The following is a 57,050-nucleotide window of genomic DNA, read 5'->3' on the forward strand; positions in this document are numbered from 1 at the left end:
AGCTTTGAAGCATTTGCAGGAGCATTTCGAAGAGCCGCGGATCGTTAATCCGCATATTCCGCAAAGCGTTGAGAATGTCATTCTCAAGGCGATGCGTAAAAACCCAAGTGAACGCTATAATTCGGCTCATGAAATGCAGCATGATTTGGATACATGCCTGCGGCCAGAACGATTGAAGGAACCAAAAATTACGTTTACACATGTTAACGATCTGGAAGAGACGCGCGTTATGCCGGCAATCCGGGGAGATATTCGGCCAATCGATACAGAAGATAGAGAGCGGCCCAAAAACGTAGGCGCAGGTGCAGATGAGCCGCGGAAAGAGACTGAAACGCAATCAAAGCCGAAGAGCTGGAAAAAACCATTTGCAGTTGTTGGCGGTACGCTGGCCGTACTGGCACTTATCATATGGGGGTTTATCTGGCTCCTAGGCTTTCTGGATGTGGCTGAAGTAGACGTGCCTTATGTCGTAGGCAAAACAGAAACCGAAGCGCGGCAAATGATTGAGGCTAAGGGGCTGAAAGTAGAAGACCCGGTCATTTACGAGCATAATAAGGAAATTCCGAAGGATCAGGTACTCAGTCAGTCGAAGATGAATATGCGAGTTAAGGAAGGCTCCTTTATTCAAATAACAGTAAGTCAAGGCCCTGAACTTGAAGAACTTGGAAATTATGTTGGGAAAGCGCTGCAGACTGCCATCGATGAATTAGGGGCTTTAGGCATTACTGAGGATCAAATTATTATTGATCCTGTATACAGCGAGGAAGAACCGGATACGATCCTTCAGCAGTCGCCAAAGGCGGGAGAGGAATACAATCCTGAATCGGTAGAATTTACATTCATGATCAGCAAAGGTCGTGAGACTGTACCGATGCCTAATTTAATTGGGACACGTCTGGACGAAGCGAAGGATTTAATTAAAGCAAATGAGCTTACGCTCGATGACGCTGATATTCTGTACGAGGCGAGCTATTTGCATCAAAAGGATTTTGTAATTAGCCAAGATCCATACAAACCTAAGGATCGGGTATCCAAAGGAGCCAAAATTTCTATACGAGTAAGCTCAGGGCCGCCGGCTGATGCGAAGGAACATCAATTTAACATTACCATTTCACCTGCGGAGGCAGGCAAGACAAGTGAAGTTCGAATTGTCTATTCCGATGCACGCGGTGAAGATATTGAGTGGGATAAACGTCAAATTACAGGCACACAAACATTCCCTGTGACCGTTGTTGTCGCACCGGATACAGAAGCTACTGTCATGGTTTTCCGCGACAATCAGTTTATCGAGGCCAAATCCATTACGTACAAAGAAATAGTCGATGGTATGAAAACATCCAACTTGACCATTCCGGGTGTAATAGTGCCGGAAACAGAAGAGCCGGCACAAACGGAGGTTACCGAAAACAATGATGAGCCAGTCGAAGAAGAACAGCAACAAGAGCAGCAACAGCCACAATAGCAAAGCAGGCCATCTCAAAGGCACAATAGTAAAAGCGCTCAGCGGATACTACTACGTGCGAGCGGAGAATGCGGCGTCGGACTCAGTAACGGTCCAATGCCGCGCTAGGGGCGTCTTTAAGAATAAGGGCTTATCGCCGCTTGTAGGCGATGTCGTGATGTACAGCTTAACGGAGAACGGGGAAGGAACTGTCGAGGAGCTATTGCCTCGTTCATCTGAGCTTATTCGCCCGCCAGTTGCTAATATCGATCTTGCAATTCTCGTGTTTTCCGTTACGGAGCCAGCACTGAACTTGCAGCTGCTGGATAAGTTCCTTGTGCATATTGAGCATGCCGGAATACAAGCCGTATTATGCTTAAGCAAACAGGATTTAGAAAATGACGGTATGGAGACGGAGGAGGCGCAGGCTGCGGCCTCCTCCGTTAATCGTATTTACAGAGCGCTTGGATATGAAGTGTTCGGGACAAGCTCTCGCCTTGGCGAAGGTATCGCTCCTTTTCAAGAAAGGCTAAAAGGCCATCTGGCTGTATTTGCCGGTCAATCAGGGGTAGGCAAGTCATCTTTGCTTAATGCGATCGTTCCAGGACTAAAGCTAGAAACGAATGAAATCAGCAATAGGCTTGGGCGCGGCAAGCATACGACTAGACATGTGGAGCTCATTGAAATTGGCGGCGGTTTAGTAGCGGATACACCAGGGTTTAGCCAGCTGGACTTTCAGGAGCTGGGGATTGAGGATTTAGGCTATTGTTTTGTAGAAATGCGCGAGTTGTCTCCCGAATGTAAATTTCGCGGCTGCACACATGTAAGTGAGCCGGGCTGCGCCGTGCTAGCTGCGGTTGAGCGAGGAGAAATTGCAAAGAGCAGGCATGATCACTACTTACTGTTTCTGACGGAGATGAGAGAGAAAAAACGGAGGTACTAACAACGATGACTATTATCGCCCCTTCCATATTATCCGCTAATTTTGCACGGCTTGGCGAAGAAGTTCAAGCTGTGGAAGCAGCCGGAGCAGATTGGATTCATATTGATGTGATGGATGGACATTTTGTTCCGAATTTAACCTTTGGTCCGCCAGTTATTTCTGCTATACGCTCGGTTACTAAATTGCCTTTCGATGTGCACTTGATGATTGAGCGCCCAGAGCTTTCCCTTGAGGACTATATCGCGGCGGGAGCTGACCGCATTACGATCCATGCTGAAGCTTGCGTCCATTTGCATAGAACGGTTCATTACATAAAGGAAAAGGGTCTCCCGGTCGGCGTAGCGATAAATCCAGCAACGCCTGTTGCCGTGTTGGAGCCTATTTTGCATGATCTTGATCTTGTGCTTATTATGACGGTTAATCCCGGCTTCGGGGGCCAGAAATTCATCCCTTACTCGCTTGTGAAACTGCGTCAGCTTCGTGCCATGCTGCAGGAGAAGGCACTTGACGATGTACATGTTCAGGTGGATGGCGGCGTTAACCAGACAACAGCAGCAGTCATTCGTGAGGCTGGAGCTAATGTGCTTGTAGCCGGGAATGCAGTGTTCTCAGAATTAGACCGTGCCGCTGCAATTGCGGTATTGCGTTAGGGGGAACATCGATGAATGAACGGTTTAAAACAGCTTTATGGATTTTGATGTATAGCTTTCTAGCAGGGCTCATGCTTGCGTTTTTTTCGATGATTACAGATGTCTATCGATATCTCTTCTCATTGTTAGCATTGTATATAGGCATACGTTTCTTCAGAAGATTTGAAACGCTTGGGCTGCGCATTACTTTTTTCGCCGTGTCGATTGTATTTTATTTGTTTATTGCAATCGTTTCAGCAGCAATTGCTTTTATAAGAGATAATCCAATGCCAATACCAGGCGCGTAATGCGCCTTCCACTCAGACCCGCAATGGAATAGGACAAACTGATGACGCATAGGATGTTTACATGAGCGTAGCAATGTTGTCACGGATAAATTCGATGAGCGTGTCTGAGGAGGGATGAGGCATGAAATTTTATACAATCAAACTGCCTAAATTTTTGGGCGGGTTCGTAAAGGCGATTTTGAATACCTTCCAAAAAAATTAGGTCTAGATGCTGTAGGACACCCTTCGGCCGTGATCGTACAAAAGTAAAAAGAAAAGCACCTGAGAGCTCAGGTGCTTTTGTCTATGGCTAATGCCATCATTATACGCGAGTAACTTTGCCAGACTTCAGTGCGCGAGTGCTAACATAAACACGTTTCGGTTTACCGTCAACCAAAATGCGAACCTTTTGCACGTTTACGCCCCAAGAACGACGTGTTTTGTTGTTTGCGTGGGAAACGTTGTTACCTTTACCAGGTGCTTTACCTGTAAGAAAACATTTGCGGGACATGACTACACCTCCTTTAAATCTTGCTTGAACAAAACGGATTCCATATACTATGGCTTCGTTATGCGTGAGGAAAATTTCATTTTTAAGTGAAATAACATTTAAACACACTTGAATATCGTATCACAAACATCGGTTCTGTTCAACCTAAATATAAGGACAAGGTTGTACTTTATCGCATTTGAAGCAAGCAAACACGCAGAATAACTGGATTTATTGAACGGACTTCTATAAAGGAGCTGTTTATAGTACAATAATACTTAGTCCATAATACATACAGTAAGGGAGTGTATTTCCATGCCACTGCAGCTAAGCACAGAATTAGGTTCCATACATGTCTCAGACCATTGCATAGCCATTATTGCCGGCTCTGCAGCCATGGATTGTTATGGACTTGTCGGGATGGCTTCTCGCAAACAATTGAAGGACGGGTTAGCCGAGCTGCTCGGACGAGATAATTTGACACGTGGTGTTGAAATTAGACGTATAAATGAAGAGCTGCATATTGATCTCTACATCATCGTAAGCTATGGAACAAAAATTTCCGAAGTAGCGCATAACATTCAATCCAAGGTAAAATATGTGCTGAACGACGTAATCGGTCTACAAGTGGAAGAAGTCCATATAATTGTGCAGGATGTCAGGGTACTTAAGTAACAGGGAGGGAAATTTCGTTGGGTAAGCGCTTTATAAACGGATCTGATTTTACCGCAATGGCACTGCTCGGCGCGGATTATTTACAGCGAAACGCGGAGCACGTTAACGCATTAAATGTATTCCCAGTGCCAGATGGCGACACGGGAACAAATATGAACTTAACGATGTCCTCTGGTGTTCGTGAGCTGCGCAGCAAGCCGTCAAGCAGCATTGGGAAAACGACAGAAGCCTTATCGAAGGGGCTGCTGATGGGAGCGCGGGGAAACTCTGGCGTTATCTTGTCACAGCTGTTCAGAGGTTTCTCCAGGTCGCTTGCCGGTCTTGAAGAAGCGGGCACGGTGCAAGTAGCCGCTGCTTTGCAATACGGTGTTGACCTCGCTTATAAAGCTGTCGTAAAGCCAGTAGAAGGAACAATTCTTACGGTCGCTAAGGAAGCTGCCAAGCATGCCGTTCAATATGCCCGCAGAACGAATGACGTGGCGGAATTGATGCATGAGGTACATCAGAAGGCATATGAAGCTTTGCAGCGTACGCCAGATTTATTGCCTGTGCTGAAGCAGGTTGGCGTAGTTGATTCAGGCGGACAAGGTCTCGTATTTATATACGAGGGCTTCGTACGAAGCCTGACTGAAGTAGAAGGGCAACTAGACAATTATTCGATGCCGTCAGAGGCTGCTCCGCCCGAAGAAGTGGCCGTTCCAATCCTTACGCCGCCTACTCGTAAGCAGGAGCCGATCTCAGCTCAAGCAAGATTAGCAACGGAAGCTATCGAATTTTTATATGATATGGAATTTTTTATCAATCGCAAGCTGAACGGTCAAGCGGGAGTGTATTTCGATGAATCCGCTTACAAGCGTGCGCTTGGGAAAGATGGAGACTCCATACTTGTCATCACAGAAGACGATGTTATTAAAGTACATGTACATTCTCGCAAGCCGGGAGACGTACTGAGCTTGTCGCTTCCTTATGGTGAACTTACGGATATTCATATTCTTAATATGCGTGAGCAGCATCGAGAGCTCCTTGAGCATGAGCAGGAACAGGGAGATGCCATCGGTGCAGATTATTCTGCGGCTGAACTGCTCGCTGGGCAGGCGGTACAAGGCGTTCCGCCAGGTCAAGTTTTTGAATGGGCGCCATTTGGAATTATCGCTGTCGCATTAGGCGAGGGTATTACTGATATTTTCCTGGAAAATGAAGTAGATACAGTGTTGTCTGGCGGCCAAACGATGAATCCGAGCACAGAGGATTTTGTAAAGGCGATCGAGGCTTTGTCAGCAGAGCATATATATATTTTACCGAATAACGGAAATATAATATTGGCGGCGGAGCAAGCGGCTGAGCTTAGTGAGCGAAATGTTACTGTTATTCCGACACGCACGATTCCACAGGGATTGGCAGCTGTACTTGCTTTTAAGGAAGACGAAACAGCTGAGCGCAATAGCACATGGATGAAGACCGCTGCTGAACAAGTTATATCTGGACAAGTAACGAAAGCAGTGCGAGATACAACGATTGAAGGTGTGGACATCCGTGAGGGTGAATATATCGGCATCAAAGAAAAAACGATTGTAGTATCCAAAGCAAGTCTTGAGGAAGCCTGCCAATCGCTTATTGCGAACATGCTTGATTCAGGCGGAGATTTGCTGACGATTCTATCCGGCGAAGATGCAGAAGCGACAGAAACTGCGTCGTTATGCGAGTGGATTGGAGAGCAGTATCCTGAGTTGGAGCTTGAATTGCAACAAGGCGGACAACCGCTTTATCCATATGTTTTTGCCTTGGAGTAAAAGCTAATTGTTCTAAACATTGGGAGGAAATGACCATGGGAAAGGTCCGAATAGTAACGGATAGCACTTCTGACATTCCGGAAGATGTCAGAAAGCGTTTAGGGATATCCATAGTTCCCCTGAAGGTGCTTTTTGGAGAAGAGACATTTCTAGATGCTGTGACGATTACGTCCGATCATTTCTACGAGAAGCTTGCACAATCTTCTTCTCTTCCTACGACATCACAGCCATCGCCGAATGAATTCTCAGAGGTATACGAACGTTTGCTTGCTGAAGACGCTGATTCACCGATTATATCTCTTCATTTGTCAGCGGCGCTCAGCGGCACTTATCAATCGGCTGTCATTGCACATTCCATGCTTGAAGAAGATTCTGATATTACGATCATAGATTCAAAGTCTGCTTCATATGGGTTCGGATTACGCGTGGTGAAGGCGGCAGAAATGGCGCAAGCAGGTGAATCAAAGGAACGGATTATTGAAGAAATCGAACGGCTTGAGCGTAATACTACATTATACTTTCTAGTTGGTACGTTGGAATATTTGCAGAAGGGCGGACGGATTGGCAAAGCCTCCGCGTTGATCGGTTCGATACTTAATATTAAGCCTATCTTGTCTTTGGATGAGGAGGGGTCAGTACTAGCGGTTGATAAGGTGCGTGGATCCAAGAAGGCGATGATGCGTATCGTTGAACTATTGAAACAAACATATAACGATGAGCCGGTAGGAGTGGCAATGGCCTATTCTTTCCAGAAGGATGTAGCTGAAGATTTATGCGAGCTTCTGAAGAGCCAGTTCAATGTAAAAGAAGTGAACTGGACGACGCTAGGTGCAGTAATTGGAACGCATACCGGACCTGGCACATCGGGCGTGTTTATGTACAGGATGTGATCTTAAAATGACACTGGATCAAATTTCTGTTCGGCAAATCAAAGGCGTGAGTGCTCCAAAGGAATTGGAGCTTCACGCCTTTGGCGTTCGAACAGTTGCGGATATTCTTGATTATTTTCCGTTTCGCTATGAAGATTATCGCATTCGAGAGCTGACCGATGTAAAGGAAGGCGAGAAGGTGACGGTGCTGGGGCATGTTCGAGGTATCCCGATGCTTCAGCGTTACGGGAAAAGCAAATCAAGATTGACGTGTAAGGTTGAGGTTGGTCAATGGCTCGTGACGGCAGTATGGTTTAATCGTCATTTTCTCCAAGATCAGCTGACCATCGGTCGTGAGATCATGCTTACGGGAAAATGGGAGCAGCAGCGTCTGCAAATGACGATATCTGATTCTGAATTTCCTGGCAGCGGCGGGCCTGCAAAGTCAGGAACACTGCAGCCGGTGTATTCCGTAGGCGGCAGCATTACACAGCCTTGGATGCGGAAGACGGTTCGTCAAGCGTTGACGCAGTATGGGACGATGATTGAAGAAATATTGCCTTATGAGCTTGTTCAGCAGCATAATCTAATGGCAAGACGAGATGCGGTACAGCGTATTCATCTGCCTGATGATACGAAGGAAGGTCAGCTAGCTCGAGAACGGCTGGTGTATGAGGAGCTGTTTCTGTTTCAGTTAAAGCTGCAAGCTTATCGCGCGCTGAATCGCAAGCGAAATGATGGTATCGCACATCGGATCGAAAGTGAGACGATTCGTCAATTTGCTGCGACGCTTCCTTTTGAACTGACAGACGCCCAGAAGAAGGTCGTTAATGAAATTTGTGTAGATATGCGAAGGCCATCCTGCATGAATCGGTTGCTGCAGGGAGACGTTGGCTCAGGCAAAACAGTAGTTGCGGCAATTGCTTTATACGTTGCGGTAAAGTCTGGCCACCAAGGGGCGTTAATGGTGCCGACTGAAATATTGGCCGATCAGCATATGCGCTCGCTAACAAAATTGTTTGCAGATTTGGGCATTCAGGTTGCTTTGCTGACGGGCAGTCTTACAGAACGCAAACGAAGAGACGTGCTTGCCGGACTTCAGATGGGCATCATTGATATCGTAGTCGGAACACATGCACTTATTCAGGATGATGTTTTTTTCAGGAGCCTTGGGCTCGTTGTTGTTGATGAACAGCATCGTTTCGGGGTCAATCAGCGCAGCGTATTGCGTCGAAAAGGAATGAATCCAGATGTGCTTACGATGACGGCAACACCGATCCCGAGAACGATGGCGATTACTGCCTTTGGAGATATGGATGTGTCGACGATTCGCGAGCGTCCGCATGGACGCAAGCCGATTAAGACGTATTGGGTGAAGCACAGCATGATGGAACGAGTGCTTGGCTTTATTCGCAAAGAAGTGGACAAGGGGCGGCAAGCTTATATCATTTGTCCGTTGATCGAGGAGTCCGAGAAGCTCGATGTGCAAAATGCGATTGACCTGTACGTGCAAACGCAGCAGTCGTTTCCTGATTTACGAGTAGGCTTGCTGCACGGACGTCTTTCTGCTGCGGAGAAGGAAACCGTAATGGGAGCTTTCGGCGCAAATGAAACACATGTACTCGTCGCGACAACGGTCGTTGAGGTAGGCGTCGATGTACCGAATGCGACACTCATGATCATTATGGATTCGGAGCGATTCGGATTGTCGCAGCTGCATCAGCTGCGTGGCCGGGTAGGCCGGGGGGAACATCAATCACATTGTATTCTTGTGGCTGATCCGAAATCAGAAACAGGAAAAGAGCGAATGAAGGTAATGACGGATACCGACGACGGCTTTGAGGTGTCTCGGCGTGATCTAGAGATTCGCGGACCTGGTGATTTCTTTGGTACGAAGCAAAGCGGATTGCCTGAGTTTCGATTGGCTGATATGGTAGCTGACTATGAGGTGCTGGAGCTTGCTAGGGACGATGCCGCTGAATTAACGGATCGCGACGATTTCTGGACAAATGAGTCGTACGTCAGAGTGCGCGGCGTACTGCAAAAAGATCAATTTTTTCAAGGGGAACAGCTGGACTAGGCAATATTCACCTCCATGCGGCATATAGTTTAACGATGTGATTGGATTGCCGGATGGAGGTGTCAGGGATTGAGCTACCAAAACTATGGGATTAAACCTCAGCTAGTCGAGCGTGTTAAATACAAAATGAAAAACCCTGCTGTGAAGGAACGTATCAAGCTGCTGCTTGGAAATGTGACAAAGTATGATTTGCAGGATCGGCCAAAGGTAAGAAGGCTTGTGAAAGCAGCTGCCGTGATCTTGCAGGAGCAGCTTACAGATACGCAGGAAGACCAGGTCGTTGCCTTCGTAATGGGGCAAAAAATCGACCCGAACAACACGTTTCATTTGTTGAAGCTGTGGGGAATGTTTCGCTGACCGCTTGAGGTCAGCGATTTTTTTTTTGTTTACAGCGGATGCTGGGTCTTTCTCGCATTGCTGCTACCATAGCTCGAGCTGCTCGTCCACATGTATAGGATTAATTAAAGAGGGCTCGTCGTTGCGAACGCTTCCGACTGCCAGGCTGACGGGATAGGCTTCGAGCTCATGCGACGCGTACGGCTTAAGGAGCGGAGTAATCGCATGAACATCTGTGACGGCACGATTTAGCCATAGCTGCTCAGCCTCGGGGCGCAAAATGACTGGCATCCGATCATGAATGGGTGCGACAAGCTCGTTTGGCGTCGTTGTCAAAATGGTGCAGCTATTTACTTTGGTTCCTTCTGGTGAAATCCATGTCTCATACAGACCGGCCATGCTGAATAAAGCACGGTTTTTAAGGACAAACCGCATCGGCTGCTTGCCATGTGCAGTTGCTTTCCACTCATAGAAACCATCGGCGGGGATGAGGCAGCGTTTGCGCTGCAGCGGCGCCTTGAAGGCAGGCTTGCTCGCTGCTGTCTCTGAGCGTGCATTCAGCATCTGAAAGCCAATTTTCGGATCATCTGCCCATGGCGGCACGAGTCCCCATTTCAGCTCTCCTAATCGGTTGACATGCCCATCGTTAATGATCGTCAGCACCTGCTGGCTCGGAGCTATATTATATTTCGGGCGGTGAAATGGCACCGTCGTTTCTTCAATCATATACCTAACCATCAACTCTTCCAACGTAACGGTAAGCGTATACCTTCCACACATGACTCTCGTCTCCTTATCTTTTGTTTGCTCTTATTATACATCGTGAACAACATAACAGCATATGTTGCATACACGGTATGACGAACTGCGCAGTGGCTGATACTGAATCTTATAGAGGCAGTGTTAAAGCAGCATGTTCTACATAGTCAATGACGTTATATGAGGAGCACTGACAATGGACAAAAAGTATGAGGAAAGAACATATCGCCGTTCATTTGTCTACTGGCTGAGGCAGCTGCTCGCGCTTCCTAGCGCGGCGCTTGACTACGCTGTGGGCAAATGGGGGGCAATGAGTGCAGCGAATTCGATGATTGCAGAGGCGGTCCCGCTGCAGCTCTCCTCTTCCTCCGTTGGTAGATTGAAATATGCATGGTCGAAACATTTCGAATTTCCTGATACTGGAAGCGAAGTGCCTTGGAATGAGGAGGAACTGGCACTCATTGAACGGATTCGTACAGAGACTGCTGCTGCCAATCGGAATAATGTGACGCGGACGGAGGCATATCGTATCCTGTACTTCCGCACACCTGAGCTGCATTGGGCGCTGCTTGCTCATATGGTGTCTCGAAATGGCGGTTGGAATATGACTGATTTGCAAGGAGAGTGGCTCCCTTGGCTGCTGAACGCTGACCAGCGAAAGGCGGTGTTCCGGTTTCTAGAGCAGGCGAATGCACTGATTTTTCAAGATGCTTATCCTCAGCTGTTATTGTACGAATGGAGTCGGCGCGAGGGTAGAAGCTTATTCCATCTGCTGCCTGCATTTGAGGTTTCGGCATTTATGACACCGGTATGGAAGCAGTTTTGGCGTGATCGCGATGCGGTGCCGTTGACGATAGCGTTAATCGTTAATGAGCAGCACTATATAGAGCGGCGTGTTGTGCAGCACCCGTTTTTCCGGGAGAAAGTGCTTCATACTTTATTTTTCGGACTGCAGTCGCTGCTTCAGCTGAATGGTGTTATTTTCCCATATGGGAATGGCGAAGGCAAAGGGGAGGGCGGATTTACGCTGCGGCTCTCTGGTCTTATTTTGGAGCGTTTCGAAAATGTGCAGGAGAGAATAGAGTTCGGGAAACGTCTATATGCGATGTTATTTGGCGTACCACGTGTTTTTGAAGGAGCTAGATCCTTCGCCGGGGCAGTCAAGCATACAGGCTCGCGTGCAGATTATGCGCCGCATATGTTCACACGCGTTCGTCAACAGCAGCCGCAGAGCGTATACAAGGAGCGACTGCTAGGCGGGCGTCTAAAGCCCGGGGCCGAGCCGTTGTACAGCCCGGAGCTTAGTACTGCGTGGAACGATCAGCCCATTGAATCCCCGGAAGCGGGCGATTGGTTTAAAGCTGTTGCGGACATTGCACCTTATTTTCAGAAGCTGCCGTTGCCGCAGTTTTTTGAAATCACGAACGAATACGGGCTGATGCTAAACAAGATTGAACTAGCAGTACTTGCAGTACAGCGCGGTCAATAAATGTAGTCGCTATACCTGTTTCGATTCGGGAAACGGGTTGATTCATGAAATAAAATCAATTTATAACAAAATTAAAGTTGACAACTATTTTATGTAAATGGGGCTGTCCCAAAAGTCATTAAAGATGACGATGGGATAGCCCCTTTCTATTCAGAACAAAACTAGATCTATATGCTGCCTATTCCGCCAATCGCCTCTAGAGCGCCGGATTATCAGAAATAAGTCTAGAAACTAGACTTATTTCCCTGAAAACGACCATTCTACACAAATAGATCTAGAAATTAGATCTATTATGCTGCCTATTTCGCCAATGTGCCTCTAAAGCGCCGGATTATCAGAAATAAGTCTAGAAACTAGACTTATTTCCCTGAAAACGACCAATTCTACACAAATAGATCTAGAAACTAGATCTATCATGCTGCCTATTCCGCCAATGTGCCTTTAAAGCACGGAATCATCAGTTACCACTACTTTAGGGACATCCTCATTTTTGTTTGTAAAGGGAAGAGACTTGATTCAGGCTTAACAAAAGATCAAGCAATTTGAATCGGAAGGACAAAGAAACACGGTGCTTCATGGGATAGATAATAGATACGCAAATCTAAGCGTCTCCTTATTCCTCGGTCGCAGCACCCTCAATATCTCGGATAAAGAACCATTCCCCATCGACCATAAAGCGGCCCTTCAGCTGGTCTATCCGGTCTACAATCCCGATGACGGTCAATTTCTCAAGGGGATGGAATAGACGCAGCGTGATGGACTGCCGCTGGTGCAGTGAGTCCGTCACGGAGCGGGCAACATGTTCCCATTCCTGCTCGTCAAGCTCCACGCGTTCTCGCTTCCTGAGCGCCTTCTCATGCTCATTGATCGCGACCTTATGCTCAGGCAGCATCATACGGCTCGACTCCCAAAGCCCGTTACCTTCAAGTTTCTTTCTCATTTGTAATGTCCTCCAATCTTCTCAGAGCGGTGCTGCGCTTGCCCAGCGTCCGTAATGGATACCGCTCTGAGAATAGCGGCATCCCCATATTTCCGTTTCAAGGCGTCCGTCGCCCGCTCAAGTGCCATCGTCTTCTCGCGGTGAGGGTCAAACAGCGAGAGCTGGTACTCGTCATCCTGCGAAAATTGCGAAAGGCTGACCCCGACCTTCCTCACTGGATATCCGTCCCAATGCCTCAGCATCAGCTGGACCGCGGCGCGATAAACCTGATTGGTGACGTTCGTTGGATCGTCCATTTTCATTTGGCGGCTAAAACCGGTTGGCCGGTCGTAGTCGGCTCCCATTAACCCGACCGAAACGACATGCCCCATATACCCTTTGCCTCGGCAGCGCTGGCAAACGAGCTCTGTTAACTCAAGCAGCACCACCTTAATCTCCTCCAGCTTCCAATAATCGCGAGGCAGCGTCATCATATGTCCCACAGCCTTTGGAGCGACCTGATGCGTGCCCGGCGTAACGGGACTGTTGTCAATTCCGCTAGCAATGTTCCAGTACAGCTCCGCATTAATATCAGAATTTTTGCCGAATTTGCGGCGCATCATCAGCTTTAGCTTCTCAAGCGGCGTTGCCGCTATTTGGCCGATGGTCTCAAGTCCCATCGATTGGAAATGTCTCGTCATTCGACTGCCGACCATGAACATTTTGGAGACGGGCAAGGTCCAAAGCGTATCTTGAAGATTATCTTTGGAGAGGGTAAACATGCCCGTAGCGTTTTTCTTGGCATAATTATCACAGGCTGTCTTCGCCAAAATTTTATTTTCCGCAATGCCAAAGCGGGTGTACACTCCAAGCTCCGCTTCAATGCGAGTTTGGATATGGCTAGCCAGCTCATCGGGTGATCCGTACAGATGCAGCGAGCCTGTCACATCAAGAAACTGCTCATCGATCGAATAAGGCTCGACAAGATCGGTATACGACTGATAAATGTTCGTAATCATCATGGAAACATTGATATACAGCTGCATTCGCGGTTTCAGAATGACTAAATTCGGGCATTTCGCAAGCGAGTCGCCAAGACGCTCCGCCGTCGTTACGCCGAAGCCTTTGGCGATAGGGCAGGCGGCAAGAATAATGCCTGAGCGACGTTCGGGATCGCCGGCAACAACGACAGGCAAATCGCGATATTCGGGTCGCTCCGCCTTCTCCACTGACGCATAAAACGATTGGCAATCCGCAAGCATGATTACTTTATTAAGAGACATGTTGGCTCACCAGCTCTGCGGCTAATACATTGGCTGCGAGAAAGACGCGTTGTGCGCCAGAGTCTGTGCAAAAGGCTCTGATGTAACCATCTCTTACCGATATGACGCGAATTCTTCGTTTCGTAAATTTCCCCTTCTTACTCATATAAATCACATCAACGACACAACCGATTGCGCTGAACCATTTTTCCAATGTCATGATGCATTCCTCCATAACAAGAACGTTTGTTCTTATTATATACAGAACAAACGTTCTTATGCTATAGGTTTTTTGTGGTTATTATTTACAAGGTTTGGTTAACGATAAGAACGTACATATTTACATCCATAATGCGCCAAAATAGAAGCAACATGGAAATGAAGGGTGCCGTTATGAACAAACAAAACGCAGGTAGGCTAACACCGTTCAGTTCGTCGCTGCATGCAAATGTCAAAACGATTGGCGATTGTTTTGGAGGCAGCACAGATATCGTAATCCGAATGTTTCGCAGCGACGCGGCTCCAGAGCGTGAGATTGCCATTCTTTATGTGGATGGAATCGTAAACTCGGAGACCATTAACAAGAGTGTTATGGAGCCATTAATGTCGATGAAGCTGCCGCAGCATGTGCAGGTGAAGGGAGGCAAGCTGCTGGAGGCGCTGCGCAACTGCGTCGTTTCAATCGGATCGGTGAAGAGCGTAGTCACTTTGGAAGAAGCTCTCCAATATATGACGGACGGGTTATGCGTAATTATAGCGGACGGCAGCACGGAGGTGTTGACTGCGGATGTGAACGGCGGGGAGCAGCGCAGCGTCACAATTCCGCAGACCCAGACTGTCATTCGGGGCCCGCAGCATGCCTTTGTGGAAAATATTCAAACGAATATCAGTTTGGTTCGTCGCATTATTCGTTCTTCTGACCTTCATGTGCAGGTGCACAAGATCGGTGAGCAAACGCATACTAATGTGGCTGTCATGTTTTTGCACGGAGTAGCGGATGAAGGAATCATTAAAGAGGTTTACCGAAGACTGGCGGCTATCGAAATAGACGGTGTGCTTGAGAGCGGATACGTAGAAGAGTTTATTCAAGATGAGACATTCACACTATTTCCAACGCTCTCGAATTCTGAGAGGCCGGATTCGGTCGCAGCAGCACTGCTCGACGGAAGAGTGGCGGTGCTGGTCGACGGATCGCCAATGGCGTTGCTCGCTCCAACTACGTTTTTTACCTTTTTCAAATCACCGGAGGATTATTATCAGAGGTTCGATATTGCCTCGTTCGTCCGGATGATTCGATATGGTGCCTACGTGGTTTCGATTCTCCTTCCTGCCTTATATATCGCAGTAACTACCTTTCATCAGGAGATGCTGCCGACTACGCTGCTTATCAGTCTGGCAGCTCAGCGCGAGGGCATTCCGTTTCCAGGTCTAGTCGAGGCACTTCTCATGGAAATCACGTTCGAGGTGCTTCGTGAGGCGGGCCTGCGAATGCCGCGGGCGATTGGGCCTGCTATATCCATCGTCGGTGCTCTCGTATTAGGACAGAGCGCGGTACAGGCAGGCATTGTATCCGCCGGGATGGTTATCGTTGTCTCTTTCACAGCGATATCTAATTTTGTTATGCCGGAATTCAATATGGCCGCAACTTCTCGCATTATTCGGTTCTTCTTTATGATTATGGCTGGTATTTTTGGGTTTTTCGGTATTTTCATATCGGCGCTGTTTATGCTGATCCATTTAGTGTCGCTGCGCTCCTTCGGAGTGCCGTACATGTCGCCGGTTGCACCAACTCCATCAAAGCAAGGGTTTTGGAAAGACGTGTTCGTAAGGCTGCCATGGTGGGCAATTGTGCTTCGGCCTCTTGATTTGAATCTGCGCAACCCCAAGCGGCGGCCAAACGGAAAAAAACCGATGGCACAGCGTCATTCCGATAAGCCGTAACGAAAGGGAGGAACGGCCATGAACAAATGGAGGCTTCTGCTCCCGCTGCTCGTATGCCTGCTGACTGCTGGCTGCTGGAATCGGGTAGAGCTAAACGATATTGCCATTATTTCCGCAACCGGGCTAGATTGGAAGGACGGAAATTGGGTGATATCGTATCAGGTGGTCATTCCACAAGCAATTTCCAGCCAAAGTGCTGCAAGCAATACGGCGGCGGTGAATGTCTTCTCAACAAAAGGCGAGAGTACCCGGAGCGCGGTCAACAAGGCGAGTCAGGAGATGTCGCGGCGCCTTTACTTCTCACACAATCAAATTGTCATTATCGGTCAGGAGGCAGCACGTAAAGGGCTAAGTTCATTTCTCGACGTATATTTGCGAAATCATGATTCCCGCGAGACGGTGAGCGTCTATTTGACGAGAGGCAACGCGCGCCGAATGCTGGAACAGTTGATCCCGCTTGAGAAAATTCCTGGCGCAGCCATTCATCGTATGATCATCAATGAAGAGAAGAACAGTTCTATTTTTCGGCAAATGACGATCCATGATGTGATGCTGGATTTGCTCGGCACAACACATGCCACCAGCATACCGGGTCTTACCATGGCGGGAACGAGCGAGAGCATGGATCGAGCTGAGAAGCTGACCCGCACCAATACGCCCTCCAAATTAAGACTATTTGATTTGGGGCTGATTGTAGGCGATAAGCTGGTAGGTTGGGTTAATGATGAGGAGAGCCGAGGCATCATGTGGCTCACGAACCATGTGAAGAGAACGACGATCCCTTTTGCATGCTCAGAGGATGGGAATGGACTGAAGAACTCGTCGATTCGAATTACGCAGGCGAAGACCAAGCTGCGACCTGAATCGGCAAGCGGCAATTGGATTATGCATGTGAATGCGAGCGCTGCGGGCACGCTGCTCGAGTATAGCTGCCAAGATGATCTCACCAATCCGAAGCAGGTGGAGAAGGTTGAGCGGCTTATTGAAGGCGAGCTTGCTTCCATTATGGAGAAAGGGTGGAAGGCTGCTCGTAAACATAAGGCAGATGTAATGGGCTTTGGAACATTGATCCACCAAAGATATCCCAAGCAGTGGTCGGAGGTGGCAGATCAGTGGACGGAGCTATTTCCAAGCATAGAAGTAAAGCTGTCGGTAAAGGTGAAGCTCAGTTCAACAGGTTCGAGCGAAAGCGGCTTTAAAAAGGTACAGGAGAAAGGCCGCTCATAAGCAGAAAGGAGACCGTATGCAGCAGATCGGAAAAAAACAGATTTCTATATTGATTATCGTTTTTTTGATCGGAAGTACGCCGTTGTTCGAGCTTGGCACTAAAGCGAAGCAGGACGCATGGCTATCAATGGCGATCGCTGCGGTTGCCGGCCTGCTGCTTACAAGCATGTATGTCCGTATACAAAAGCGCGCTCCTGATTCGGAACTGGCTGAGCTTTACAAGATACATTTTGGACGGTGGATCGGCGGCTGTGTCGGGCTTCTCCATGCTTTGTGGTTCGCTTACGAATCGATGCGAAATGTGAGGGATGTAGGTGAGATTACGACAAAGGGCTTGCTTATCTTAACCCCGAAGTGGATTATTATGCTGCTTATCCTCATCGTTGCAGCTTACACCGTAAACAAGGGTCTAGAGGTATTTGTCCGTGTAGTGCAGCTGTTATTTCCGATTACAGTTATTGGATATTGTTTAATAATATTGCTTGTATTCATAACTGGATTACCGAAAATAACACATTTGCTGCCGATTTTGGAGAATGGGATCGGTCCTGTCGTGAAGGCGGCATTTCCGGACTTGCTCGGTTTTCCTTTCGGGCAAATGGTTGTTTTTCTCGTTTTCTGGAAGCATGTCAGCGAGAAAAAAATGATCGGACGAGTCTCGTATCGGGCTTTTATTCTAGTATCGGTTTTTCTTATCCTCATGAATGCGATCACGATATGTGTATTAGGGCCAGATTTAGCGGGTCTTACAGCACTGCCATTGTTGGAGGTGGTGCAGCTGATTCGGTTGGCAAACTTTCTGGAGCGGCTAGATGTGATTGTAACACTGCTTCTATTTATCGGTCTCTACGTGAAATTGACCGCGCTGTACATGGCATCGGTATTCACATTGAGTGCGGTAAGTGGTTTCGCTTATCGTTACTGTGTGGTACCGGTAGGTATCTTCATCTATGCAGCTTCGTTTTTGGAAACGAACAATACGTATCACATTTGGGTCGGATTTGAGATTTCGCTGAAGATTGTTCCATTTTTCCAAATCGTACTGCCGCTGCTTATGCTTATCGTCGGAATACGAAAGAAATATAAAAAGGCAGCATGATAAAGTTGGAACACATTTCTCACCGAAGCGGCTGTATCGACATATTTTATGGGTACAGATTTTTACGCTTGCTTGAGGGGGATATGCGTGAGCGATTCCAATAGGGGTATGACAAGCATTATTCTCGTTACCTACAATAAGATCGAGTTCACAAAACAATGTGTGGAGAGCATTCGGCGTCATACGCAGCGAGGCAGCTATGAGCTGATTATTGTAGATAATGGTTCGACGGATGATACGGTGGCGTGGGCAAAAAACGAAGGCGGCATCCTAGTCATTGACAATGGCTGCAACAACGGGTTTCCTAAAGGCTGCAACCAAGGTCTGGCTGCGGCTTCAGGTGATCTTCTTCTGCTGCTAAATAACGATACAATTGTAACGCCAGGCTGGCTTGACGGACTTACACGCTGCATATTCAGTGATGAACGAATCGGAGCGGTCAGTCCTGTAACGAATTCGGCATCCTACTGGACGACAATTCCGGTCACATATAAGACGATAGAGGAAATGGAGCTGTTCGCTTCCGCGCTGCACGCGATTCCTGACAGAACGAAGTGGGAAGAACGTGTGAAGCTCGTGGGCTACTGCTTGCTGCTGCGGAGAGAGGCATGGGAGCAGGTCGGACCGCTTGATGAGTGCTTTGGCATCGGCAGCTTTGAAGATGATGACTATGGACTGCGGCTGAGGCTGGCAGGATACAAGCTGATGTTATGCGGGGATACGTTTATTCACCACTATGGCAGCGTCTCCTTTAACTCTGAGCCGGAGTTATATCTGCAAACTTTCAATAACAATACGAACGTTTTTATGGTTAAATGGGGTTTTCACCCCGGCGAAGCGACATATATACGCATGGATTTCAGTACGGTTATTGAGCGGGAATCTCATGAATACAAGCGCGAGGAATGCTCAATTCTGGAAATTGGCTGCGGCTGCGGAGCGACGATTCTACATGTGAAGAAGCAATTTCCAACTGCAAAATGGTACGGTGTCGAGGGCAACGAGATGGCGGCAAGAGTTGCAGAGGCCTCGGGAATTACGGTGTTCCGCTCGAGAGAGCCGGAGGATTGGATATTGCCTGCAGAAGGTTTGGACGGAATCATGATCGGGGATGCCCACGCTTATGGAACGCCGCAAACGATGAAGCGGCTTGTTAGTCTTTTAAAGCCGGGCGGCTGGCTCATCGGGTGTTTTGCCAATCGATTTTATTTCGAGAATATTCGGCAGTACTTAGATCCTTCGAATGTGAAGGCGCAGCGTCAAGCGGCGATTCAGTACACAGCACAGCAGGTGGGTCAGTTGTATGTACAGGCAGGTTTTTCTTATGTGAAGGTTACGCGCGCAGAGAATAAGCCGCAGGAGCAGCTCGATTATATTCACTTGCTTGAGCAAGTAACATCAAGTGATATTGTGAATGAACTGACAGCCGCTTATTTGCTTGTCTATGGACGCGTTGCTCCTGCTGCGGTTCAGGAGGATGATAAGGAAACTCGTGGTACGGGCGAGGCGGGCTTCATGAGCTGAAAAGTGTAGAGCCGATGTATGTGGTAGCCGTATGCCGAAAGACGAGAGGGATTATGGCTTGATGATAATCATTTTCAAAAAAAGCTGGCATTAAATGCGGGTTTTGCTATACAATGAATGGTATTGACGAAACCGAATATGTTCCGGGGAGCTGGTTAGGCCGGCTGAGAGGGGATTATCTACACAATTCCGACCCGTTAAACCTGATCTGGATAATGCCAGCGTAGGGACAGAAGCTCTGTTTATTAGGCAGGCACGGTCGCAGAGACCAAGCATGTGCTGGGATAAATAGCTGCAAAGCCGATGATATGGCGTCCTCCGGATTAGGGGGACGCTTTTTTTGTTGCAATTGGAATGATGCAGCCAGGGGACCGGATACTACGAGGAGACGTCTTAATTGAATCGAAGCATGGAGAGGGGAACAAAAACATCATGAATCAGAAAAAAGCAGGGCAAATGTCGTGGAGATTGGTGGCAGCGATGCTTGTGTTCGTATTGGCGCTGGCAGGTTGTGGTGCCAATAACAACGGCGAGAAGCCGAAAGAGCAAGAGGGATCAGCGGACAAGCCGCTTGAGAAGGTGCAGGTAGTACTAGACTGGACACCGAATACAAATCATACCGGACTATATGTGGCTAGAGATAAAGGTTTTTTTAAGGAGCAAGGTCTTGACGTTGAAATTATTCAACCGGGTCAAAGCGGAGCTGATCAAATGGTAGCCTCGGGCAATGTACAGTTTGGCGTGAGCTATCAGGAATCGATTACGATGGCTAGAATTGCGGGCGTGCCGCTCGTATCGATCGCCGCTGTCATTCAGCACAATACTTCAGGCTTCGCATCTCCGCTCGCAAAGGGAATCGATTCACCTGAGAAATTCGAAGGCAAAACCTACGGCGGCTGGGGCGCTCCTGTCGAGGAGGCGGTTATTCAATCGCTAATGCAGGAGAAGGGTGCGGATGTAAGCAAAGTAAACATCATGAGCATCGGCGAAAGCGACTTTTTTACAGCGGTTAAGCGGGATATCGATTTTGCATGGATCTATTATGCGTGGACAGGTGTGGAAGCAGAGCTGCGCGGTGAAAAGATTAATATGGTTTATTTGACTGATTATAGCGACAAACTGGATTACTATACGCCCGTGATTGTAACAAATGAAACGATGATCAAGGATAAACCGGATGTGGTCAAAGCGTTTACTGCTGCCGTGTCAAAAGGCTACCAGTATGCGATCAGTAATCCAGAGGATGCGGCAGAAATTTTAATCAAAGCAGAGCCCGACTTGAATGCAGAGCTTGTGCGTGCCAGCCAAAAATGGTTAAGCTCGAAATATCAAGATGACGCGCCGCGCTGGGGTGAACAGAAGCTAAGCGTATGGGAAAACTACGCGGAGTGGATGTTTGAGCACAAGCTGCTCGAGAAGGAGCTTGAAGCGGAGAAGGCGTTTACGAATGAGTTTCTGCCTGAATAAGATAATGGTCAACGACAGGAAAGCGGACATAGTCCGCTTTCACTTACAACGATGAGAGAGAAGGAAATCAGATGGCAAACGCATTAGTAAGCATTCAAATTTTACCGACAACGCCAGGCGGCGAAAGCGTCCTTCCTTACGTAGATCGTGCAATTGAAATTATTAAAGCAGCGGGAGTGCCTTACCGAGTAGCGCCGCTTGAAACGACAATGGAGGGTGAGCTTAGCCACCTGCTTAGCGTAGTGCAATCGATGAGCGAGGAAATGGCAGAGATGGGCTGCCCGTCCGTTATTTCACAGGTTAAAATTTATTACAATCCAGCAAAGGGTGCTTCGATGGGCAGGCTGCTGGAGAAATATCCAGATGGGCAATAAAAAGTCGATTTGGTCAAAAATATGGCCCCCAGCAGCGCTGATGATCACGCTGCTCGCCGGCTGGCAGGCAGCTGCATCACTTGGATTGTTTGAAGAATGGATGTTTCCATCACCTATATCAATCGTGCAGGAGGCCATCGCTATTTGGCCAAGGTTAATGATGCATACGGGAGCTACGATGAAAATCATGCTGCTCGGCTTTGTGGGAGGATCGGCGGTGGGCTTTGTGCTCGCCGCTTTGCTGCATTTAATCCCCGGCGTTCGATCGGCAGTATACCCGTTGCTCGTGCTGTCGCAAAACGTACCCATCATTGCGATCGCTCCTATCTTGACGATGCTGCTGGGCTATGGAATGCTGCCCAAAGTGCTGCTTGTTATGATGGTGTGTTTCTTCCCGATTACGGTTGCCATGCTGAGCGGACTTATGAACACCGATGCACAGCTTCGTAATTATTTACAAATGATCGGCATTAACAAATGGCAGCTTTTTTGGCGATTAGAGCTTCCACACGCGATTGTTCATTTATTTTCTGGTTTAAAAATTGCGGCGTCCTACAGCGTGCTCAGTGCAGTTGTAGCCGAATGGATAGGTACGAACAAAGGGCTTGGAGCATTTATGATCATCTCGTTCAAAGGGTTTATGCCTGATCGTGTGTTTGCAGCAGTTATTATTATCGTTGCGATCAGCTTGACGTTATTCGGGCTAATCACCTTAGCGGAGCGCCTCGTCATTCGTTGGCGCCCTGAGAAAGAGGTGAACTAGAGGATGAGCAAGCAAAGTGAATATGAGCTTGCCACGCTGCATGCGAAAAATATTCGGAAGCAGTTTGGCAAAGGACTCACGAGCAAAGAGGTGCTTGGAGGCTTATCCTTCTCGATAGCGGATGGAGAATTTGTATCGATCGTAGGACCCTCTGGGAGCGGGAAGACAACTTTGTTTCAAATTATCGGCGGCTTGGAGCGTCCGTCGGAAGGCGAGATTTGGATTAATGGCAAGCAAACGACGGGCGAACGCGGGCATATTTCATATATGCCGCAGCAATCATCGCTGCTCCCATGGCAAACCGTCGCAGGCAATATTGAGTTATCGCTTACCATCTCAGGTGTGGATCGAAAGCTCGCGAAGGAGAAAACGAGCGAATGGCTGGAGAGAATCGGACTGCAGGAGTATGCGGATTGTTATCCACATGTGCTGTCAGGAGGGATGCAGCAGCGGGTTTCTTTCCTTCGTGCGCTGCTTGCACCGCAGCGGCTCATGCTGCTCGATGAACCGTTTGGCGCACTGGATGCTTTGACGCGGCAGCAAATGCAGCAGTGGCTTATGTCGATTTGGGAGCAAAATCGCAGATCCGTTCTGCTCGTTACGCACAGCATTGAGGAAGCCTTGTTTTTATCAGACCGGATTATCGTACTGTCTGCATCGCCAGCTGTAGTGCTGGAGGAATTTCAGGTGCCTTTCGAGCGTCCGCGTCATGAATCGTTGTGGACGGACCCGCGGTTCTATGCCATGAAGCAGAACATTTATGACCTGCTTAAGACAGGTGCCAACGAAGGGGATAAATAGATGACGAGGGAAATAGGCAGTGAACAGCGTGAGCGGCAGCTTTCTAATGTGTCACCCCTCCAAGCTGAAGCTTGTATAGATGCACATCTTCATATTGACCTGTATGCGTCAGAATTGCGGGAAGAGCTGCTGGAGCACGCCTTTGCAGAAGGAGTTGCAGCTGTGGTTGCAGTTTCCATGCATTTGGAGTCATCAATTGTGAATCGTGAAATTGCGCTTCAGTATGCGGGAAAAGTGTATCCTGCTTACGGCTTTCATCCAGAGCAGCCTATACCGGCTGATGCGGAGATCGACAAGCTGTTTGAATGGATTCGCGCGCGTCATGAAGCGGGTGAGTCGTTTGCTATAGGGGAAGTAGGGCTTCCTTATTACACGCGGACAGAAGCGATGGAAGCTGAGGAGGGCGTGGTTTTCGATGAAAAACCATACTTGGAGCTGCTGGAACGCTTCGCTGCGCTAGCCGTAGAGCTGGATCGTCCGCTTGTGCTGCATGCGGTGTATGAAGACGCCGACAAAGCATGCGACATTTTGGAGCGGTATGGCGTTCGCAGAGCGCACTTTCATTGGTTCAAAGGCAGTTCCGAGGTCATACGCCGCATGGCTGCCGGCGGCTATATGGTATCAGTTACGCCTGACGTTGCCTATGAAGCTGAGATTCAGCAGCTTGTAGAGCAGTATCCGATGGAGCTGCTCATGGTCGAGACGGATGGTCCGTGGCCGTTCGAGGGGACGTATGCGGGTCAACCGACGCGGCCGGCAATGGCTGCTGATGTAGCAGTACATATTGCGGCTATCAAGAAGCTAAAGGCCGAGCAGGCCGCGGAAATATTGCTTGCGAATACACGCCGTTTTTACGGAATTAAATAGAATAGGATGTATAGTATAAAACTAAAGCTAAGAGCCGCTCTATCAGAAAAATTTTTCTGACAGGGCGGCTCTTGTTAGTAGAGACAACCTTTCATGCCATATTGTCCATTGCCATTGGCGCTCTCGCTGCATACAAAGATAAGGACAGGGTTAGACATTGCAGCTCACATAGGACGGCAGGAAGGAGTCAGACAATGGCGCAGCTTACAAGGCGACAATTTATTGAGCAATTAGCACCAACGGTCATAAGAGTTAAGCGTGAAGGATCTAAAATGTTTCCTTCCGTTCGATTAGCGCAAAATGTACTCGAAACTGGTGGCGTCATTCACCCATGGTACAACTTAGGTGGAATTAAGGTTGGGAGCGGGCAGACGAATGCTTTTTGGCACGGAGAAGCTGTCGTCAAAGGGACATGGGAGGTCATCGATGGGCGAAGTGAAAACAGACGCGCTGCTTTCCGAGCCTATGAGAGCGTGTATCATTTTTATAAAGATTTGGATTTACTGCTGGCGACCGCTCGTTATGAACGAGTTCGGAGCGCGCCAACGCCAGAACGACAAGCAGATATGCTGTTAGCTTGCGGCTATGCGACAGATCCGGCTTATCCAGCCAAATTAAAAACCATTATTCAGCAGTATGGGTTGAAGAAATATGACGCATTAGCCAGTTTACCGCTGCCGAAGCCGGAGAAGCTGAAGGATGCGGAGCTCATCGTTGTTTTGTACAAGGGATTGGTTATTTCAGACGGTTACTTATTTAAAGGAGTCACTTGGGTGCCGGCAAGACTGCTTGGCGAAGCGCTGGGAGCGAAGATTGATTGGACGGGCACGAAGGTTACCGTAAACGGTAAAGAGCTCGAATCCATTTTGTCCGAAGCAAAAGGCTATGTTCAAATTAGAGCTCTGGCAGCAGAGTTCGGATTAACTGCCACATGGGAACCGGCTGCAAGAGTCATATTGCTGGCGTAGCAGAGAATAGCTTGAAAGGTGAACGGAGCGACGATCATCACTCACAGAAAAAGCGAAAGCCAGCGGATAATCGCTGGCTTTCTTAGTGGCGCATTTCAAAAGTATATTGTAGGGTGAACGGGTCATTTGCCTTTTTTGGATGCAGCCCAAAAGGCAAGTATGATAAGGGGAATAAGAATGTACCAAGGAATTGTAATTGTACCACCAACAATAAAAGCCAGCGCCATCACGATCATGACACCAATAATAATGTAAAGACAGCCTCTGCCGAATGTTTCCATCGTTAATCGCCTCCTAAGCTTCGGTTTTGCACGAGACAAAACCTTCTTCGTAAGCAGCCACTTCTTGAGAGTATATTCGGTTCTAACGTTTTTATGGGTGGTATGGTTTCAAAAAAAAAATGGCCCGCATCTCTGCGGGCCGGCGTCCTAGAACTATATATCAACAGTGGGGTTGATGTCTCTAAGTATAGAAAATGAACCTTAACGCAATATTAAAAAACTTTGTCGGATTGTTTACAAAAAGGGGTTGGTAATGTCTGACAAGCTAGGCGTTAATGTCTAGTTCGTGAGGAAACGTCCATGCTTCGGTACTGCGATCTCTTTGAATTTGTTCGTTAGTAGCGTGAGATTATCCTTCAGCGTTTCTCCGAACATAGGCTCCCCATGGCCTGTAATTGCCAAAGTAGGATCTAGGCCTTCAAGCTTCTTTACGGATTTCTCAGCAGCTTTCCAATCCGTCGTGAAATATTGTGGCGGGCCGCTGATTTCCTGCTCCTGTGTTATGACTTTGTATAGAGATTCCTGCTTGACGGTAGTAAAAGCATCACCGGCAATCAAAGTACCGTCCTCTGGGCGGAAATAGGAGGTATGTCCTGGTGTATGTCCCGGTGTGTGAACATATTTCCAACCCGGCAATCCTGGCACACTTCCGTCAGGTGGAAGCGGATGCACCCGATCGTCGAGATTAATACCGTCATGGGGAAAGAACGGAGACATCTCTGATATGAGACCGCCATGTACGGTTGGATCTGCTGGGGGGTAATCGGACTCGCCTGTTAAATAGGGCAGCTCCAGCTTATGCGCATAAACAGGAACATTCCAATGCTCTATTAATTCAATAATGGCACCAACGTGATCAAAGTGACCGTGTGTTAAAAGAATAGCTGTGGGACCAGATTCAAAGCGCTCTTCAGCTTCTTTAATGATTTTTTTCGCTGATCTAGGCATGCCTGCATCGATGAGAACCCAGCCGTCTTGCGGCTTCTTTGGGTCACCAATAAAGCATACATTTGATATTTGAACAGTGTAACAATAAACATCAGGCCGATAAGCTAGTCCATTCCCACTAGCAGAAGTCGTTATCGGCACATGTGAAAGTTCGAATGAGCTTTCCAATGCTAAGCGCCTCCTTTATCATCATTCTCCTGTATACACTGTCCAATTGTTAGGTGCTTATGCTAATTATCATAAGTGTAAGGACTTCAATATGTGGAATTTCAAGCAAATCGGTTAGTTTAGGCTTTCCGTATGCTGAGAATGAAAGAAGTTGTAATGGTACAAATTAAGGTGCATTAATTCGAGGAGGTGAGAGTAATGACAGAAGGACATGACATGCCTAAATTTCCTGAGTCCTATTGGTCAAAATCAACGAATGAGCATCAAGTCTACGCCAAACTTGAGCAGAGCATTGAAACCGATGTTGTCGTTGTAGGTGGAGGTATTTCTGGTATCACAGCTGCGTATTTACTTGCACAGGAGGGATTGAAAGTTGTCCTCGTTGAAGCAGGTCAGCTCCTTAATGGGACAACTGCGAATACGACTGCAAAAATAACCGCCCAGCACGATTTAATCTATGACGAGCTTATACGAGATGCTGGAATAGAGAAGGCCTCATTATATTACAAGGCGAACGTTGATGCTCTTCAATTTATTAAGGAAACGATTAAGCAGTATAAAATCGATTGTGGATTTTCGATGCAGGACGCATATGTGTACACAGACTCGGATACATACATAAAAAAGCTTGAGAAGGAGATGTCCGCTTACTCTACACTAGGTATATCCGGTGCGTACTCTGATCATATTCCACTTCAAATACCTGTTAAAGCAGTGGTCATTATGCAAAATCAGGCACAATTTCATCCATTGCAATATTTATATGAGCTTGTGCGGAGGTTCGTTGAAGCAGGTGGAACGATTTATGAGAATACAACAGCAATTGATGTAGAGACGGGTCCTTTGCCGGAAGTGATAACAAGCGGTGGACACCGAATCAAATGCAAGCATGTCGTTTCCTGTACTCACTTTCCGTTTTTTGACGGGCATGGCTTTTATTTCGCAAGAATGCATGCAGATCGATCCTATGTGCTTGGCCTTCATGTTGAGGATGAAATGGAAGGCGGCATGTATATAAGTGCAGAGGACCCAAAGCGGTCTATACGATTTGCAGAGACAGGAGATGGTACCCGATTATTACTTATTGGCGGCCAAAGCCATAAGACTGGTCAGGGGATCTGCACGATTAATCACTATGAGGAGCTGAAGAGGTACTCCGAACAGCATTTTCGAGTGAGCAAGATTGCTTATCGTTGGTCTGCACAAGATCTGGTTACAGGTGATAAAATTCCGTATATCGGTCGTATAACGGAGTCCTCTACGAATGTTTATATCGCAACAGGCTATCGGAAATGGGGAATGACCAATGGCACCGCAGCCGCTATGCTCATTAGAGATTTAATCTTAAAGAGGGATAACGAGTATGAGCGACTATATGCTCCGTCACGTTCGATGTCGTTTGGGACGATCAAAAATCTTGTCGTTGATAATGCGGATGTGGCGAAGCATCTCATTGCTGGCAAACTCGAAATGTTTCGAAAACGTCTCGAGGATTTGGCACCGGACGAAGGCAGTGTCGTTCAGCTTCATGGTAAAAGAGCCGGTGCCTACAAGGACTCAGATGGAAAGCTATTTCTTGTAGATACTACCTGCACGCATATGGGCTGCGAAGTGGAATGGAACAACGGTGATCGGACATGGGATTGTCCTTGCCACGGGTCTAGATTTGCGATTAACGGTGATGTCGTCGAAGGTCCTGCAGAGGAGCCCTTAAAAACTTTGTATAGATAGGTTGATGAATGAATGTCAGAATGGTCGTCAGGCGTCTTATCATAAAAAAGGAGTGCATTTGTGGAAAAAAAGTGGGATTTAGCAGCGTTAGCATCTATACCATTAATTATGACCCTGGCTAACTCGATGTTGATTCCTGTACTGCCATTAATGCAGAAAAAAATAAATATCTCTTCTGTACAGTCAAGCTTGATCATTACGGTATATGCAGCGGTCTCGATTATCTGTATTCCTATTGCGGGCTATTTGTCAGATCGATTTGGTCGGAAAATAGTTATTATTATCGGATTGTCGATCGCGGCTATCGGAGGTTTGATATCAGGTTTAGCTGCTTGGTTAATGGATTCCCATGTGTATGCAGTCATCTTAGCAGGTCGATTGATTCAAGGTATTGGCGCAGCGGGGGCATTTCCAATCGTCCTGCCTTTAGTAGGCGATATGTTCGAGAGCGAGGAGGAGGTCAGCAGAGGTCTCGGAATGATCGAAACCTCAAATACATTTGGCAAAGTGCTCAGTCCTATATTAGGCTCGGCACTTGCACTTGTTGTATGGTTTCTTCCGCTTGCCGTTATTCCATTTATATCCTTGATTTCGATCCTTGGGGTTATATTCCTTGTTAAAGTTCCTAAACAGAAAAAAATATCAAAAGAGGAGAACAATCTTAAAACGTTTGTTCACTCTATCAAATTGATACTTGCAGAGGAGGGGCATTGGCTTTATGCAACGTTTGCAATAGGCGGTATCGGCATGTTCATTATGTTCGGATTTTTGTATTACTTGTCGTCGGTGTTAGAGGATCACTACCATATAGATGGGATTTGGAAGGGATTACTGCTTGCCATTCCTTTAAGTGCCATTTGCCTGGCATCATTTATTACTGGGAAAGTCGTTGGCGAAAATAAAGCGAGAATGAAGTGGCTTATTGTCATAGGTACAGCGGTGTTAGCCGGGATGATGCTCGTATGTGGAATTATGAATACGAAGGGGCTCTTTTTTCTGATTACCTTTATGTTTATTAGCGGTGCTGGAATCGGGTTAGCTTTGCCAAGCTTAGACGCATTAATTACAGAAGGCATCGAGAAGAAACAGCGAGGAACGATTACCTCGCTGTATAGCAGTACTCGATTTATAGGTGTAGCTGCGGGTCCGCTGATCGCGTCGCTGCTTCTAAAAAATGAAGCTTTCATGTTCTATATGTTTGCTGGATTTGCCTTGCTTTGTTCCATATTAGCCTTGCTGACGGTTAAACCGAACAAGCAGAAATCCATCTCTTGAACAGACATCTGGAAAATGCTTTACAACGCTAAGTAAATTGGAGATGGGCTAGCTGCAGGCTATCCCATCTTTATCTCGGTCAAGTTTTAGCTGATAGCCAGGGTCGCCTTTATGTAATGGAGCTGCTCCTGCCTCTCTAACGGCTGCACAGTTGGCATAATACACTGGTTCTTCTTTTGCTGGAGGCTGTTCCGCTGTTTCATCAATAACGAATAATACCTTTGTGCCGTCCTTTAAATCCGTCAGAAGATTTCCAATCCACGAACCTGCTCCGCGATTATCCTTAGGCGAGACGTAAGCAATATCCGCGCCTTCACCGCCTTCTTTACACATAGCCATAGGCCATTCATCTCGATCAAACCCTTTTTTTGTCGGAACACCGCTCAAGGAAGCTTGTCGGTTAGCATCAGCGCCATCTCGATCAATCGTACAAACAGCAGATGCTCCTGCACGAATAGCAGCTGTAATATGCGCCATCGTCTCCGGATAACGATCATTCGGCAATTGGATGGTCATCCCGTAATCTGAAGATGAGGCGTTAAGATTTGAGTCCGATTGAACGAGTAAGTTTCCGCAGCCAGTAAGCAAAAGCAAAAGAGTGAGTAATGCGGCTAACAATGATCTCATGATGTATTTGTGTCTCCATTTCTAGTCATTTGCAACTATCATACTATACGGTTTTCAATAGATAAAGGTTGGTAAAAAGAGAGAAGACCCATAGAATGGGCCTTCTGTAGAAGTGTATGAAGGAAGTATAGAAATTTTAATGTTCAAGCGTTATTTTATTGCAGGGGCTATTAATAACCCTTGCCGAAAACACCGCAAGTACAAGCGATAATGACCAACAAAATGAAAAGGACCAGGATCGTACCAGTGTTTGTGAAAGCACCGCCAACGTGACCGGACATTTTTCATAGCACCTCCTTCTGTATTGAGTACTCTGTAGGTTATGCGTCAAAACGCCTTGATGATTGGGTGTTTGTCATAGAGACATTATATAAATATCATTCGCGTAAGCGGTGCTCCGATTGCAACGGAAATGAGGAGATTATTCAAAGATAGCAGCGAACGCGTTATTTTAAAATAGATGCGGACGGATCAGACATATCCTTGTTTTCAATAAGAAGCAATAAGAGGTCAAAAAACTGCTGGCGCTGTTCATTTGAAAAGTTACCCAATAAATTTTCTGCAATTTCAGCTTGGAAAGCTAACACTTCGCTTATATGCGTTTGAGCAAGTTCTGTAAGCTGGATAAGTGTTGCCCGTCGATCGGTTGGATCGGGGATTCGGATCAGCAAACCTTCTCGTTCCAGCGCATCGACAAAATCGGTAACAGTACGTGCTTTTATTCCTAATTCAGATGCCAGCTCATTCATGCGAATTTGTCCTGCTTTGGAAACGACAGATAGAAGACGCAGCCTGGGACCAGTAATTTGATAAGGCATATGAAGAGCGGATAGCTGAGATTCAAATTCTCTTTGGATATAATGTGTTGCCCTCATTAATACGTGAAAGATATCTATGGCTGCTGGATTTTCCGAATGTGTAAACATAATGCCCTCCTTGATCGATTCAAACGATAGTATCTAGCGGTTATTCCCTATTCTAGCTGATTGTATTCAAGTTGCAAATGATCTCGATCCATTCCTATCTTGACACTCTAAATAATAGTGTGTATCCTCAGTATTATAATATAGTGAGTAAGCTCACTAAATTATTATAGGATGGATTATTAGTTCACCTAATGGAGGGATAGGCATGAATAGTTCAGAATTCAAAAATGGAGATAAGCTGCTGCGAGTGCTTGTTGTAACATTAATATTTTCAGTAATGAACGGTACGATGTTTAACGTTGCTCTTCCGGCAATCGGTCAAGAGTTCGATCTTGTACCTTCACAAGTCAGTTGGATTATGACGGGGTATATGGTCGTCTACGCTATTGGTGCGGTTGTATTTGGGAAGCTGGCAGACAAATATCGTTTGAAGGACTTGCTCACGTATGGACTTATCGTCTTCGCTCTCGGGTCAGTCCTCGGCTTGCTAGCCTCTGAGTACTGGATGATCATTCTCGGCCGAGTGCTGCAGGCGGCGGGTGCGGCGGTACTTCCTGCTACGGCAATGATTATACCGATCCGATATTTCTCACCTGAAAAGAGGGGACGGGCGCTCGGGACGTCAGCAATTGGACTTGCGCTGGGAAGTGCTTTGGGGCCGGTTGTTGCAGGGTTAATTACTAGTGTTGGAAGCTGGAGGCTTTTGTTTGTCATTTCCTTACTGCCGCTGCTAACGCTTCCTTTCTTCCGCAAATATTTAGATAACACGAAGGGAACGGCGGGGAGTATCGATTTTATTGGCGGTGGCTTGTTAGCGGCTGCAGTTGCACTCTTCTTGCTAGCGATTACGCAAGGGAGCGGGCTGCTCTTCATCGTTGGGGTTGTGCTGCTCGTTCTCTTTATAGTAAGAATTAGGACCACGGCAATACCATTTATTCAACCAGGCCTATTTCGTAATAAAAACTTCTCAATTGGTTTAGTTTTAGCTTTTATAACGACATCCATGAGCTTCAGCATGACGTTTATGACGCCGCAATTTTTAACGGCTGTAAACAACTTGTCCTCAGGAAACATTGGTTTCGTACTGTTTCCGGCTGCGATTGCTTCCGCTATCTTCGGACGCAAAGGCGGCAAGTTAGCGGATGAATGCGGCAACTATGTTCTTGTTTCTATTGCAACGATATTGATTTTTGCGTGTTTTGTACTGTTATCAACCTTTATCGGAGTATCACCTTACGTGATAGCAATTATCCTCATTGCGGGTAATGTAGGACAGACCTTCATGCAGATTGCGATGTCAAATACGGTATCACGGACGCTGTCGAAAGAAGAGACGGGAGTCGGGATGGGGTTATTATCTATGATCAATTTTATTTCAGGTGCGATTGCGATGAGTGTCATTGGAAAATTGCTCGATAAGGGTTCAGCTTCTTTTCATTTAAATCCAGTTGTAACGAATGAGTCTGCGAATGTGTACAGTAACATCTTTGTAGTTTTGAGTTTGTTGATCGTTGCTGTAGTCGTCATTTATCGTCTCCAGTTCGGAGTGGCTAAATCAGCAGCTAGGGTGTTTAAAGTTAGCGGAGGGAAGGAATAGTAGAAACTGGCTTAATCGATTATATAGAACCTTATCAATTGAAAACAAATAAAACCTGCTGCACCAAAGAGTAAAAGCCGTCCCGTATATTTAGTTAGTTTTATTGTGGCTTGCTCTGCTTCTTCCATGTTTGGAGTTTCTTCTCCAAATGAACGCTTTTTAAGGGAAATCAATACAAGGACCAATAGCACGAGGGCGTAGAAAAGATATTTTGCAATAGTAGTATCGAACACTGAAATGAAGAGGTTAATCAAGGCCATCCAAGGGTTGAATTCACTGGAGAAATACATGGGCACCACCATCTTTTCTAAATAATAACAATTGTAACACTTGTTGAGTGATTTGTTGTTGAAATTTTGGTGAACGTACTCCAAGAATAACATGGGCAAGACCAAAGCCAAGGACACCGATCCCAATAAGTTTATACTTGCTATTAAGCATTGTAGCACCAGAAGCAGAAACTACAGTTCCAAGAACGGTAGGGATCAAACCTTCGCGCATAAACACTGCGGCACAATGAAAAGGAACCTTTTTGGCTTAACCAAATCGTTTGATGTTGTAGCATAAATAAGCTAATTAAGAGCACTATAATTATGGATCAATAATGGACTAAACAATAATTAGGGGAGGCTCGCTTTATGATAAATCGAAATGAACAAAAGCAAGCTGCTGTTCAGGAAAATCAACAATTGCAACAAGCACAACAGGAAGTTCAAGCGGCGCATCAACTGCTGCAAGTAGAAAGCCAAGAATTGCTGCAAGCGGAACAGCTGTTGCAGACGGGGGTTCAACAAGTGCTGCAAGCTCAGCAACAAGTCAATCAGGAGCAACAAGATGTCCAAGAAGCCCAGCAAATGCTTCAACAAGCACAAGCTGCTGCAATGGCTTCTCAAAACAATCCTCTTCAATAGGATATTTAGATTAGCACCGGGATGAAAATGAGTTGGATGTAGTTGAATAGAAGAGCCTTCGGAGTAATCCGTTGGTTCTTTTTTTTGAGCGATGAACAAAATCCAGATGATGATATCTAATCGTCTTAAATCTTCTACCTCTAGAAATGGCACATACTCTACCGAAGCGACATCAAGCGAAACGATGAAAAAAGTACTAGACGCATCTGTACCGACTACAGTAGCTAGTACAAAATATTGGAAAGGCGATTTTACAGCACAAATCTATTCCGGAACGGTTTTAGTAAGTGTTCATAATGGTGGTACCGGTGTAGCACAGCTATACAATAAAAATGGAGTCGTATATCCACCATATACTGATCAACATTCTGGTATAGCGATGATAGAGCCAGCTACTTCCCATACTGGAACTGTAATCCGTGGTGTTTGCTGCCTATTAAGGAGGAATTATTTGTGAGCCAATATGAGACAATAACCAAAGCTTTAATGTCTAGATTTAATGATAATGTATTAACAATTCAGACTGCAGGTGGAGAAACGTATCAAACAATTTGTACTTTTAATCCGCCAGCTTCGCTGCATGAAATTGAAAGCATGTGTAAATTAAAGAATTGGTCATTACCGATAGATTATAAACATTTTTTATTATATTCAAATGGTGCGCGATTGTTCGATGTTGTAAGAACCTATGGTGGATTTGAATTATTTAGTATTGATGAAAATATACAGAATCATTATGATTACATGCTTGACAACTGGATACCCATAGCAAGTCACCAAGGTGATCTTTTATTAATCGATTCTTCACGATCTGATGGTGATAATTATTTATTTTGGCGAGGGAGAGCTTATTGACCAACAAACCTTTACTTTTAAAATCAATTTTAGAACGTGGTTTGAAAGGATTATTCTTTGCCAGGGAGAAAGGTTCTGGTTATGGCAGAATTAATAGAGTATAAAAAAATTTATAATGGGCTCAACGTTTAGAAGACTCTTGCAATTTATGCAGGAGTCTTACTTTTTAGGAAACAGAATAATAATGAGTATTTTCGATCTTAATCGATTTTTTTTATTAATCTAATAGAAAGAGTACATTGACACAATTAATATTATTATTAGAATCGTTGATAATTGCCTAGCACATTCAGTCGTTTACCTTAATAGAATGTTGTGAGTCACATAATCAGTTATGGGTCACGTAATCATTAGGAGGTATGCAACGAATGAAGATGAAAAAAGCTAGGATAGTAAAGAAAGCTAGATCTTGTAAAAAGGTACAGCGGCACGTGCATGAATTTGAAGGAAGTACTAAACTAGCTGAAGAGGGCAATGATCGACATAATCATCGCTTTGCAGGAGTTACCGGGCAAGCGATTCGAGTCGGAAAAAGTCATGTCCATGAAATTGATCTTACGAACACAGATTTCTTAAACCATTTTCATAAACTGAAAAAGATTGTAACTGGACCGGCAATTCCAGTCGGAAATGGCAAACACGTTCATTTTGTAACAGGCCAAACGACATTAAATGATGGTCATGTTCACCAATTTAAATTCGCAACATTGATTCAAGCACCTCTTGTTTAACTAATAAATTATGCAGAAAGAAATGAATGGTCATGAAGAAACTATTTTAAGTACAACATTCAAATATCAGAATACGATAGCTCAGATTTGACCACCTATTTGTTAGGTGGTCTTTCTTTTGGAAGCGTTTATATGTAGCGCAATATTTTTTCATCCTGTCCGTGTATATTTATCAGTAATCAGGACAAAATACATTTATCGGCGTCGCAAGATGCCGTAGACAACCGCGGAGAAGACTTACGTTTCCCCATAAGCTCTTCGTCCGGTTTCTCCTCTCCCATGAAAAGGGCGCTCCGAAAGGGGCGCCCGATTTTTTGTTATTTCAAAGTTCATTTTCTCCCTCCATTTTCAAATTTTACGGTTTGTATGAAATTTGTGTCCCCGTCGGTTACGTCCTCATTTTTCGACAGGATCCCGCTTTATTATGAAAGGGATTCTATGGTACGATAAGCGGGAATGAGATAGAAGGGGGCAATTGCAGTGAGAGTCATTGCGGGCGAGGCCAAGGGCCGCACGCTGAAAGCTGTGCCTGGTATGAATACGAGGCCGACTACGGATAAGGTGAAGGAAGCTATTTTTAGCATGATCGGGCCTTACTTCGACGGAGGATTTGCACTGGACCTGTTTGCAGGTACAGGCGGATTAGGTATTGAAGCTTGGAGCAGAGGGATAGAGCATACCGTTTTTGTTGATCGGGAAAGAATCAGCATCGATACAATTCGTCATAATGTGACAACGGCAAAGATGGGAAGCGCTGCTGAAATTTATAAAAATGATGCGGAGCGCGCATTGAAAGCGCTGGCGAAGCGGGAACAAAAGTTCCGGCTTGTTTTTCTTGATCCGCCATACAAAATGATAACGATGGATAGTATAATGACGCAGCTTGTTGAGAATCAGATGCTTGAGCAGGATGCCATTATCGTAGTCGAGCATGATGCGGCTCATCGGTACCCGGAGAAGCTGGAGTGTTTTGACCAATTGAAACATGCTAAATACGGGGATATTGCCGTTTCCATATATCAGTATTACAGCGAAGAAAGTCATCACGACGGGAGTGAATCCGATGTTAACGAATAAACAAGAGCGCGTAGCCGTATATCCGGGTACGTTTGACCCTGTTACATATGGTCATTTGGATATCATACGCAGATCTGCTAAGCAATTTGATCGGCTAATTGTAGCGGTATTGAATAACTCGAACAAAAATCCATTGTTTAGTGTAGCGGAGCGCAAGGCGCTGCTTACCGAAGTAACTCGCGACATTCCGAATGTGGAAATCGACGATTTCCGTGATTTGCTCGTGCGTTTTATGAAAACGCGGCAGGCTAATGTCATTATTAGGGGCATTCGTTCGGTAACTGATTTTGAATATGAGCTGCAGCTCGCTTCAACGAATCATCTGCTTGATAATGAAATTGATACGATGTTTATGATGACGAACCCGAAGTATTCGTATTTGAGCTCAAGCATCGTAAAGGAAATCGCACAATTCCACGGTGCAGTGCATGAGTTAGTACCGCCTGTTGTAGAGAAACAATTGAGGGAGAAATATAACTCAAAAATTTAAATAATCGTTTTATAAATCGATCATTTTAATGCCATTATTTATAGTGTTTTACCCGCACGGCGGAATGGCAAAAGCACAATGGAAACAAGCAGTCCGAGAAGTGCGAGCAGGATGCAAGCTGTTATGGAAAACTGCCATAATAAAGGAAAATCTCCGACTTTTACTACAATAGCGATAGCTTGGCCTTGAGTCGGTTCTGCTAGGGCTAATGTTGGTGCGGTTCCTGAAGCAAGCAGTGAACTCAGCAGAGAAGTGATCGGCTTCCAGAGGAATGCAATAAATAAGCAGGCGTGCAAGGCGTGAGCTGCTCTCCATAGGACGAATGGAAGCAGCTTTAAGTCCGTTCCCGTAATAGAGTACCCCGCTTGCAAAATACCGCTGAGTCCGCTCCATGCAAGTACAGCGGCAATAGCAGCTGCGTTGCCGAGCATACTAGCTGCAGGAGCCTCCCAAATAGCAGCAGCATAAGAGCCTAAGTGACTTTCAAAAAAAGCTTGGCTAATGAAGCCTAATCCGGCTTCTGCTAATAGGGGAGAGAGCAGCGGCTCTGATAATTTCGCGAGTACCGCTGCGAAGATCATAAATCCGCCGATCATCATTAGTTTCTGGACGCTGGCAGCAACAGAATCGCCAAGCGCTTTGCCGAAGCTGCGGCCATCCTGCTCCCTGCCGAGGCGAAAGGCTTCCGCTGCGCGATGAAAGATGCTGCCGCTTCTCTCTGGGCCAGTGCGAGGATCTGAGGGGAGCTTGGCAGGCTCATCTCTGCGGCTGAACAATGTTATGATCACCATGACCCATAGCGCTGACAACCATACGGCAATTGCAATAACTACACCTACAACGGGCTGATGTAGGAAGCCAGCACCGATAACAACGAGCATAAATAAAGGATTCGGCATATGGGAGAGGGCTAGCAGCCGCTGGCCCTGTTGTTTTGAGACGAGGTTTCTTTTGCGTAGGGAAGCTGTCGCTTCTGCTCCTGAGGGATAACCTCCCATCCAACCAAGAACAATCGTGAGCGCAGCTTCTCCCGGAAGCTTGAACAACCGGCTCATCAAAGGTTGAAGCAGCGATCCTATAGCATTCGCGAGGCCAAAGGCCGCAATTAATTCGAACAATACGAGAAACGGCAGTAAGCCGGGAAATACAATATTCCACCAAACAGTTAGTCCTTGAAGCGAAGATTGAAAAGCAGCATTAGGCTGAAGAATGATGGCCACGACAAGTAATATGGACAGGAACGCTAACAGAACTGTTTTCGCCAAAGCTACTCCACTCCTTTAATCTGCTAGGAATATATAGAAAATGAAGCGCGCCAGAAAGCACGCTTATGACATCATGAGATGGACAATCATATACGTTAAATAGTACGCGTAGGAGTACTTGGTTAGACCAATAGAACTTTTATCAGTCACATAATAGTTTATACTCGATTTGGAATGGGAAATGGGAATTTGAACGGGGTGTAGTGAATGCAAAAACAACGATCAGATTTTCGTAGAATAGCAATGATTGTCTTATCGACGGCAGTTTTTATGTGGGTATTGTTATATGCTCCGACGCCGTATGTTATATATGAACCGGGCATTGCTGTGCCTGTTAAGCCGATGGTAACGATTGAAAATGGGGATTCTTTGGGCAAAGGCGACTTTTTGCTTACCGCTGTGAAATTAACAGAGCGTAATTTTCTACAGACGATACAATCGATGTGGAATTCGAATATGGACGTGCATCTTAAACGAGATGTGATGCGAGGCAGTACGATAGAGGAATACGCGAAGAGACTAAGCATCGTTATGCAGGGTTCGCAAAATAATGCGATCGAAGCGGTGTATCATTACGCTGACTTGCCTTATGTGAGTAAGGTTAATGGTTTTGTAGTTTCCGCTGTTGGTACGAGTAATGATGGCAAACCCAGTCAATTTCAAGCAGGAGATAAGCTCGCTGGGATTCATGGTGAAAAGGCGCCGAGCAGTATCTCAGCTATGCTTGAGTCGTTAAAGGTGTATAATAAGGGGAATAATATCCTATTTGATGTTGAGCGTAAGGGTCAAAATATTCAAGTGGAGTATCCATTAAACTTTTTCGAAGCAGTCAAGACGAATGAGCAATTGTTGGACGTGCTTGGTATAATAAGCTTGAATGAACAGCGAAGCTTGGAACCAGCGGATCGCAATAACCGCATCAACATAACTGCTGGTGATATCGGAGGTCCATCGGCCGGTCTCGTCTTTGCACTGCAGTCTTTGGATCTGCTGACGAAAGGCGATTTATCAGGTGGTCATCGTATTGCAGCGACAGGCACCATTACGGTAGACGGGGCAGTTGGTGCGATTGGCGGTATAAAACAAAAAGTTGTGATCGCAAGCGAGCAAGGTGCCGAGCTGTTTCTAGTCCCTAAGGACAACTTAAGGGTTGCCGAGGCGAAAGCAAAATCGCTTGGCGCCTCGATGAAAGTGGTCGGTGTTGGTACGCTTGCGGAAGCTGTTGATCAAATCAAAGCTTTTCTCGCTGGGAATGACAGGTAAAGGCAGTTTGCTTATTTCGTGAAAGAATCGATCGTTATTGGTCTTTCGGTAAAATCACGGAATAACGATTGTTCAGCATGATTGCCAGGCACGCCTAGTGAGTAGACGCTGCTCGCTTGCGTATCAAGCTCCAAATAACGGAAGGGCTTAGGTGCGCGTGCCGCACTCAGAAGAACGGGCAGTTTGGCAGTTTTTCGCATTCGCCGTAATAAATGCTTGCCTTTTTCCGTAAAACCAAGCACTCTTATATATTCAACACCAGATGCAAGCTTGTCCGGTGTGAAATCAGATTTATGATGTCCAAGCAGAATAGCAAGAAGTGAACGCTGCAGCTTCGTTCTCGTATAGCGCTTCGTTTTTAGAGCTTCTAGCAAGTCATCGAATTGTCGTGAAGGCAGTTTAGGGAGGGCGTTGTGAATTCTGTGCTCCAAGCCCTCTGTAATCTCGTGCAAGTTCGCCAGTTCGTTCGGTGAACGGGTTACAATCGCATGCAGCAAAGCATTCGTGAATGGCTCCCAGCTGATCGGGCAACGACCTGCTACCCATTCCTGCTGCAAGATACGCATCGTGGATTCCGGTACATAAGCTTGAGCTTCCTCAAGTGAACGCTGCTCAAGGAGCAACTTGCGGATTGCGGTCGCACTTGCGATTTGGCTGTCGGTCGCAACTTCCTGGTTATACTGCGCTTTCTCACGGGTGATGGTAAAAGGTTTCATTTGGCCGTTAAGCCGGTTCAGAGCAAGCAAATAATGCAGAGCTAGTGTATGATTAGGAAGCGCGAACGGAAAACTCGCGGCACTGGAATAGCCCTGATTCGCTAAATAAGCGGTAATCGCGCTGCTGTATGCGCTTGGATAACTTATTCCTGTTTGAAGCAGCTGCTTCAGCAGAGCTTTAAAGGCTGGAGGCTCGTGTGCAACGATCTCGGCGGCCTTGAGCAGCGGTTCAAGCTCGCCGTTCTCCGTTCCGAAGCAGAAGCTGTCAACGACTCCAGTTGCCTCCAGCAGGGATACAGCGCCATATGCGAACCATTCGGCCGCCTGTGTAGCGTAAGCGACTGGGAGTTCTATAACGAGATCACAGCCGCCCTCGAGCGCCGTACGCGTTCTAGCCCATTTGTCCAGCAAGGCTGGCTCGCCGCGTTGCAGGAAATGTCCGCTCATAACGGCAACGACTGCGTCAGCCTGCGTTATTTTACGCGATTGTTGCAAATGATACAAATGTCCGTTGTGAAACGGATTGTACTCGACAATGAGTCCGACGGTGCGCATTCGCTTGTTCCTCTCTCTGTTAAATGTTGGTTGTTTCACTATAGCATAGAGAGGGAGCACAATCACGGTCCGCTTTCAGTCTTATTGAAATACCGTGTGAAAATGTTGACAAAACAGTAGTCTGATAGATATAATAATCTTTGTTTGTTTGGGGTGATCTGATGCAGTTTCATATTCAAGAAACAATGTCCAAAGGGTTAAAAACGACAATCGACGAAATGCTCGATGTCAGTGACCTTTTTAAAGGACGCCAAGATGTTTATCGTACGGGACCGCTCCACGTATCGCTTCAGGTAACTGGGCATGAAGAGTTCATTGAAGTTGAGGGCAAACTTGCCATTGACCTCGAGCTTGCTTGCTCACGCTGCCTTGATTCGGTAAAGGATCATACGGTCATTCGATTCTCGGAAGTATTCAAGCGGGCTGCGTCTGACGAAGACCGTGAAGAGGGTATGGAAGAGGAAGAGAGTGATTTCATTGAAGTAGATGCGGACAAACTGGACTTGAAGCCTTATGTGGAAGAAGCACTTCAACTGTTCATGCCTTTTGCCCCGCTTTGCAGCAATGATTGTAAAGGTCTCTGTCAGACTTGCGGACAGAACTTAAATGAGCACAAATGCGACTGTTCTACGGAGAAGATTGATGTCCGTTTTGCAGCGCTAAAGGATCTATTTAAGGAATAAAAGTAGCAGTGATTGAATTTTTGAAGGAGGTGTTAAATATGGCAGTACCACAGCGTAGAACTTCCAAGACTCGCCGTGATAAACGTCGTACGCATTTCAAACTTGCAGTACCGGGCATGGTGAAATGTGAGCAATGCGGCGAGCTGAAATTGGCTCACCACGTATGCAAAGTTTGCGGTTATTACAAAACTAAAGAGATCATTTCCCAATAAGAAATGATGTCGGAGATAGCACCCCATCCATGGATGAGGTGCTGTTTTTTTTGTTCTATACGATGAGAGATAAGATTAAAATTTAGTGATAAATACGCTTACATTTTAATGCTGCATTGCACTCGAGCGTATTTTTTTATATACTTAATTAGTACCAGGTGATAATATCAAGCAACATACATATACTAATCGTGCTGATGCCTCATGAGGCTGCGGAGCGAATAAAAATTGTCTATCCTTCACTATAGGGTAAAAGGTGGTGCCGAACATCGAACGAATGCCCAAACGGCAGCGGCATCAGCAGCTTGCCCGACATATTGATGAGAATCCTTTTATAACGGATCGGGAACTGACTAGATTGCTCAAGGTAAGCATCCAAACAATACGCCTTGATCGAATGGAGCTTGGCATACCAGAGCTTAGAGAACGTCTGAAGCTTATGGCTGAACGTTCCTATGACTCCGTTCGATCATTAGCCTTACACGAGGTGATTGGTGATATTGTTGATTTGGAATTGGACAAGAGCGGCATCTCGGTATTTGAGATACGCGAAGAACATGTTTTCTCCAGAACAGGTATTGCACGCGGTCATCACGTATTTGCTCAAGCGAATTCACTTGCCGTTGCTATTATAGATGATGAAATTGCACTTACCGTAACAGCAGACATCAGATTCATTCGACCTGTTAAGCTTGGGGAGAAATGTATTGCCAAAGCTTATGTTCGTTCTATTTCGGGTGAGCGAAGCAAGGCCAAGGTTGAGCTGTTTACTTATGTCGGAGATGAAATGGTATTCCAGGGTAACTTTGTTATTTATCGGTCCGCGGGAGACACAGATACTGAAGGAGGAGACATACGTGCGGATCGCTATTGATGCTATGGGTGGAGATAATGCACCCGGCTTAATTGTGCAAGGAGCGCTTGATGCAGCGGCAGAGTGGCCAGATACGGAGCTGCTGCTCGTCGGTGAGACGTCTGCTATTGAACCGTTATTGAAAGGGCAGAAGCCCGCTAATATAACCATTTGCCATGCAGAAGAGGTAATCGGCCCAGATGATGAGCCTGTTAAAGCGGTGCGCCGCAAAAAAGGGGCATCGATGGTCGTTGCCGGGCAGCTCGTTCGCGAGAAACAGGCAGACGCTATGCTGTCGGCAGGAAATACTGGCGCGTTAATGGCGACAGGACTTCTCGTAGTTGGACGAATGGATGGAATTGAAAGACCCGCACTTGCGCCTATGATGCCTACGATGGATGATGTCGGTATTCTAACGCTTGATTTGGGAGCAAACATGGATGCTAAACCGGAGCATTTGCTGCAATATGCGATAATGGGCAGCATTTATCGGGCGAAGGTGCACGGTCTTCACAACCCAAGAGTTGGTCTTCTGAACGTAGGGACTGAGGCTATGAAGGGGAATGAAATGGCCAAAGCGGCATACACTTTGCTCGAACAAGCACCTGTTAATTTTATCGGCAATGTTGAAGCAAGGGATGTTCTGAACCGAAATTGCGACGTGCTCGTTTGCGACGGCTTTGCCGGCAATATTATGCTTAAAGCGATGGAAGGAGCAGCGGGTACAATATTTTCATCGCTTAAGGACGCATTTGGTCAAACATTATTGACAAAGTTAGCAGCTGCGATTATGCTTCCAAAGCTGCGTACGCTTAAGAAAAGAATGGATTATAAAGAACATGGCGGTGCACCTCTGCTTGGTTTAAATGGTCTTGTAGTGAAATGTCATGGATCCTCGGATGCTCTAGCTGTTAAAAATGCAGTTAGGCAAGCGCGCAGCGCAATTCAAGGACAATTGATTGAAACAATAGCAACAGAAATAAACGGGAAGTGAGTGTGCGAAATGAGTTTACATCCTGTGGGTATTATCGGTACCGGCAAATATGTTCCTGAACGTATTTTATCAAACAAAGAGCTAGAAGCAATGGTAGAAACAAATGATGAATGGATCGTTACACGTACAGGGATCAAGGAACGCCGCCTTGCATCAGCAGAGGAAGCAACATCTGATCTGGCACTGCATGCATCGCGCGATGCGATTGCAGCAGCGGGTCTAACGGTGGAAGATATCGATCTCATCATCGTAGCGACAATTACACCTGATATGTATTTTCCTTCGACCGCTTGCTTGCTTCAAGATAAGCTCGGCGCGAAGAAAGCAGCTGCATTTGATTTGTCAGCAGCTTGCTCTGGCTTTATATATGGATTAGCGACGGGTACCAGCATGATCGCAAGCGGGTTGTACAAGCATGTACTCGTTGTAGGTGCAGAGACGTTATCACGCATTACTGACTACACTGACCGCAATACATGCATACTGTTCGGAGACGGTGCAGGTGCTGTTGTCCTTGGAGAAGTTGAAGAGGGTCGAGGCTTTCAATCGTTCGTGCTTGGGGCAGATGGAAGCGGCGGCGAGTTGCTCAAAGTAAGTGGAGGCGGATCACGTGTCCCAGCTACGGAAGAGAGCGTCCAGTCTAGACAGCATTATATTCATATGGCCGGCAATGATGTATTTAAGTTCGCTGTGCGTATTATGGGTAGTGTAGCTGAGGAAGCTTTGCAGAAGGCGGGCTTAGTCAAGGAAGATATTGATCTTCTTATTCCGCATCAAGCGAATATTCGTATTATCCAGTCCGCATTAAACAGACTTAGCCTCTCAGAAGATAAGGCAATGATTAACTTGGACAAATACGGTAATATGTCATCAGCATCTATTCCCGTTGCTCTTGCAGAAGCAGTTGAGCAAGGCCGCGTGAATGAAGGAGACCGACTTGTGCTTGTTGGTTTCGGCGGCGGTTTGACATGGGGAGCTTCGGTCCTTGTATGGTAATAGGCGCGCACTTTTGCGAAATAAGACGTTATAAGTTTTCCTCTTATGACGAGCTTACATATCACCGCGGAACGAGCTTTGCTGCAAATGCAGATGAGCCGTATACGTGTGTAAGGGGGAAACATTTTGAGTAAAACGGCATTTGTATTTCCAGGACAAGGCGCTCAAGCTGTCGGGATGGGAAAGGACGCATTTGATGCGTTTGATCGTTCCCGTGCGATTTTTGAAAAAGCAGATGAGGCGCTTGGCTTCCCTTTAAGCCAAATTATTTTTGAAGGACCGGAAGAGACGCTCAAGCAAACGGCGAACACGCAGCCAGCGCTGCTTACCGTTAGCGTCGCGATGTTGGAAGCATTAGCTGGATATGGGTTGAAGCCTGATTATGTTGCAGGACATAGTTTAGGGGAATACAGCGCGCTTGTTGCTGCCGGAGTGCTTTCCTTTGAGGATGCTGTTCGCACAGTCCGCGCCCGCGGCCAGTTCATGGAGCAAGCCGTTCCAAGCGGCCAAGGTGCAATGGCGGCAGTGCTTGGTGCAGAGCGTGAGACGCTTGCTGCACTTTGCGCAGCGATCACCGCTGAAGGCACAGCTGTTGAACTTGCAAATGTGAACTGTCCAGGTCAAATTGTTGTGTCAGGCACAGCTGCAGGGGTTCAAGCTGTTGTTGAGCGCGGTAAGGAAGAAGCTGGCGCAAAACGGGTTATTCCTCTTGAAGTCAGCGGTCCTTTCCATTCTTCTCTCATGAAGCCTGCTGCGACTAATCTTCAAGCAACGTTAGCGAGCATTGCAATGCAAGATGCGAATGTTCCTGTTGTGGCGAATGTCACTGCAAATGTGGTATCGTCAGCTGATGAGATTCGCGGTTTGCTCGTGGAACAGGTATATTCACCTGTTTTGTGGGAAGATAGTGTTCGCTATTTAATCGAGCAAGGCGTCGATACGTTTGTGGAAATCGGGTCGGGAACGGTGCTTGCCGGCCTGATCAAAAAAATCGACAAAAGTATACGCGTCATATCGATAAACAGCATCTCTGCGCTTGATGCGCTGCAGGTGAATGAACAATAGGATGGAGGGGATTCGATGTTTGCAAGCTTGGAAGGGAAGAAAGCACTTGTAACAGGTGCGTCGCGAGGCATAGGCAGATCGATTGCTATTGCGCTCGCTGAGGCTGGCGCGGATGTTGCCATTAATTATTCTGGCAGCGAAGCGGCTGCAGCTGAGACAGCGCAAGCTGTTGAGGCGCTTGGTAGACGCGCAATTGTCATTAAAGCTAATGTCGGCAAATCAGATGAATTTGATACGATGGTCAAGGAAGTCATCGAGCAATTCGGAGCTGTTGACATTTTAGTGAATAATGCAGGAATAACAAGAGATAATTTAATCATGCGTATGAAGGAAGATGAGTTTGACCAAGTCATTGAAACAAACTTAAAAGGCGTTTTCAATGGCATTAAAGCGGTCACTCGTTCGATGATGAAACAGCGTTCTGGCCGAATCATCAATATTTCTTCTGTTGTTGGTGTGCTCGGAAATCCTGGGCAGGCTAACTATGTCGCAGCGAAAGCTGGCGTGATCGGCCTTACTAAAGCTAGCGCTCGCGAGCTTGCGTCACGCGGCATTACCGTTAACTGTGTTGCCCCAGGGTTTATTCAAACCGAAATGACGGACAAGCTTCCGGAAGAAATGCGCCAATCTTTGGCTGGCCAGATTCCGCTTGCCCGTCTCGGTGACCCGAGTGACATCGCAAACGCAGTCCGTTTTCTTGCTTCGGATGCCTCAGCCTATATGACTGGACAGACGATTCATGTGGACGGCGGCATGTATATGTAACACCAAATAATTCATCATTAAGGAATTAACACGGTTACGTATGGCATTTTATCTTTAATTCTCGTATAATACCATGGAGGAGGTGAACCGGATGTCCGAAGTAGTAGATCGCGTAAAACGTATCGTCATCGACCGACTAGGCGTAGACGAAGCGGAAGTTACACTAGAAGCTTCATTTAAAGATGACCTCGGCGCTGACTCTCTTGATGTCGTTGAATTGGTCATGGAGCTAGAAGACGAGTTTGATATGGAAATTTCTGATGAAGATGCTGAGACAATCACCACTGTGGGAGAAGTAGTTAAATACATACAATCTCATACGTAAGAAGGACAAGTCCCGTTTTTAATAAACGGGACTTCTCTCCATCTAGAAGGCTTCCAGTAATGGAATTATGAAAGCATAATAGCTTTGACATAAACAAGCGTGAATGGCTTTATTTGCATCTCATTTATACCTCCTTATATTTCAAGCGTAAAGGCTCTCGCCGTTTGTGAACGGCTATGCTTTGATTTACCGAGAAATATAAGCAGGGTATACGCATTATAGCAACGTTGACCGAATAACAAGATGACGCTGCTAGCGCATCAAAATTGCTGGACTAAGAGGTGAATCGAATGAAACAAAGAGTTGTTGTTACGGGTATGGGGGTTATTACCTCGCTCGGTTCCGATTTAGAGGAATTTTGGGGCAATTTGCTCGAAGGTAAGTCAGGTATCTCGGTTGTTGAGGCTTTCGATTTCTCTGAGTATCCGACGCGCATTGCCGCTGAAGTGAAAAACTTCAATCCTGAGGATTACGGTTTAGATAAGAAAGAAGCACGCAGAATGGATCGTTTCGTACAATTTGCTGCAGTAGCTAGTCAATTGGCGGTTAAAGACGCAGATTTGCAAATCGGTACAAATGCGGACCCTGAACGAGTAGGGGTTATGGTCGGTTCTGGTATCGGAGGACTTGGCACGTGGGAAGATCAGCACAATATTTTGCTGGAGAAAGGTCCTAAACGTGTCAGCCCATTCTTTATTCCGATGATGATCGCAAACATGGCTTCTGGACAAGTATCAATGCTTACCGGCGCGAAGGGTCCGAACAGTACGGCGGTTACCGCTTGCGCTACAGGCACGCATTCCATCGGTGATTCATTCAAATTGATTCAACGCGGCGACGCTGACGTTATGATTGCTGGCGGAGCAGAAGCGACAATTAGACCTACTGGTATGGCGGGCTTCTGCTCAATGCGTGCGATGTCTGTACGCAATGAAGAGCCTGAAAAAGCTAGTCGTCCGTTTGACGTAGATCGTGATGGTTTCGTAATGGGCGAGGGCGCTGGCGTACTGGTACTTGAATCGCTGGAGCACGCACAAGCACGCGGAGCAAAAATTTATGCAGAGGTTATTGGTTATGGTATGAGCGGTGACGCACATCACATGACTGAGCCAGATCCAGACGGTGCTGCTCGCTGTATGGTGAAAGCATTCAAGGATGCAGGCATAGAGCCATCTGAAATCGACTATATCAATGCGCACGGTACTTCGACACCTGTAGGTGATCGATCGGAGACGAAAGCTATTAAAAAAGCTCTCGGCGACCACGCATACAAAGTAGCGGTCAGCTCGACGAAATCAATGACGGGTCATTTGCTTGGTGCAGCTGGCGGCGTTGAAGCTGTAATTCTTGGCTTGACGCTCAAAAGCGGAATCATCGCTCCGACCATTAATTTAGAAAATCAAGATCCAGAATGCGATCTTGATTATGTGCCAAATAAACCGCGTGAAGCAAATGTACGTGTTGCATTGTCCAACTCATTTGGCTTTGGTGGTCACAATGCATCGATCGTGATGAAAGTTTATGAAGCGTGATTCCTTCTATGAGCTGCAGCAGCGGCTGCAGCTCAGTTTTAAGCGGACAAAGCTGCTGAGGCAGGCTTTCACTCATACTTCATACGTCAATGAACATAAGCGCGGGTCGGCACAGGATAATGAACGATTGGAATTTTTGGGAGATGCGGTGCTGCAATTGCTTGTTTCTGAGTATTTGTTTGCAACGTATCCTCAGCGTCCAGAGGGCGAGCTCACGAGAATGCGAGCCTCGATCGTCTGCGAGCCATCCTTAGCCCAATTTGCAGAACGTTTAGAGCTAGGCTCTCATGTGCTACTCGGACGCGGCGAAGAGCAGCTCGGCGGTCGGCTGCGGCAAGCGTTGCTAGCTGATTTGTTCGAGTCGTTTATCGGAGCAATCTTTCTTGATGCAGGCATCGAGGAAACGAGAGCTTTCCTCAATGAGCATATGTTTCCTTTTGTCGAGTCAAACGACTATGGACTTCTCGTTAAAGATTCCAAGTCGAAGCTGCAGGAACGTTCACAGCATCATGGACTTGGTGCGGTAGAATATCGTATCATCGAAGAACGTGGACCTGCGCATGACCGTGAATTTGTCGTAGAGGTATATCTCGGTGAAGAGCGCTTTGGCGTGGGCAGCGGGAGAACGAAGAAGGAAGCGGAGCAGCGTGCTGCAGCTGAAGCATGGCGTACGCTATCGCAGGAACAAGTCTAATCAGCCAAGAGAGTATTCAGAAGGTCATTCGGCCTGATGGATGCTCTCTTTTTTATAATCTTTTCAATTCATAACATTCCGGGTTTAAGCGAAGTGCAAATATGAGATGTCGAAATAGGTTGAAAAACGTAAACGGTTTGGTCGCTTTTAGTAGCTGGAATGGTTATCAATGCCCATAAGATGTGGTACAATGAGGGGTGAGGTGAAAACCAAGATATGTTTCTGAAACGGATAGAATTAACAGGCTTTAAATCTTTTGCTGATCGGACTGAAATGGAATTTGTGACCGGCATTACAGCGGTAGTAGGTCCGAACGGCAGTGGAAAAAGCAACATCTCAGACGGCATACGTTGGGTGCTGGGTGAGCAAAGCGCGAAGAGCCTCCGCGGCGGCAAGATGGAGGATATTATTTTTGCTGGGAGCGACGCCCGCAAAGCTGTCAATTACAGCGAGGTATCGCTTACTCTTGATAACTCTGATGGCGCCTTGCCACTGGAGTATAACGAGGTAACCGTGACGCGGCGTGTACATCGAAGCGGCGATAGCGAATATTTAATAAACAAGCAGCCATGCAGGCTAAAAGATATTACCGAGCTGTTTATGGATACCGGTATCGGTAAAGAAGCTTATTCGATTATTGGACAGGGTCGAATTGAAGAAATTTTAAGTACGCGCTCAGAAGATCGACGCGGGATATTTGAAGAAGCTTCTGGCATTGTCAAATATAAATCCCGTAAACGCGAGGCGCAGAGGAAGCTTGATGAAACTGAGCAGAATTTGCTTCGCATACACGATCTGGTAACGGAGCTTGAGGATCAAGTCGGACCGCTGCGCAAGCAGTCTGAGAAAGCAATTCACTTCAAAGCGCTGAAAGAACAGCTGAAAACGAAGGAAATCTCCATGTACGTACATAACATAGAGCAGATTCATGTTTCATGGACGGAGGCAAACGGCAAGCTGGAGCGTTTGCAGCAGGAGCAGCTTCAGTTATCTACGGTGGTAAGCAAACATGATGCGCATTTGGAGAAGGATCGTCAGCAGCTGAGGGAGTTGGAGCTGGAACTTGACCAGCTTCATGAATCGATGCTGCAGATTAGCGAAGATTTCGAGAAATGTGAAGGTTACGGTGAGGTTCTGAAGGAACGCAAGCGTAATCTGGAGCAAAATAAGCGACAGCTTGAAGAGTCGATCGCTGCGCAGGATGCTCGCATAATTACAATGACGCAGGAGGAAGCGGAATTTCGCAGCCGTGCAGCGTCGCTGCAATTGCAGCTGGCGGACCTTCGTTCGAAAATATCTGATGAGGAAACGCGTCTCTTAGGCGTTGCAGGCAGCGCCGTTGCCGATGCGGAAGAAACGCTCAAAAGCGAGCTGCTCGAAGTGCTGAGCTCAATGGCGCAGCATCGCAATGAGATTCGCTATGCAGCACAGCAGCAAGAAACGCTGCAGCGGCGCATGGAACGTATTAGCGAGGATGAGACCAAATGGTTGGAGCAGCAGGCTAAATTAGATGGAAGACGCTCGGAGCTTGCGACGACGCTGGAGTCTACTCTAGCTCGGCTGGAGCAGGCAAGAAACAAAACTCTCACCGAATCCGAGCAAACAAAATCTATCTCCCAAAGCTTGGAGGAGGTTACACTCGCGATCCGCAAGTGGGAGCAGAAGCTTGACAGCCATGTTTCTAGACGCGATACGATGAAAGAAATGCAGGATGCATTAGACGGCTTTATGCAGGGCGTTAAAGAAGTTCTCAAAGCTTCGAGACGCGGTAACGGCGGGATTAGCGGTGTGCATGGTGCGGTAGCGGAGCTTGTTCGTGTTCCGGAACGTATTGAGACAGCTGTTGAGACCGCGCTGGGCGGTGCGCTGCAGCATATCGTCATGGAGGATGAGAAAACAGCGCGTACAGCTATCGCCTTTCTGAAACAGCGACAGCTGGGACGGGCTACCTTTCTACCGCTCGATGTCATTCGCGGCAGACAAGTTCCAGAGCATGACAAGCGAACTTTCGAATCCATCGAAGGATTCGTCGGTGTTGCTGCAGATTTGGTGAGCTCGGATGATCGCTACTCGGCGATCGTCAACAATTTGCTCGGCAATGTGATGCTTGCCGAAACGCTTGAGCAAGCGAATCGAATTGCTTCGAGATGCCAATATCGTTATCGGGTCGTTACGCTTGAAGGCGATATTGTCAATGCTGGCGGATCGATGACGGGCGGCAGCTTGCAGAAGAAGGGCGCAAGCCTGCTTGGTCGTCAACGCCAGATTGACTCACTCGATCAAGAGATTGCGGATGCTCGCAGGATGGTTGAGCAGCTGCGCAACAAGCTCAGCGATTTGCGCAAGGAGCATTCTATACGCACTCACAATATTGAGGAGCTGCGCGCAGAAGGTGAGAAAAGCCGTATTGAAGAGCAGCAAATCAGGGCTGAATTGCAGCAGCTTCACAACGAAGCGAAGCATTTGGACGAGCAGCGTCAGCTTTATTCCGCAGATCGCAATACGCATTTATCTGAGCAGAAGGATGTTCAGGCAACAGCCGCGGCTGCAGAGCTCCGACTAGAGCAGCTGGTTGTGGATGAAGCAAGGCTTCAGGAGGCTATCCGCCTTGCGGAGGAGAGACGCAAAGCAAGTGAGTTTGCGAAGGAAGAGCTGCAGGGTCAGCTTACCGATATAAAAATCGCTGCAGCGAAGACCGATCAAGAAAAGCTCTCATTCGAGGATCAATCAGCACGTGTGCGTGCAGATATTGGCCGGTCTAAACAGGAACTTGCAGGTTTGCGTTCCGTGTTCATTCAGCAAGAGGAAGAGCTGGCGAGACATGCCGATGAAACGGTTCAGCAAATTGAGCAGCTTAATCATCTCCGCTTGAAGAAGCAAGCATGTGTAGAGCAAACGGATTTGAAACGATCAGCCCGTGCGCAGCGTATTGCTGAGCTAGATCTGGGAGAGAGTGAAACGAAGGATCAACGCGGTCAGCTCAGACAAGTCGAAGAGCAAATGAGACAGACGGAAATTGCAGCTAACCGCCTTGATGTGGAGCTGGATAATCTGCTTCGTAAGCTTAGCGAGGAATATGAGCTTAGCTACGAGCTTGCTAAGGAGCAGTACCCAATACCGGAGGACGTTCTCGGTACACAGAATGAGGTTAGAGATGTTAAGCGTCAAATTACAGCGCTCGGCGATGTGAATTTAGGCGCAATCGAGGAGTATGAACGGGTTAGCGAGCGTTTTGAGTTTCTGTCAGAGCAGAAGAATGATTTGATCGAAGCCAAAACGACGCTGTATCAGGTTATCCGTGAAATGGATGACGAGATGTCGAAACGGTTCAAATCTACGTTTGAAGCGATTCGTAGTCACTTTGTCATTGTTTTCGCGAAGCTATTCGGCGGAGGCAGAGCTGATCTTGTACTCGTAGATCCGGATCGCGTGCTGGATACAGGGATCGATATTGTTGCACAGCCACCAGGCAAAAAGCTGCAAAATCTTCAGCTGCTTTCTGGCGGTGAGCGAGCTTTGACAGCTATCGCTTTATTATTTGCGATTTTGCAAGTAAAGCCCGTTCCATTCTGCGTGCTTGATGAAGTTGAGGCAGCGCTCGATGAGGCGAACGTATCGCGTTTTGCACAATATTTGCGTGAGTTTTCTGAGCTAACACAATTTATCGTGGTCACGCACCGCAAAGGTACGATGGAAGAAGCGGATGTGCTGTATGGTGTTACAATGGAGGAAGGCGGCGTATCGAAGCTAGTTTCAGTGCGCTTAGAGGATGAAGAGCCGGTATCCGCATAAATAATAGAAAAAACCGGTAATGAGAGGATGGGGAGTTGAAACGATGAGTTTTTTTAAGAAGCTGAAGGAAAGCATCGCGACAAAAACAGAAGCAGTGACTAATATTTTCAAAGAGGGCTTGTCGAAGACTCGTACTGCGTTCGTTGAGAAGGTTGAAGAGCTCATTACGCGCCGCAAAAAAATCGACGAGCAGTTTTATGAGGAGCTCGAGGAGATATTAATCGGCGCGGATGTCGGTGTGAATACCGTTATGCAGCTCATTGACGATCTTCGCGTCGAAGTGAAAAAACGGAAAATCGAGGATGCAGCTGATTTGCAGCCCGTTCTGTCTGAGAAGCTGATCCAGCTAATGAAGGGCGACGATCATTCAGGTTTGCGCATGGCACCAAGCGGAATTACTGTTATTTTGTTCGTTGGCGTTAACGGCGTTGGCAAGACGACGACTATTGGCAAGCTTGCACATAAGTTTAAGAACGAAGGTAAAAGTGTGCTCATGGCTGCTGGCGATACGTTCCGTGCTGGTGCGATCGAGCAGCTTGAAGTATGGGGTCAGCGCGTAGGTGTTGATGTCATCAAGCAGCAATCCGGATCAGACCCGGCAGCAGTTATGTACGATGCGGTACAGGCTGCTAAACAACGTGGAGTAGACGTTCTTTTGTGCGATACGGCTGGCAGGCTCCAAAACAAAACGAATTTGATGGAGGAGCTCAACAAGATTTTCCGTGTCATTCAGCGTGAGCTGCCGGATGCTCCTCATGAGGTTTTGCTGGTGCTTGATGCAACGACTGGTCAAAATGCGCTTAGTCAAGCAAAGTTGTTCGGAGAGAAGAGCGGTGTTACTGGCCTTGTCCTGACTAAACTAGATGGAACGGCTAAGGGTGGAATCGTAATCGCGATTCGCAATGAGCTCAGTCTTCCCGTTAAGCTCGTAGGTCTAGGAGAGAAAATGGGCGACCTGCAGCAATTTGATTCGGAACAATTCATTCACGCACTGTTTGCTGGTTTAATCCAACGTGAGGATACGCAGGACGCAGACAAAACGGCGGAATAGTCAGCAAAAGAGAGATGTTCATATGCAGACAAAACAACTCGTAAAAGTGACAAGGTAAAACACTTGACAGCAGCCTATAGCGTCATGTATTATAAAAGACGTTGCTGGTGTAAAGGTATTTACCTTGTCGGCAGCATAGGCTTAATAACTGGAGGGGCTGAGGGGATGAAAGCAAATGAACCAGATGCCTTATCCAAAACAACCCGAATAAACTTGTTATTCGACTTTTACGAGCCGCTCTTGACCGAGAAGCAGCGGACGTTTCTCAAATATTATTTTCACGACGATTTCTCCCTTGGGGAGATTGCCAGCGAGTTCGGTATTAGCAGACAAGCGGTATACGAACACATCAAGCGAGCCGAACAGGTGCTTGAGAGTTATGAAAGCAAGTTAGGCTTGCTTATCAGACATGAATCACTTCTACAAATAACCGTGCAACTTGTGGACAGCGTTAATGGACTTTCCATTGCCGAGCAGGACAGGCAGGCGCTCATGAGTGTTATAGCACAGCTTAATTTAGCCGAATAATACATGAAGAGTGGAGGTGACGGTACATGGCAGCATTTGAGAGCTTATCGAGTCGGCTTCAGAATGTGTTCAGCAAGCTGAGGGGCAAAGGCAAGGTTTCCGAGGATGATGTTAGCGAAGCAATGCGTGAGGTGCGTTTGGCGCTTCTAGAGGCAGACGTTAACTTTAAAGTCGTGAAGGACTTTATTGCGAAAGTGAAGGAACGGGCTATCGGTTTGGATGTATCCAAGAGCTTCACGCCCGGCATGGTCGTCATCGATATCGTAAATAAAGAGCTGACCGAGCTGATGGGCGGCACACAGAGCAAGCTGGTAAAAGCTAATAAGCCTCCGACAGTCATTATGATGGCGGGCTTGCAGGGTGCAGGTAAGACGACAACCACTGGCAAGCTGGCAAAGCTGCTTCAGAAGAGCAACAATAAGCCGCTTCTAATCGCTTGCGATATTTATCGTCCAGCTGCAATTAAGCAGCTTCAAGTGCTTGGTGAACAAATCAATGCGCCGGTCTTCTCACTTGGTGATAAAACTTCACCTGTAGAAATTGCGCGTGCTGGACTACAGCATGCCAAAGAGAACGGCAATGACTATGTCATCATTGACACCGCCGGTCGTTTACATATCGACGAAGAACTGATGGAAGAGCTTAAGCAAATTCATCAGGTTACGAAGCCGGATGAAGTCCTTCTCGTTGTAGATGCAATGACAGGACAAGATGCTGTAAACGTTGCGAAGAGCTTCCATGAGCAGCTCGCTTTAACGGGTGTTGTACTGACTAAGCTGGATGGCGATACTCGCGGTGGCGCGGCGCTTTCGGTTAAAGCAGTTACAGGATGTCCGATTAAATTCGCAGCAATGGGTGAGAAGATCGACTCCTTAGAGCCGTTCCATCCTGAGCGTATGGCTTCACGGATTCTCGGCATGGGCGACATGCTATCTCTGATCGAGAAAGCACAGTCGAATATCGATGCGGATAAAGCGAAGGAAATGGAACGTAAAATGCGCACTGCAGAGTTTACGTTCGACGATTTCCTTGAGCAGATGGAGCAGGTTCGCAATCTCGGACCGCTTGATCAAATTATGGATATGCTGCCCGGCATGAACAAGATGAAGGGCATGAAGGATATGAAGGTCGATGAGAAGCAAATCGGCCGCGTCGAAGCTATTGTCCGCTCCATGACGAAAGAGGAGAAGCAAAAGCCCGAGCTGCTTAATCACAGTCGTCGCAAGCGTGTAGCTGCTGGTAGCGGCACGACGATCGTGGAGGTTAACCGCCTCATAAAGCAGTTTGACGACATGAAAAAAATGATGAAACAATTCTCATCGATGATGGGGCCGAAAGGGCCAAAAGGCGGCAAAAAAGGCCTTAAAGGTATGCTCGGCAAAAATATGAAGTTCCCGTTTTAATCGTTGTTTACTCTTTGAAGGAGGTGAATTTTCATGGCAGTACGTATTCGTTTGAAAAGAATTGGTGCTCACAAAGCTCCTTTCTACCGCGTAGTAGTATCGGATTCCCGTTCGCCGCGTGATGGTCGTTTTATCGAAGAAATCGGTACTTATAACCCGGTTGCACAACCGGCTCAAGTTAAGATTGATGAAGAGAAAGCGCTAAAATGGTTGCAAACTGGAGCGCAAGCTTCTGATACAGTTCGTGACTTGCTTTCCAAAGCTGGTGTTCTTAAAAAGTTCCATGAGCTTAAGCAACAGAAATAACTGTTGAACAGCGGAGGGCCTTGAGATGAAAGAATTGATTCTTGTCATAGCGAAGGCATTGGTTGATCATCCTGATCAGGTGCAAATCAATGTGAAGGATGATGACCGTGGCACGATATACGAGCTTTCGGTTCACCCCGAGGATATCGGTAAAATCATCGGTAAACAGGGACGCATAGCGAAAGCGATTCGCACGGTAGTGACTTCTGCTTCCGTGAAATCGCAAAAGCGTGTCATCGTCGACATTATGTCATGATGTTCGTTTGTGAAGAAGGTTAGGATGAATTTCCTAGCCTTCTTTTCAATGTGTGCATTTCGAGGTATTTCACTTAATCAAACGGCTTCGTTCTTCAACATGGAACGAAGCCGTTTTTGCATGTATAATAAGGGTATACACAAATGAAGGGCTGGTTGTAATGAACGATAAATGGTTTACTGTCGGAAAGATAGTTAATACACACGGTATTCGAGGAGAATTGAAAATCCTTTCGCAAACGGATTTTGCTGATGTTAGATTTGCACCCGGAAACAAGCTGCTTATGGTGAATGAAGAAAGCGGCGCTTCGTTGGATGTAAAGGTTATCAGCTCCCGCGCGAACAAAAACGTATACATACTGAAGCTGGAAGGCTTCACTGACATTAACGTGGTTGAGAAATATAAAGGCTGGGTGCTTAAGATTTCTTCTGATCAGCAGCTTGAGCTTGAAGAAGGCGAATACTATTACCATGAAATTATCGGCTGCCGCGTTGTTTCAGAGGAAGGCGAGGAGCTGGGCACTATTTCAGAAATATTGAGTCCAGGGGCGAATGATGTGTGGGTTGTAGATCGTCCGAAAGGCTCAGGGAAACAGCTGCTTTTGCCTGTTATCGATGATGTCTTAATAAACGTCGACACAAAAGAGAAAATCGTGACGGTCCATTTGATGGAAGGATTGATTTAACCGATGAAAATAGATGTGCTGACGCTGTTTCCAGAAATGTTCGACGGTGTGTTTAATTCGAGTATTCTAGGAAAAGCGAAAGAAAAGGGGATCGTATCTCCGCAGGCAATCAACTTTCGTGCTTATTCTGGCAATAAGCATAATACGGTTGATGATTATCCCTATGGCGGCGGGGGCGGTATGGTTTTAAAGCCTGATCCGGTATTTGCTGCGGTTGAGGATCTAAAGCTGGATGAAAATATAAAGCCGCGTGTAATCCTTTTATGCCCGCAGGGCGCACAGTTTACGCAGAAGAAGGCGGAAGAGCTTGCCAAGGAACAGCATCTTGTTCTTATTTGCGGACACTATGAGGGGTATGACGAGCGTATACGCGAGCATCTAGTAACGGACGAGCTATCGATCGGCGACTATGTTCTTACTGGCGGAGAGATACCTGCGATGGTGCTCATAGATAGCGTCGTTAGACTGCTTCCTGGCGTATTAGGCAATGAAAC

60 protein-coding genes, 2 pseudogenes and 1 riboswitch (2 of these 63 running past the window's edge) are annotated in these 57,050 nt (G+C 46.8%); of the genes and pseudogenes, 48 read left to right on the forward strand and 14 right to left on the reverse strand.

Going from position 1 to position 57,050, the window contains the following annotated elements:
• From pknB to spoVM, 5 genes are all read left to right on the forward strand, one after another.
• Positions 1 to 1,462 carry the 3' portion of a Stk1 family PASTA domain-containing Ser/Thr kinase gene (gene pknB, locus AC0YN6_RS01060; protein WP_475745496.1) on the forward strand. Its footprint begins 650 nt before the window's first position, so only the last 1,462 of its 2,112 coding nucleotides appear in the window; the start codon falls outside the window, past its left edge; it ends in the stop codon at positions 1,460 to 1,462.
• Positions 1,410 to 2,384 (forward strand): ribosome small subunit-dependent GTPase A, encoded by a 975-nt coding sequence (gene rsgA, locus AC0YN6_RS01065; RefSeq protein ID WP_475744488.1) that lies wholly within the window; start codon positions 1,410 to 1,412, stop codon positions 2,382 to 2,384. The genes pknB and rsgA overlap by 53 nt, the downstream gene beginning before the upstream one ends.
• A 5-nt stretch (positions 2,385 to 2,389) precedes the next feature.
• Positions 2,390 to 3,034, forward strand: coding sequence for a ribulose-phosphate 3-epimerase (gene rpe, locus AC0YN6_RS01070; protein WP_475744490.1), 645 nt, complete (start codon positions 2,390 to 2,392; stop codon positions 3,032 to 3,034).
• Between the two features lie 11 nt (positions 3,035 to 3,045).
• Complete coding sequence (locus tag AC0YN6_RS01075; protein WP_475744492.1) at positions 3,046 to 3,321, forward strand: hypothetical protein; 276 nt, start codon at positions 3,046 to 3,048, stop codon at positions 3,319 to 3,321.
• 121 nt (positions 3,322 to 3,442) lie between these two features.
• Complete coding sequence (gene spoVM / locus AC0YN6_RS01080; protein WP_010345573.1) at positions 3,443 to 3,523, forward strand: stage V sporulation protein SpoVM; 81 nt, start codon at positions 3,443 to 3,445, stop codon at positions 3,521 to 3,523.
• Positions 3,524 to 3,622: 99 nt separating this feature from the next.
• On the opposite strand, the gene rpmB is transcribed toward spoVM, so the two are convergent.
• The gene (gene rpmB / locus AC0YN6_RS01085) at positions 3,623 to 3,811 is read right to left on the reverse strand and encodes a 50S ribosomal protein L28 (RefSeq protein ID WP_114378912.1); all 189 of its coding nucleotides are present in this window, start codon (positions 3,809 to 3,811) and stop codon (positions 3,623 to 3,625) included.
• A gap of 294 nt (positions 3,812 to 4,105) precedes the next feature.
• On the opposite strand from rpmB, the gene AC0YN6_RS01090 reads away from it, so the two are divergent.
• From AC0YN6_RS01090 to AC0YN6_RS01110, 5 genes are all read left to right on the forward strand, one after another.
• Positions 4,106 to 4,465 (forward strand): Asp23/Gls24 family envelope stress response protein, encoded by a 360-nt coding sequence (locus AC0YN6_RS01090; protein WP_475744494.1) that lies wholly within the window; start codon positions 4,106 to 4,108, stop codon positions 4,463 to 4,465.
• Between the two features lie 56 nt (positions 4,466 to 4,521).
• On the forward strand, positions 4,522 to 6,255 hold the full coding sequence (locus AC0YN6_RS01095; RefSeq protein ID WP_475745497.1) for a DAK2 domain-containing protein: 1,734 nt from the start codon (positions 4,522 to 4,524) through the stop codon (positions 6,253 to 6,255).
• Between the two features lie 35 nt (positions 6,256 to 6,290).
• Positions 6,291 to 7,145: a DegV family protein gene (locus tag AC0YN6_RS01100; RefSeq protein ID WP_475744495.1), complete on the forward strand. Its 855-nt coding sequence runs from the start codon at positions 6,291 to 6,293 to the stop codon at positions 7,143 to 7,145.
• A 7-nt stretch (positions 7,146 to 7,152) separates the two neighbouring features.
• Positions 7,153 to 9,204 (forward strand): ATP-dependent DNA helicase RecG, encoded by a 2,052-nt coding sequence (gene recG / locus AC0YN6_RS01105; protein WP_475744497.1) that lies wholly within the window; start codon positions 7,153 to 7,155, stop codon positions 9,202 to 9,204.
• Between the two features lie 69 nt (positions 9,205 to 9,273).
• A complete protein-coding gene (locus AC0YN6_RS01110; RefSeq protein WP_475744499.1) occupies positions 9,274 to 9,561 on the forward strand; it encodes a stage VI sporulation protein F in 288 nt (95 codons plus the stop codon).
• Positions 9,562 to 9,624: 63 nt separating this feature from the next.
• On the opposite strand, the gene AC0YN6_RS01115 is transcribed toward AC0YN6_RS01110, so the two are convergent.
• Positions 9,625 to 10,320, reverse strand: a complete 696-nt coding sequence (locus tag AC0YN6_RS01115; RefSeq protein WP_475744500.1) for an SOS response-associated peptidase — start codon at positions 10,318 to 10,320, stop codon at positions 9,625 to 9,627.
• A gap of 175 nt (positions 10,321 to 10,495) precedes the next feature.
• On the opposite strand from AC0YN6_RS01115, the gene AC0YN6_RS01120 reads away from it, so the two are divergent.
• Positions 10,496 to 11,788, forward strand: coding sequence for a DUF2515 domain-containing protein (locus tag AC0YN6_RS01120; protein ID WP_475744501.1), 1,293 nt, complete (start codon positions 10,496 to 10,498; stop codon positions 11,786 to 11,788).
• 613 nt (positions 11,789 to 12,401) lie between these two features.
• On the opposite strand, the gene AC0YN6_RS01125 is transcribed toward AC0YN6_RS01120, so the two are convergent.
• From AC0YN6_RS01125 to AC0YN6_RS01135, 3 genes are read right to left on the reverse strand one after another with little or no spacing between them, the layout of a single operon-like run.
• Positions 12,402 to 12,728 carry a YolD-like family protein gene (locus tag AC0YN6_RS01125; protein ID WP_475744503.1) on the reverse strand — a complete coding sequence of 109 codons (327 nt, stop codon included), beginning with the start codon at positions 12,726 to 12,728 and terminating at the stop codon, positions 12,402 to 12,404.
• A complete protein-coding gene (locus AC0YN6_RS01130; RefSeq protein ID WP_475744504.1) occupies positions 12,725 to 13,990 on the reverse strand; it encodes a DNA polymerase IV in 1,266 nt (421 codons plus the stop codon). Before AC0YN6_RS01130 ends, AC0YN6_RS01125 begins: the two co-directional genes overlap by 4 nt.
• Positions 13,980 to 14,189, reverse strand: a complete 210-nt coding sequence (locus AC0YN6_RS01135; protein WP_475744506.1) for a hypothetical protein — start codon at positions 14,187 to 14,189, stop codon at positions 13,980 to 13,982. The genes AC0YN6_RS01130 and AC0YN6_RS01135 overlap by 11 nt, the downstream gene beginning before the upstream one ends.
• A 173-nt stretch (positions 14,190 to 14,362) precedes the next feature.
• Here AC0YN6_RS01135 and AC0YN6_RS01140 point away from each other — a divergent pair, with 173 nt between their 5' ends.
• From AC0YN6_RS01140 to AC0YN6_RS01185, 10 genes are all read left to right on the forward strand, one after another.
• The gene (locus tag AC0YN6_RS01140; protein WP_475744507.1) at positions 14,363 to 15,910 is read left to right on the forward strand and encodes a spore germination protein; all 1,548 of its coding nucleotides are present in this window, start codon (positions 14,363 to 14,365) and stop codon (positions 15,908 to 15,910) included.
• Positions 15,911 to 15,928: 18 nt separating this feature from the next.
• Complete coding sequence (locus AC0YN6_RS01145) at positions 15,929 to 17,137, forward strand: Ger(x)C family spore germination protein (protein WP_475744508.1); 1,209 nt, start codon at positions 15,929 to 15,931, stop codon at positions 17,135 to 17,137.
• A gap of 16 nt (positions 17,138 to 17,153) precedes the next feature.
• Positions 17,154 to 18,236, forward strand: a complete 1,083-nt coding sequence (locus tag AC0YN6_RS01150) for a GerAB/ArcD/ProY family transporter (RefSeq protein WP_475744509.1) — start codon at positions 17,154 to 17,156, stop codon at positions 18,234 to 18,236.
• An 87-nt stretch (positions 18,237 to 18,323) separates the two neighbouring features.
• Complete coding sequence (locus tag AC0YN6_RS01155) at positions 18,324 to 19,760, forward strand: glycosyltransferase (protein ID WP_475744511.1); 1,437 nt, start codon at positions 18,324 to 18,326, stop codon at positions 19,758 to 19,760.
• 134 nt (positions 19,761 to 19,894) lie between these two features.
• Positions 19,895 to 20,007, forward strand: a riboswitch (TPP riboswitch).
• 185 nt (positions 20,008 to 20,192) lie between these two features.
• Positions 20,193 to 21,227, forward strand: a complete 1,035-nt coding sequence (locus tag AC0YN6_RS01160; RefSeq protein WP_475744512.1) for an ABC transporter substrate-binding protein — start codon at positions 20,193 to 20,195, stop codon at positions 21,225 to 21,227.
• 71 nt (positions 21,228 to 21,298) lie between these two features.
• Entirely contained in the window at positions 21,299 to 21,601 is a 303-nt protein-coding gene (locus tag AC0YN6_RS01165; RefSeq protein ID WP_475744514.1) for a thiamine-binding protein, read from the forward strand.
• Positions 21,591 to 22,364 (forward strand): ABC transporter permease, encoded by a 774-nt coding sequence (locus AC0YN6_RS01170; protein ID WP_475744515.1) that lies wholly within the window; start codon positions 21,591 to 21,593, stop codon positions 22,362 to 22,364. Before AC0YN6_RS01165 ends, AC0YN6_RS01170 begins: the two co-directional genes overlap by 11 nt.
• A 3-nt stretch (positions 22,365 to 22,367) precedes the next feature.
• Positions 22,368 to 23,165, forward strand: a complete 798-nt coding sequence (locus AC0YN6_RS01175) for an ABC transporter ATP-binding protein (protein ID WP_475744516.1) — start codon at positions 22,368 to 22,370, stop codon at positions 23,163 to 23,165.
• Positions 23,166 to 24,032, forward strand: coding sequence for a TatD family hydrolase (locus AC0YN6_RS01180; RefSeq protein ID WP_475744517.1), 867 nt, complete (start codon positions 23,166 to 23,168; stop codon positions 24,030 to 24,032).
• Between the two features lie 194 nt (positions 24,033 to 24,226).
• Entirely contained in the window at positions 24,227 to 25,000 is a 774-nt protein-coding gene (locus AC0YN6_RS01185; protein WP_475744518.1) for a glucosaminidase domain-containing protein, read from the forward strand.
• Between the two features lie 122 nt (positions 25,001 to 25,122).
• Here AC0YN6_RS01185 and AC0YN6_RS01190 read toward each other — a convergent pair whose 3' ends face one another.
• Both AC0YN6_RS01190 and AC0YN6_RS01195 read right to left on the reverse strand, forming a co-directional pair.
• Positions 25,123 to 25,281 (reverse strand): hypothetical protein, encoded by a 159-nt coding sequence (locus AC0YN6_RS01190; RefSeq protein WP_475744520.1) that lies wholly within the window; start codon positions 25,279 to 25,281, stop codon positions 25,123 to 25,125.
• A 279-nt stretch (positions 25,282 to 25,560) separates the two neighbouring features.
• A complete protein-coding gene (locus AC0YN6_RS01195; protein ID WP_475744522.1) occupies positions 25,561 to 26,397 on the reverse strand; it encodes an MBL fold metallo-hydrolase in 837 nt (278 codons plus the stop codon).
• Between the two features lie 198 nt (positions 26,398 to 26,595).
• On the opposite strand from AC0YN6_RS01195, the gene AC0YN6_RS01200 reads away from it, so the two are divergent.
• The gene (locus AC0YN6_RS01200; protein WP_475744523.1) at positions 26,596 to 28,128 is read left to right on the forward strand and encodes an FAD-dependent oxidoreductase; all 1,533 of its coding nucleotides are present in this window, start codon (positions 26,596 to 26,598) and stop codon (positions 28,126 to 28,128) included.
• A 60-nt stretch (positions 28,129 to 28,188) separates the two neighbouring features.
• Positions 28,189 to 29,403 carry an MFS transporter gene (locus tag AC0YN6_RS01205; RefSeq protein WP_475744524.1) on the forward strand — a complete coding sequence of 405 codons (1,215 nt, stop codon included), beginning with the start codon at positions 28,189 to 28,191 and terminating at the stop codon, positions 29,401 to 29,403.
• A 48-nt stretch (positions 29,404 to 29,451) separates the two neighbouring features.
• On the opposite strand, the gene AC0YN6_RS01210 is transcribed toward AC0YN6_RS01205, so the two are convergent.
• From AC0YN6_RS01210 to AC0YN6_RS01225, 4 genes and pseudogenes are all read right to left on the reverse strand, one after another.
• Positions 29,452 to 29,568, reverse strand: coding sequence for an excalibur calcium-binding domain-containing protein (locus tag AC0YN6_RS01210; protein ID WP_475745498.1), 117 nt, complete (start codon positions 29,566 to 29,568; stop codon positions 29,452 to 29,454).
• Between the two features lie 39 nt (positions 29,569 to 29,607).
• A pseudogene (locus tag AC0YN6_RS01215) lies at positions 29,608 to 30,030 on the reverse strand (NucA/NucB deoxyribonuclease domain-containing protein); the annotation flags it as partial.
• 170 nt (positions 30,031 to 30,200) lie between these two features.
• Positions 30,201 to 30,311, reverse strand: a complete 111-nt coding sequence (locus AC0YN6_RS01220; RefSeq protein WP_475744525.1) for a YjcZ family sporulation protein — start codon at positions 30,309 to 30,311, stop codon at positions 30,201 to 30,203.
• A 165-nt stretch (positions 30,312 to 30,476) separates the two neighbouring features.
• Positions 30,477 to 30,956, reverse strand: a complete 480-nt coding sequence (locus AC0YN6_RS01225) for a MarR family winged helix-turn-helix transcriptional regulator (protein WP_475744526.1) — start codon at positions 30,954 to 30,956, stop codon at positions 30,477 to 30,479.
• Between the two features lie 205 nt (positions 30,957 to 31,161).
• On the opposite strand from AC0YN6_RS01225, the gene AC0YN6_RS01230 reads away from it, so the two are divergent.
• Positions 31,162 to 32,553: an MFS transporter gene (locus AC0YN6_RS01230; protein WP_475744527.1), complete on the forward strand. Its 1,392-nt coding sequence runs from the start codon at positions 31,162 to 31,164 to the stop codon at positions 32,551 to 32,553.
• 369 nt (positions 32,554 to 32,922) lie between these two features.
• Here the strand turns inward: AC0YN6_RS01230 and AC0YN6_RS01235 are convergent.
• Positions 32,923 to 33,054 (reverse strand): annotated as a pseudogene (locus tag AC0YN6_RS01235) (asparagine synthase); the annotation flags it as partial.
• Between the two features lie 137 nt (positions 33,055 to 33,191).
• Between AC0YN6_RS01235 and AC0YN6_RS01240 the strand changes: the two are divergent.
• From AC0YN6_RS01240 to coaD, 5 genes are all read left to right on the forward strand, one after another.
• A complete protein-coding gene (locus AC0YN6_RS01240; protein WP_475744528.1) occupies positions 33,192 to 33,464 on the forward strand; it encodes a hypothetical protein in 273 nt (90 codons plus the stop codon).
• 453 nt (positions 33,465 to 33,917) lie between these two features.
• A complete protein-coding gene (locus AC0YN6_RS01245; protein WP_475744530.1) occupies positions 33,918 to 34,319 on the forward strand; it encodes an SMI1/KNR4 family protein in 402 nt (133 codons plus the stop codon).
• A 368-nt stretch (positions 34,320 to 34,687) separates the two neighbouring features.
• On the forward strand, positions 34,688 to 35,050 hold the full coding sequence (locus AC0YN6_RS01250; RefSeq protein ID WP_475744532.1) for a YmaF family protein: 363 nt from the start codon (positions 34,688 to 34,690) through the stop codon (positions 35,048 to 35,050).
• A 480-nt stretch (positions 35,051 to 35,530) separates the two neighbouring features.
• Positions 35,531 to 36,127: a 16S rRNA (guanine(966)-N(2))-methyltransferase RsmD gene (rsmD, locus tag AC0YN6_RS01255; RefSeq protein WP_475744533.1), complete on the forward strand. Its 597-nt coding sequence runs from the start codon at positions 35,531 to 35,533 to the stop codon at positions 36,125 to 36,127.
• A complete protein-coding gene (gene coaD / locus AC0YN6_RS01260) occupies positions 36,114 to 36,617 on the forward strand; it encodes a pantetheine-phosphate adenylyltransferase (protein ID WP_475744534.1) in 504 nt (167 codons plus the stop codon). Before rsmD ends, coaD begins: the two co-directional genes overlap by 14 nt.
• 38 nt (positions 36,618 to 36,655) lie before the next feature.
• On the opposite strand, the gene AC0YN6_RS01265 is transcribed toward coaD, so the two are convergent.
• A complete protein-coding gene (locus tag AC0YN6_RS01265; protein WP_475744535.1) occupies positions 36,656 to 37,882 on the reverse strand; it encodes a nucleoside recognition domain-containing protein in 1,227 nt (408 codons plus the stop codon).
• 207 nt (positions 37,883 to 38,089) lie between these two features.
• On the opposite strand from AC0YN6_RS01265, the gene AC0YN6_RS01270 reads away from it, so the two are divergent.
• Complete coding sequence (locus AC0YN6_RS01270) at positions 38,090 to 39,145, forward strand: S16 family serine protease (protein ID WP_475744537.1); 1,056 nt, start codon at positions 38,090 to 38,092, stop codon at positions 39,143 to 39,145.
• 11 nt (positions 39,146 to 39,156) lie between these two features.
• Here the strand turns inward: AC0YN6_RS01270 and AC0YN6_RS01275 are convergent, their stop codons facing one another.
• Positions 39,157 to 40,416, reverse strand: coding sequence for a nucleotidyltransferase (locus AC0YN6_RS01275; RefSeq protein WP_475744538.1), 1,260 nt, complete (start codon positions 40,414 to 40,416; stop codon positions 39,157 to 39,159).
• Positions 40,417 to 40,577: 161 nt separating this feature from the next.
• Here AC0YN6_RS01275 and AC0YN6_RS01280 point away from each other — a divergent pair, with 161 nt between their 5' ends.
• The 18 genes from AC0YN6_RS01280 to trmD all read left to right on the forward strand — a co-directional run.
• The gene (locus AC0YN6_RS01280; RefSeq protein ID WP_475744539.1) at positions 40,578 to 41,099 is read left to right on the forward strand and encodes a YceD family protein; all 522 of its coding nucleotides are present in this window, start codon (positions 40,578 to 40,580) and stop codon (positions 41,097 to 41,099) included.
• A 38-nt stretch (positions 41,100 to 41,137) separates the two neighbouring features.
• Positions 41,138 to 41,311, forward strand: coding sequence for a 50S ribosomal protein L32 (rpmF, locus tag AC0YN6_RS01285; RefSeq protein ID WP_006036546.1), 174 nt, complete (start codon positions 41,138 to 41,140; stop codon positions 41,309 to 41,311).
• 277 nt (positions 41,312 to 41,588) lie between these two features.
• Positions 41,589 to 42,185: a transcription factor FapR gene (gene fapR / locus AC0YN6_RS01290; protein WP_475745499.1), complete on the forward strand. Its 597-nt coding sequence runs from the start codon at positions 41,589 to 41,591 to the stop codon at positions 42,183 to 42,185.
• Positions 42,169 to 43,158, forward strand: coding sequence for a phosphate acyltransferase PlsX (gene plsX / locus AC0YN6_RS01295; protein ID WP_475744540.1), 990 nt, complete (start codon positions 42,169 to 42,171; stop codon positions 43,156 to 43,158). Before fapR ends, plsX begins: the two co-directional genes overlap by 17 nt.
• Positions 43,159 to 43,167: 9 nt before the next feature.
• On the forward strand, positions 43,168 to 44,154 hold the full coding sequence (locus tag AC0YN6_RS01300) for a beta-ketoacyl-ACP synthase III (protein ID WP_475744542.1): 987 nt from the start codon (positions 43,168 to 43,170) through the stop codon (positions 44,152 to 44,154).
• Positions 44,155 to 44,280: 126 nt separating this feature from the next.
• Complete coding sequence (fabD, locus tag AC0YN6_RS01305) at positions 44,281 to 45,219, forward strand: ACP S-malonyltransferase (RefSeq protein WP_475744543.1); 939 nt, start codon at positions 44,281 to 44,283, stop codon at positions 45,217 to 45,219.
• A 15-nt stretch (positions 45,220 to 45,234) separates the two neighbouring features.
• Positions 45,235 to 45,984 (forward strand): 3-oxoacyl-[acyl-carrier-protein] reductase, encoded by a 750-nt coding sequence (gene fabG, locus AC0YN6_RS01310; RefSeq protein WP_475744545.1) that lies wholly within the window; start codon positions 45,235 to 45,237, stop codon positions 45,982 to 45,984.
• Positions 45,985 to 46,075: 91 nt separating this feature from the next.
• Positions 46,076 to 46,309: an acyl carrier protein gene (locus AC0YN6_RS01315; protein ID WP_053375686.1), complete on the forward strand. Its 234-nt coding sequence runs from the start codon at positions 46,076 to 46,078 to the stop codon at positions 46,307 to 46,309.
• A 290-nt stretch (positions 46,310 to 46,599) separates the two neighbouring features.
• Positions 46,600 to 47,841 carry a beta-ketoacyl-ACP synthase II gene (gene fabF / locus AC0YN6_RS01320; protein WP_475744546.1) on the forward strand — a complete coding sequence of 414 codons (1,242 nt, stop codon included), beginning with the start codon at positions 46,600 to 46,602 and terminating at the stop codon, positions 47,839 to 47,841.
• Positions 47,831 to 48,535, forward strand: coding sequence for a ribonuclease III (gene rnc / locus AC0YN6_RS01325; RefSeq protein ID WP_475744547.1), 705 nt, complete (start codon positions 47,831 to 47,833; stop codon positions 48,533 to 48,535). The genes fabF and rnc overlap by 11 nt, the downstream gene beginning before the upstream one ends.
• A gap of 216 nt (positions 48,536 to 48,751) precedes the next feature.
• Positions 48,752 to 52,327, forward strand: a complete 3,576-nt coding sequence (gene smc / locus AC0YN6_RS01330; protein ID WP_475744548.1) for a chromosome segregation protein SMC — start codon at positions 48,752 to 48,754, stop codon at positions 52,325 to 52,327.
• Between the two features lie 43 nt (positions 52,328 to 52,370).
• Entirely contained in the window at positions 52,371 to 53,378 is a 1,008-nt protein-coding gene (ftsY, locus tag AC0YN6_RS01335) for a signal recognition particle-docking protein FtsY (protein WP_475744550.1), read from the forward strand.
• 165 nt (positions 53,379 to 53,543) lie between these two features.
• Positions 53,544 to 53,906, forward strand: a complete 363-nt coding sequence (gene ylxM, locus AC0YN6_RS01340) for a YlxM family DNA-binding protein (RefSeq protein WP_475744551.1) — start codon at positions 53,544 to 53,546, stop codon at positions 53,904 to 53,906.
• A gap of 26 nt (positions 53,907 to 53,932) precedes the next feature.
• On the forward strand, positions 53,933 to 55,309 hold the full coding sequence (ffh, locus tag AC0YN6_RS01345) for a signal recognition particle protein (protein WP_475744552.1): 1,377 nt from the start codon (positions 53,933 to 53,935) through the stop codon (positions 55,307 to 55,309).
• Between the two features lie 33 nt (positions 55,310 to 55,342).
• On the forward strand, positions 55,343 to 55,615 hold the full coding sequence (rpsP, locus tag AC0YN6_RS01350; RefSeq protein ID WP_053375694.1) for a 30S ribosomal protein S16: 273 nt from the start codon (positions 55,343 to 55,345) through the stop codon (positions 55,613 to 55,615).
• A 25-nt stretch (positions 55,616 to 55,640) separates the two neighbouring features.
• Positions 55,641 to 55,871: a KH domain-containing protein gene (locus tag AC0YN6_RS01355; protein ID WP_076335265.1), complete on the forward strand. Its 231-nt coding sequence runs from the start codon at positions 55,641 to 55,643 to the stop codon at positions 55,869 to 55,871.
• Positions 55,872 to 56,031: 160 nt separating this feature from the next.
• Entirely contained in the window at positions 56,032 to 56,556 is a 525-nt protein-coding gene (rimM, locus tag AC0YN6_RS01360) for a ribosome maturation factor RimM (RefSeq protein ID WP_475744553.1), read from the forward strand.
• A gap of 3 nt (positions 56,557 to 56,559) precedes the next feature.
• On the forward strand, positions 56,560 to 57,050 hold the 5' portion of the coding sequence (gene trmD, locus AC0YN6_RS01365; protein WP_475744555.1) for a tRNA (guanosine(37)-N1)-methyltransferase TrmD. The gene runs 262 nt beyond the window's last position; only the first 491 of its 753 coding nucleotides appear in the window; it begins with the start codon at positions 56,560 to 56,562; its stop codon lies off the right edge, out of view.

Source organism: Paenibacillus sp. J22P15 (assembly GCF_056269345.1).

Bases quoted from the DNA above. Each gene is read 5' to 3' on its own strand.
- rsgA (WP_475744488.1), top strand. From the start codon at position 1,410: ATGATGAGCCAGTCGAAGAAGAACAGCAACAAGAGCAGCAACAGCCAC.
- rpe (WP_475744490.1), top strand. From the start codon at position 2,390: ATGACTATTATCGCCCCTTCCATATTATCCGCTAATTTTGCACGGCTT.
- AC0YN6_RS01075 (WP_475744492.1), top strand. From the start codon at position 3,046: ATGAATGAACGGTTTAAAACAGCTTTATGGATTTTGATGTATAGCTTT.
- spoVM (WP_010345573.1), top strand. From the start codon at position 3,443: ATGAAATTTTATACAATCAAACTGCCTAAATTTTTGGGCGGGTTCGTA.
- rpmB (WP_114378912.1), bottom strand. From the start codon at position 3,811: ATGTCCCGCAAATGTTTTCTTACAGGTAAAGCACCTGGTAAAGGTAAC.
- AC0YN6_RS01090 (WP_475744494.1), top strand. From the start codon at position 4,106: ATGCCACTGCAGCTAAGCACAGAATTAGGTTCCATACATGTCTCAGAC.
- AC0YN6_RS01095 (WP_475745497.1), top strand. From the start codon at position 4,522: ATGGCACTGCTCGGCGCGGATTATTTACAGCGAAACGCGGAGCACGTT.
- AC0YN6_RS01100 (WP_475744495.1), top strand. From the start codon at position 6,291: ATGGGAAAGGTCCGAATAGTAACGGATAGCACTTCTGACATTCCGGAA.
- recG (WP_475744497.1), top strand. From the start codon at position 7,153: ATGACACTGGATCAAATTTCTGTTCGGCAAATCAAAGGCGTGAGTGCT.
- AC0YN6_RS01115 (WP_475744500.1), bottom strand. From the start codon at position 10,320: ATGTGTGGAAGGTATACGCTTACCGTTACGTTGGAAGAGTTGATGGTT.
- AC0YN6_RS01120 (WP_475744501.1), top strand. From the start codon at position 10,496: ATGGACAAAAAGTATGAGGAAAGAACATATCGCCGTTCATTTGTCTAC.
- AC0YN6_RS01125 (WP_475744503.1), bottom strand. From the start codon at position 12,728: ATGAGAAAGAAACTTGAAGGTAACGGGCTTTGGGAGTCGAGCCGTATG.
- AC0YN6_RS01130 (WP_475744504.1), bottom strand. From the start codon at position 13,990: ATGTCTCTTAATAAAGTAATCATGCTTGCGGATTGCCAATCGTTTTAT.
- AC0YN6_RS01135 (WP_475744506.1), bottom strand. From the start codon at position 14,189: ATGACATTGGAAAAATGGTTCAGCGCAATCGGTTGTGTCGTTGATGTG.
- AC0YN6_RS01140 (WP_475744507.1), top strand. From the start codon at position 14,363: ATGAACAAACAAAACGCAGGTAGGCTAACACCGTTCAGTTCGTCGCTG.
- AC0YN6_RS01145 (WP_475744508.1), top strand. From the start codon at position 15,929: ATGAACAAATGGAGGCTTCTGCTCCCGCTGCTCGTATGCCTGCTGACT.
- AC0YN6_RS01150 (WP_475744509.1), top strand. From the start codon at position 17,154: ATGCAGCAGATCGGAAAAAAACAGATTTCTATATTGATTATCGTTTTT.
- AC0YN6_RS01160 (WP_475744512.1), top strand. From the start codon at position 20,193: ATGAATCAGAAAAAAGCAGGGCAAATGTCGTGGAGATTGGTGGCAGCG.
- AC0YN6_RS01165 (WP_475744514.1), top strand. From the start codon at position 21,299: ATGGCAAACGCATTAGTAAGCATTCAAATTTTACCGACAACGCCAGGC.
- AC0YN6_RS01170 (WP_475744515.1), top strand. From the start codon at position 21,591: ATGGGCAATAAAAAGTCGATTTGGTCAAAAATATGGCCCCCAGCAGCG.
- AC0YN6_RS01175 (WP_475744516.1), top strand. From the start codon at position 22,368: ATGAGCAAGCAAAGTGAATATGAGCTTGCCACGCTGCATGCGAAAAAT.
- AC0YN6_RS01180 (WP_475744517.1), top strand. From the start codon at position 23,166: ATGACGAGGGAAATAGGCAGTGAACAGCGTGAGCGGCAGCTTTCTAAT.
- AC0YN6_RS01185 (WP_475744518.1), top strand. From the start codon at position 24,227: ATGGCGCAGCTTACAAGGCGACAATTTATTGAGCAATTAGCACCAACG.
- AC0YN6_RS01190 (WP_475744520.1), bottom strand. From the start codon at position 25,281: ATGGAAACATTCGGCAGAGGCTGTCTTTACATTATTATTGGTGTCATG.
- AC0YN6_RS01200 (WP_475744523.1), top strand. From the start codon at position 26,596: ATGACAGAAGGACATGACATGCCTAAATTTCCTGAGTCCTATTGGTCA.
- AC0YN6_RS01220 (WP_475744525.1), bottom strand. From the start codon at position 30,311: ATGTCCGGTCACGTTGGCGGTGCTTTCACAAACACTGGTACGATCCTG.
- AC0YN6_RS01225 (WP_475744526.1), bottom strand. From the start codon at position 30,956: ATGTTTACACATTCGGAAAATCCAGCAGCCATAGATATCTTTCACGTA.
- AC0YN6_RS01230 (WP_475744527.1), top strand. From the start codon at position 31,162: ATGAATAGTTCAGAATTCAAAAATGGAGATAAGCTGCTGCGAGTGCTT.
- AC0YN6_RS01240 (WP_475744528.1), top strand. From the start codon at position 33,192: ATGATAAATCGAAATGAACAAAAGCAAGCTGCTGTTCAGGAAAATCAA.
- AC0YN6_RS01250 (WP_475744532.1), top strand. From the start codon at position 34,688: ATGAAGATGAAAAAAGCTAGGATAGTAAAGAAAGCTAGATCTTGTAAA.
- coaD (WP_475744534.1), top strand. From the start codon at position 36,114: ATGTTAACGAATAAACAAGAGCGCGTAGCCGTATATCCGGGTACGTTT.
- AC0YN6_RS01270 (WP_475744537.1), top strand. From the start codon at position 38,090: ATGCAAAAACAACGATCAGATTTTCGTAGAATAGCAATGATTGTCTTA.
- AC0YN6_RS01275 (WP_475744538.1), bottom strand. From the start codon at position 40,416: ATGCGCACCGTCGGACTCATTGTCGAGTACAATCCGTTTCACAACGGA.
- AC0YN6_RS01280 (WP_475744539.1), top strand. From the start codon at position 40,578: ATGCAGTTTCATATTCAAGAAACAATGTCCAAAGGGTTAAAAACGACA.
- rpmF (WP_006036546.1), top strand. From the start codon at position 41,138: ATGGCAGTACCACAGCGTAGAACTTCCAAGACTCGCCGTGATAAACGT.
- fapR (WP_475745499.1), top strand. From the start codon at position 41,589: ATGCCCAAACGGCAGCGGCATCAGCAGCTTGCCCGACATATTGATGAG.
- AC0YN6_RS01300 (WP_475744542.1), top strand. From the start codon at position 43,168: ATGAGTTTACATCCTGTGGGTATTATCGGTACCGGCAAATATGTTCCT.
- fabG (WP_475744545.1), top strand. From the start codon at position 45,235: ATGTTTGCAAGCTTGGAAGGGAAGAAAGCACTTGTAACAGGTGCGTCG.
- AC0YN6_RS01315 (WP_053375686.1), top strand. From the start codon at position 46,076: ATGTCCGAAGTAGTAGATCGCGTAAAACGTATCGTCATCGACCGACTA.
- fabF (WP_475744546.1), top strand. From the start codon at position 46,600: ATGAAACAAAGAGTTGTTGTTACGGGTATGGGGGTTATTACCTCGCTC.
- rnc (WP_475744547.1), top strand. From the start codon at position 47,831: ATGAAGCGTGATTCCTTCTATGAGCTGCAGCAGCGGCTGCAGCTCAGT.
- smc (WP_475744548.1), top strand. From the start codon at position 48,752: ATGTTTCTGAAACGGATAGAATTAACAGGCTTTAAATCTTTTGCTGAT.
- ftsY (WP_475744550.1), top strand. From the start codon at position 52,371: ATGAGTTTTTTTAAGAAGCTGAAGGAAAGCATCGCGACAAAAACAGAA.
- ylxM (WP_475744551.1), top strand. From the start codon at position 53,544: ATGAAAGCAAATGAACCAGATGCCTTATCCAAAACAACCCGAATAAAC.
- ffh (WP_475744552.1), top strand. From the start codon at position 53,933: ATGGCAGCATTTGAGAGCTTATCGAGTCGGCTTCAGAATGTGTTCAGC.
- rpsP (WP_053375694.1), top strand. From the start codon at position 55,343: ATGGCAGTACGTATTCGTTTGAAAAGAATTGGTGCTCACAAAGCTCCT.
- AC0YN6_RS01355 (WP_076335265.1), top strand. From the start codon at position 55,641: ATGAAAGAATTGATTCTTGTCATAGCGAAGGCATTGGTTGATCATCCT.
- rimM (WP_475744553.1), top strand. From the start codon at position 56,032: ATGAACGATAAATGGTTTACTGTCGGAAAGATAGTTAATACACACGGT.